A 53,105-nucleotide genomic window follows, 5' to 3' on the forward strand; every position below is an offset into this window, starting at 1 on the left:
GGCGATCTGCGCGGCGGCGGCCCTGTCCCGCCCGAGGCGGAGCGCCGGGTAAGCGGCCGCCCCGGTGCACGGGTTCGGGCGACGCGCCCGGGGTGGGGAGGGCGGGGCTGGAGGAACGTGCTGGGGTTAGTTCGAACCTGGTCACCCCTTTGGGCTGATGTGCGGCATTTGCCAGCCGCGCATCCCCGCGCCTCGGCTGCGCCCGGACAACCCGGGCCGGTAGGCTTTCCGTGTGATCTTCAAGCGCATCGGAAACGGGCGGCCGTACCCGGACCACGGCCGGGTCAGCACGCGCGAGTGGGCGGACGTCGCGCCCCGTCCCGTGCGGCTGGACCAGTTGGTGACCACCAAGGGACAGCTCGACCTGGAGACACTTCTCGCGGAGGATTCGACCTTCTACGGCGACCTCTTCGCGCACGTCGTGAAATGGCAGGGCGACCTCTATCTGGAGGACGGCCTGCACCGGGCGGTGCGCGCCGCGCTCCAGCAGCGACAGGTGCTGCATGCCCGGGTCCTGGAGATGGACTGACAATCCGCTTACGCTGCGCTCATGAGCATGCTGACCCCCTCCGGGATGGGCGGGAAGTACCGGGTCACCGGGAACGCGTATCCGAAGATGCGCCCGCCGAGACGGCGCGGCCGTTTCGTGGCCGCCATGATCGCCTCGGTCGTCGTCCTCGGCCTCTTCGGCTGGGGGGCGCTGCAGCTCTTCCATGTCTTCAACGGCAAGGACTCGGGCGACACCAAGGCGAACGCGGCCCCGCAGAATCCGACCTGTTCGCCCGCGCCGGTGCCGACGCACACCGCGAAACTGGCGCCGATGCCGCAGCCGGCCGGCGTCACGATGAACGTCTTCAACGCCACTCCGCGCGGCGGCCTGGCCAAGTCCACGGCTGACGAGCTGGCCAAGCGCGGCTTCAAGGTGAACAAGTTCGGGAACGCGCCGCCCGGCTACGACAAGAAGGTCAGCCAGTCCGCGCTGATCGTGGCCGGCCCGGCCGGCGAGGCGGCGGCCCGCGAGGCGGGGACGCAGGTGGCGGGCTCGACGGTGAAGATCGACCCGAAGCGGCGGGACAAGATGGTCGATGTGATGATCGGCACGGCGTTCTCGACGCTGGCGACCCCCGCGGACGCGGCGAAGGCGCGGATCGTGGCGGCGAATCCACCGCCCCCGAAGCCTTCCTGCTCCCCGTCGGCGCACCCGGCGACCAAGCACTAGCCCCCGGGCCCGGTTCATCGGCCGCCCCGCCCCCACCGGGGCGCGGGAAGGGTGCCGGGGCCCGCCGCGGGGCCGGGGGGAGCCCCGCCGGCTAGGCGATCGTGCCGTAGAGACGGTCGCCCGCGTCGCCCAGGCCGGGGACGATGAAGCCGCGGTCGTTCAAGCGCTCGTCCACCGCCGCCGTGACGACGGCGACCGGCTTGCCCGCCAGCTCGCGCTCCATCAGCTCGACCCCCTCGGGCGCCGCCAGCAGGCACAGCGCGGTCACGTCGTCGGCACCGCGCTCGATCAGCAGGTTGATCGCCGCCACCAGCGTCCCCCCGGTCGCGAGCATCGGGTCGACCACGTACACCTGCCGCCCGGACAGGTCGTCCGGCAGCCGGGTGGCGTACGTCTGCGCCGCGAGCGTCTCCTCGTCGCGCACCATGCCGAGGAAGCCGACCTCGGCGGTCGGCAGCAGCCGCACCATGCCGTCGAGCATGCCGAGCCCGGCGCGCAGGATCGGCACCACCAGCGGGCGCGGGTGGGACAGCCGTACGCCGGTGGTGGGCGCGACCGGCGTGCGGATGTCGACCTGTTCGGTCCGCACGTCCCTGGTGGCCTCGTAGGCGAGCAGGGTGACCAGTTCGTCGGCGAGCCGGCGGAAGGTCGGCGAGTCGGTGCGCTCGTCGCGCAGGATCGTGAGCTTGTGCGCGACCAGCGGGTGGTCGATGACGTGGAGACGCATGGCCTGACTGTATCCGCGGCCGTCCCGCCGCAGAACCCGCACCTCTTGTGGCTCCGGTGGGGTAAACCGCCCGTACGAGGGAAACTGGGCTGTATACACCCGGCGGGCACCCGGGTGACCCGATCACAGGGATGGTGGCCCTTATGCCTGCCAAGTCCGGCCGTCCCAGCAGGTCGCAGGGCTCGGACCGGGACGCGGACCCGCATCCGCCGGCCGCGTCCGACACGTCCGGCCGCACCGACACACCGGACCGCGACACCGAGCGGCGCCGCAAGCGCGCCCTCTTCCTGCGCGAGCTGAACGAGGCGAAGGAGCTGCGCGAGCGGGTCCAGCCGCGACGCGCCCATACCGCCCGGTTGCGCCAGCAGATGCGGATGCGCACCTTCCGCTGGTAGCCGCCGCGCGCCGCGCCGAACGGCCCCTAGGGCAAAAAGTGACCAAGACCTGGCACGTCGGGGTGCCGAAGACCCCGCGCGACGCCCCGGTTTCTGCCACGATGCCGAGTGGGTGGGGTCATCATGAGGCCATCATGGGGCCAGCACGTACGACGTCGCACAGGGCGACACTGAGCGGCATCGCACGATCAGCCATCATGAGCAGTCATCATGAAATGCCAGGCGACCTTACCCGGTCCGGACGGCCTGAGACCCAGTGGGAGAGTCACGGTGTACTTCGCCGCACTGCTCGCGCGCACCGAGGACGGTTGGCACGCGAGCGAACCTGATCTCGACGATGTGGAAACCCTCGCCGATCTGAGTGATCTGGCCCGCGCGGCCGGCGACGAGGAGGAGACGGTTCTGGTCTTCATCGAGCAGGAGGACGCCTGGTTCGGCGTCATCCGGGTCGATGGGGAGGAGGACCCCAGAATCTATGTGTCCGACGCGGCGGCAGCCGCCCGCAGCTCGTACGGGGAGATCCTGCTCACCGACGAGGTGCTCGGACGCGACCCGGAAGACCTTGACGACCTGGTCGATCTCGACGGCACCGAGGACGGCGACAACGACGATGCCGAGGACGCCGTGGCGGGCCCCTCGGAAGACCACGTGCCGGCCGGCCCGCTCGGTGACACCGGGCTGCTCGGCGATCTCGGCATGAGCACCGCGCAGCTGCTCGAACTGAGCGGGGACGGCGCACTGACCGGCGAGGCGCTCGGCGAGATCGCCGACGCGCTGGGCTGCGCGGATGTACTGGAGGCGGTCCGCTGACGCCATCCGACCCACCGCCCCGCCACGGGGACCCCGTCCGCGACCCCTGGGCGCCCGCCATGCGGCTCGCCCTGGCCGAGGCGGAGCACGCCCCGCTCACCGGTGACGTCCCGGTGGGCGCGGTCGTGCTCGGCCCGGACGGCGCGGTGCTCTCCAGGGCCCGCAACGAGCGGGAGGCCACCGGCGACCCCACCGCGCACGCGGAGGTGCTGGCCATCCGGCGGGCCGCCGAGGCCGTCGGCCAGTGGCGGCTGACCGGCTGCACGCTGGCGGTCACCCTGGAGCCGTGCACGATGTGCGCGGGCGCGATCGTGCTCTCCCGGCTCGACCGCGTGGTCTACGCCGCCGCCGACCCCAAGGCGGGCGCGGCGGGCTCGCTGTGGGACGTGGTCCGCGACCGCCGCCTCAACCACCGCCCCGAGGTGATCGCCGGCGTCCTCCCGTCCCCCGCCGCCGACCTCCTCACCCACTTCTTCCGCACCGCCCCCCGCTGACCCCTCACCTCTGACCGCCGGAACAACCGATTTCGGGCCGACGCCCACCGTGGGCTAGGATCTGTCTCGGTAGCGTGTCCGAGTGGCCTAAGGAGCACGCCTCGAAAGCGTGTGTGGGGGCAACTCCACCGTGGGTTCAAATCCCACCGCTACCGCTCTGAGCAGCACGGATCCGGGCTGACTGCGAACTTAGCAGTCAGCCCGGACCTGTTTCCGTCTCAGTTCCCGTCTCACTTGCCGCTTGTGGGGCCCCCAGACGGCTCCTGCGGGACGTTTCCACCACCCTCCGCCGCACGGGTCCAGAGCAGTCCCCCGACGCGCTTGGCGACGTCCTGACGGATCGAGTCGGTCACGTGCTGGTAGCGCGCGGCCATCGCGGTGGACGACCAGCCCATGATGGACATCACGGTCCGCTCGGGCACACCGAGGATCAACAGGACGGTGGACGCGGTGTGCCGAGCATCGTGCAGTCGCCCGTCCCGCACTCCGGCGCCGGTGAGCAGCCGCTTCCATTCGTCGTAGTCCGACCGTGGGTTCAGCGGCTCACCGGTCTCGGTGGCGAACACCCAGTCCCCCGCCGTCCAGTCCCCGCCAGCCGCGACCCGTTCGCGGCCCTGCGCATCCCGGTGCAGCTTAAGCAGATCGGCGAGTTCGTCGGGCAAGCCGATGATCCGCTTACCGGCCCGCGACTTGGTCTCGGCGGTGTCCTCGTTCTTGCGAAGCCGCTGCGGGCAGTACCCGGCATGCTTCCGGCCGCACGGCTTCTGACAGCCATGCTTGTACTTCGGCCGAAGCCGGTTGCGACGCACGCGGATCGCGCCGGCGTCGAAATCGACGTCCCGCCACCGCATTCCGAGACATTCGCCCTGCCGGAGTCCGAGGGCCAACGCGATGGCCCAACGGGTGCTGTTCCGGCTCTTCGCGGCTTCCTCCAAGAGCCGCTGTACTTCCTTGACCGAGTAGGGGTCTACCTCCTCTTCGGTGATGCGCGGTGGCTTGGCGAGCGTCGCCACGTTGCGCACGACGTGCCCGCGGCGCATGGCCTCATTGAGAGCAACCCGGATCGTGCGGTGGGCCTGGTGAGCGGTGGCGGGTTTGCTGCCGGCGCGCTGCATCTTCGCGTAGAGCCGTTCCAGGTGCTCCGGCTCCAACTTGTCGAGCCGGTGTTTGCCGATCCCCGGAATCAGGTGGACGTACACGGCTGAGTGATAGGCGGAGTACGAGGATTCCCGGATCACCGGGGGTGCCGTGATGTTCTCCATCCAGTGCGTCAGCCACGCCTTGACGGTCCACGGCTTGCCCGCCTTAGGGACGGCGCCGGTGTCGCGCTGTTTCTCCAGTTCCCGCACGGCCTTGATGACTTGCGCTTCGGTCTTTCGCTCCACGTGTCGCCGGTCCGGCGAACCGTCATCCTTGACGCCGACCGTGACGCGTCCGTGCCATTTGCCGTCGCTGCCCAAATAGATGGTGGACGCGCCATTGGGCCTACGGGTCTTCTTCGGTTCTTTTTCCACAGGTTCACTCCGTGGTTGTGGACGAACGGAAAACCCGGAGTGGTGGCACCCCGGTACGGGATGCCACCACTTCGGGCAGGGTGATCAGGCGGCGCGCTGTTCTGCGCGCAGGCGCTCAACGAACTCGGGAACGGCAGCGGCAGGTACCCGTCGCAGGTGGCCGATGGGCACGGATTCCAGGGCCCCGGTTCGGATGAGCTTGAAGCAGGTGGTTCGCCCGATCCGCAGGCGGCGGGCGGCTTCTTCAACGGTGAGAAGGACGACTTCAGGTCCGGCGGTGGTGGTGTCGCTGACGAACTCGGTGATGACGGCGGTAGTCACTGCGACTCCTTCACGCGAATGCGATGCGCGTCGGGAAGGGTGGCGGCGGCCCCCTTCCTGTCAGGTCCGCTACCTCCGCTACCTCCGCTACCGCCCTGGTCAGGGGCATGTTCGTGGTAGCGGATGGGGTAGCGGGTAGCGGATGTGCCGCTACCGGCGGGGGCGGGCGCCGGTAGCGGCAGCGGGCTTGCGGTAGCGGACGGGTAGCGGATGCGGCATGGTTTGCCGCTACCTCGTTCCCGCAGGTCAGGCGGTGTTTTCCAGGCCCGGTAGCGGAGGTAGCGGATTTTCCGGGGGCGGGGGGCAGTACCGGTTCCAGGCGTCGGCGAGGTCGGCGGCGTAGTAGCCCTTGGCGACGCCGTCGCCGGTCTTGATGTTGCGGGCTTTGACCGGCTCGTTGTCCGTGGTGACGTACTCCGCCAGGCGCCTGGCCAGGGTGCGGGCGTCCAGCGGCTTGCCGCCGATGTCGGCCCACGGTGCGTCGTCCATGCCGTTGAGGGTGGCCAGGATGTGCGCGGTGGGCATGCGGTGCGCCCCGCAGAACACGTTGTCGCGCAGGTCGGTCAGCAGCCGGATGCCGATGCTGGCTTTGTCGTCCTTCTTCGCGGCGGTGACCAGTTCCAGGCAGGCGGCGCGGGCCCGCTCCGGCCAGGCCCCGCCGGCGGCGTCGGCGACGGCGAGCAGCGGTTCCCACACGTCCGCCGGGCGGTCGGTGACGCCTTCGGGCATGGCGGGGATGGTGTCGGCGACCTGTTCGCGGACCGTACCGGCCCAGTGGGCGAGGCGGTCGCGCAGGGCATGGCCCTCGCGTTCGTGGGTGCGCAGCCGCCAGGGTTCGACGCTCTCGTTGGGGGCGCGGCGCCGCATGCGGACGATGACGGCGCGGGTCAGGATCGTGTCGGGCAGCGAGCCGAGTCCGGCCATGGCCACCGCGCAGAACGACGGGAACTCCGTCGGGGTCTGGATGCTGCCCTCACCGACGCACCGCAGGGTGCCGGCGCCGCGGCGGTGCCCGGCGTTGATGAACGCCCGGAGCTGTTCGTCGCCTCCGGCCGCAGGGCCGAAGATGGCGTCCACCTCGTCAAACAGAATCGTGGGGCGGCCCTCGGGTGCGGACACCGCCCGCACCACGGCGTTGGTGGTGGCGTTGGCGGCCATCAGGCGGTGCGGGACCAGCGTCTCCATGACCTCCAGCGCGCGGGACTTGCCCGATCCCGGTTCGGGGGACAGGAACGCGATGCGCGGGGTGGAGTCGAAGCACTCGATCAGGTGCGCGTGCGCGTCCCAGAGTGTGACGGCGACGTAGGCGGCTTCCAGCGGGAAGACGTTGAACCGGCGGTGGAACCGCTCGATCTCGTTGAGCAGGTCGGCGCCGGTCTCGGCCGGGATTTCCCGGGTGGTGGTCATGCTGCCTGCCTCCGTTCGGGTGCGGTGTGCAGCGGGCAGTGGGCGCGGTGGTCGTGGTGGGCGGTGACCAGGGCGATCACGTCGGGACGGGTGCGGGCGGTGACGTGGCGTCCGCAGTCGCAGTGCGAGGTGGCCGAGACGGGGGCTCGCCAGTCCGACGGGCACACGATGTGCAGCCACCCGATCACCCTGGGCTCGGCGGCCGGGCGTGGGTCAGGGAGACCAGCGGAAGGGACGCCCTGCCGGGCGGCGGCCTTCGGCGCGCTACGGCCAGTGGTGGGGTCGGGCGTTTCGGCGGCCCGGGCGCGGTCGGGGGTGGGGGAGTTGCTTTTCAGGCGGGGGGTGCTGGTGGTGGTCATGCCGCATCCCGGGCCCGGGCGGTACGAATGGACCAGTCCAGGGCGCTGCGGATCGTGGCGCGGCACTCGGACGCCGGCAGTCCCGCCGACTCCCCCGCCGCCTGAAAAGCCGCTTCCACGGTGGCGCGGTCAAGGTCGCCCCATGCCACGAACCGGCCCACCGCCCGCACAGCGCGCAGCAGTTCGGTGTTGCGACCACCCTCGTTCGCGGTGGCAACGGCGGCAGTTTCGGCCGTGAAGACGGCCGCCGCGTAGCCTGCGCCCCTGTGTGGCACGGCCGGGGCCGTTAGTGCCCGCGATGACTGACGGGCCGTCAGATCGGCGTACAGCCATTCCGGCAGGGGCGCGACGGGGGCGGTGATCCGTTCGTAGGGACGGCCGTTGACGACGCTGCCGGCGGCCACGACATAGCCGCCGTGTGCGCGGGTGTCGATCAGCGGGCCCAAGCTTGAGGCGGTGTTGGACAGCCGGGCACCGGCCGGGGCGGTGAAGTACAGATGCAGTCCACCGCCCGCGGTCCGGACGGTGTAGGTGGTGGGGACGGCGTGTCCGGCGCGCTCGCAGAGCGCACGAAAGGTCGTCACGCCGGAAGGCGTGTCCGTACTGCCGTTGCCCTTGGTCTTGGGCATGTCGAGGTCGATGACGACCAGGCCGGCCGGTCCGGTGGCCAGCCCGATGTTGTACGGGGCGACGGTCCAGGCGGTGCGGATGCGGTCGGGGTCGGTGGTGGCGCGCTGTTCCCACTTGCGGTGCCCGGCGGTGCAGTCGCCGGTGCGGGGGCAGTCGTCTTCGCCGTGTAGGGCGGGGTACTTGCGCCCGGGACGGAGCGGGATGACGGGCCAGCCGTGTCGAGCGGCGTCCAGGGCGGCGGTGAGCAGGTGGTGGTTCATGCCGCCACCGCCGTTCGCTGGTCGGTGGTGGCCTGGTCGGCTCCCAGCAGCAGGCCGTAGGCGCGGTGGGCCTGTTGGGGTACGACGCCGTTGCCGAGGATTTTGAGTTGCTGGGCGCGGGGGATGTCGGGCACGTCGGTGACCCAGCCGGCGGGCAGGCCCATCATCCATTCCACGAACAGTGGTGACAGGCGGCGGTTGCCGCGGGTGCCGGGTTCGGTGGGGCAGGGTGCGGGGCGGCCGGTGACGGTTTCCCAGCGGTGGATGGCGGGGCGGTAGTCGGTGCCGTCGTGGGCGATCCACCGGGAGTCCAGGCGGACGGCTTGGCCGGGCAGGTAGTACCGGCCGTGGGTGTCACGCTGATTGGGCCCGCCGTGCGGCCCGTCACTGGCCTTGGGGGTGGGCAGGAGGTTGACGACCACCTCGTTCAGCGGCCGGGAGTTGGTGCCGATCAGGTTCGACGCACCGGACTTCCAGTCCCGGGCCGCCGGTGTCGGCAGCAGCGCCGGCGGGGTCAGGGCCCGGTCGTCGAGCCCGACCCGGGGTCGGGGAGCCTGGTGACCAGGGTCCGCAGGTTCATCCCGCCGCGGCGGTTGGGGGAGGTTCCGGGTCCGCCAGTGCCGTCCGAGGTCGTCGGGGTCGGCATCAGCGCGATGGGCGAGGCAGAACCAGCGGTCGCGGACGTGCGGGGCGCCGGTTTCGGGGTCACCAGCTCGTAGGCATGTCCACCGCGCGTCATACCCGTCCTGGGCCAGGTCGCCGGCGACGACGTCCAGCCCCCGCGAGCGGAGCGCCGCCACGTTCTCCAGGAAGACGTAGCGCGGTCGAATGACGCGAACAGCCGCATGGACGTTCTTCCAGATCCGCGACCACTGGCCATGGATACCGTCCCTCTTTCCTGCGTTGGAGATGTTGCGGCACGGGAACCCGGCCACGACCACCTGCGGTGCGAACGTGGCCGCGATGGTCTGCCAGTCGGCGGTGGTGATGTCACCGAGGTTGGGGATGCTCGGGTGGTGGGCGGCGAACACCGTCGCGGCGAACGGGTCGTTGTCGGCGTAGGCCACCGGGACCAGGCCAAGCCCTGCGGACAGAGCGCACTCAAGACCGCCGTAGCCGGCGCACAGCGCCAGCGCGCGGGGCGGTGGGCCCGATGCGGTCCCGGAATGGATGGGATGGGTCATGCTGGTGTCTCCAGTTCCTTGACGGGATTGCTGGTGCCGGGACGGCCGCGACACTTTGGCGAGAGGCGCGGTCGTCCCGGGCGGGGTCAGAAGATCTCGGTGGCGGTGACGCGGCCACCGGTGAGGAGTTCGGCCAGCTCGCGGCGGGTCAGGGTGCGGCACTCGGGCTCGGGCCAGTCGTCGCAGTCCAGTTGGACGGTGACGAGTCCGTCGGGGTCGGTGCCGGGGTCGCCGGTGATCCAGGGGAAGGGCCGGGTGTCGGCGGCGGCGGTGAACACCCGCAGGGCCACGCCGGCAGCGGCGTCGGGCACGGCGTAGACCCTGCCGCCGTCCAGGGAGGCCAGCAGCCGGGCCGCGTGGTGCTCGCACCCGTCCGCGCCGGCGTTGTCGGCGTCCAGCACGGTGACGGCGACCGGGCCGGCGCACGGGGTGGGGTCATCGGAGTGCGCCGCGGGGCAGCGGGAGATGGCCTCCGCAGCCACCGGGACGAACCACCCCTCCATACGCTGCTGCAAAACCTGCGCGGCGACCGGCAGTCGGGGGCGGTCAGGGATCTCGCGGACGACGGCCTGTCGCAGCATGTCCGCCACGTGCGGTTCCAGGGTCAGAACGCCGTCGTAGAAGGTTCCGTCGGGCGTGCGGGTGTAGATGTCCATCTGTGCGCCGCCGCCGTCGGTGGCAGCGATCCGAACGCCGAGCAGCCGTTCCGGGACGGGCCTTTCCTGCGCGGCGGGGATGGTGGTGTCGGTCATGGGGTCTCCTCGTTGCGGTTGTGGCAGGGCCAGCAGGCCCCGAGCGAGGTGGGGATGACGTATCCGGCGTCGCGCCGGCAGTCCGGGCAGGTGCGGCGGGCGCGCATCATCGCGGCGTGGGCCCGCCACCGGCCGGGGGTCATGGGTCGGATGGGTCGGGCGGTGGTCGGGTCGTAGAGGTTGGCGGTGCGCCAGCCGCCGGTGTGGCGGGCTTTGCGGGAGCGCCAGCGCAGTTCGCCGACCACTTCGGCGCGGGCGTGGCTCAGGCCCTTGGCGCGGAGTTGGGTGCGGGTCATGAGGCCGTGCGGGGCCTGGCGGTAGCGGTAGATCGGGAGTGCGGCCACAGGGGTTCCCTCCGCTCGGGTGGTGGCCGTGTTGGTGACTGTGCGTACAGGGAGGGAGGCAGAGGGAACCCTTGAAGACCAGTGCTTTCGGGGTTTCCGCAGGTCGCGGGAGTGCGCCTCCCTGCCTCCCTGTAGGGGAGTTGTCGCAGATCAGCTCAGGGAGGCGGGGTCAGGGAGGGGGTCAGGGAGTTCTCCCTGCCTCCCTGACCCCCTCCCTGAACTCTCAGTCACCATCAGCGAAGGAGTCGGCGTCCGTGTCGCGGTCGGCGAGGGCTTCGCGGACGCGGTCGCGGTCCACGACCATGCGGCCGTCGGACTTGCGGACCGCGTCGAACGGGTCCAGGACGCGGCGCAGGTCCAGGAACGTCCAACTGCCGTACTCGCGCAGGTTGTGCGCGGCCAACCGCTGCAAGACCTCCTGGGTTCGCATCCGCTCCTGCTCGCCGAGCACGGTGTTGATGTCGGCGAGGTGATCGGCCACCTCACCGGCCGGCACTGCGGTGGCCGATGGGGTGACACCCTCGCGCAGCGCCAGAGCGCGCTGCACGACCGGGATCACCTGGTCGGTGCCGGCGTCTTTGCGGACGTAGTAGGTGCGCAGCAGCTCGAAGGTGTTCTTGGTGAAGCCCACGGTCAGGGTGGTGCCGACGTCTTCGGACGCGCTGAGGGTGGTGGCGGTGATGCCGGCGCGGTGCTTGCCGGTGCCCAACAGTCCGTCGTTGGCGACGTGGTCGCCGACGGCGAACGCGGCCCGGTGGGAGGTGTTGCGGGTGACGTCCTTCGGGATGCTGTCCGCGGTCGGCGAGACGGTGACCCAGATCAGGGTGATCCCGAGCTTGCGGGCCTTCTTCATCACCTTGATGGCCAGCTCAGCGGCTTCCTCGCCGTACTTCTTGTGCATGAACAGCTCGTGGCACTCATCGAACACCACGACGCGGGGGCGCATCCGCGGGTCGCGTTGGGCCAGTTCCCGGGTCAGCTTCGGGTCGTCCCCGCCCAACTCGGCCAGCAGCTTGCCCCGCTCGGTGACCTCGTCACGCAGGTCCCGCAACGCCTTCAGGGCCGCTTCGACCTGCTCGTCTTCATCGCCCTTGACCAGCGTGCGCAGGCGCTCGCGCATGGGGTCGTAGTCGATGTTGTAGGCCATGACGTAGACGTCGATGTCCACCAGCGGATCGAGCATCGCCCCCAGCAGCAGACCCACGGTCAGCGACGACTTTCCGGTGCCCATGATCCCGCCGATCATGTAGTTGGCGGCCATGAGCTTGCCGAACACCGGCTCCCCCCGCTGGGACACCCCGACGGGCACGCCCTTGAAGTAGTCCGCGGTCCCCTCGGTCAGCAGCGGCCACGGCGGAACCTGCCCGGACAGCGATCCCTGGTCGGCTACCCACAGATCCATCACGCCCGGCTGGTCGCGCGGTTCCGTCGGCCACACCTCCACCGGAAGGCGCAGCAGGTTGTGGGCCAGGACCTTCTTGGCGGTGTTGACCATCTCCACGGTCACGCCCATCGGGAGCTGCAACCGCGTGTGGTAGCCGTTGCCCAGCCGCACGGTGGGGGAGACCCAGCGCGGTTGCCAGCCGTCCTTGAACGCCTTGTTCATCCGGGCAATGCCCAGGTTGCGCAGCGCGTCCAGGATCGCGCCCTCATCGGGGACCACGTCCCGCTTGTCCTGCTGACCGGCGGGCAGGGCCCACTGGGGGGCGGCCTGCCCGCGCCGGCCGGTGTTCCACAACCCGAGGAAGGTCAGCCACGGCGCGAGGAACAGCGCCGGGCCCCACACCACGGACACGATGAGCACCGCCCAGCGGATCATGTCCACGGTGAACATCACCGGGCCGATGACCATCGCGGGGTCGCGTTCGGCGATGGCCAGGACGGTGCCGAGTGCCAGCAGGCCACCGGTCGCACCCAGGGTGGCAACGGTCGCGGACTTCACCAGCCGCGGCCCGGACGTCAGCAGGTCCATACGGCGCTGGTGGCGCTGCTGCCGGAACAGCGCCGCGCGCTGCTCCCACTCCATCGCCACCTCATGCTGACCGGCCACCTCAGCCGAACGCATCATCCGCTCGTGCCGGGCCACCGTGCGCCCGTCCCAGGTCCGCTTCGCGATGATGCGGGCACCGCCGACCATGTAGGCGGTGTGCCGCACGGCCAGCCGCACACCGGTCCTGGTCCGGTCATGGGTGATGACGTGCGCCGTCACACTTGCGGCACGGCGCAGGCGCACCACGTGACGCACCGCCGCCCGGCCGGCAGCGGACTTGCCCGCGGTGTCGTCGGGGGGAAGAACAACGCCTTCCAGCACGGTGCGCGGGGCGTCGGTGGCGGTGCCGGTGGCCGGCGGGGTGTCATGTTCGGTGAGGTCGGGTATTGGGCCGCGGGTGCGGGCCCGCCGTTCGTCAAGGTGAATGATCTCGGTCATGCTGGGGTCTCCTGCTTCCTGCATGGGGAGTTCAGGGGCCTGGGCCGGCCGGTGTCTTGGCGGATGTGCGGCCGGCCCGGGGCGGAGCTACGTGCGGGCCGCGGCGGCCTCCCTGACGGCGCGCTTGCGGGCGCCGTCCAGGATGCGGTCAACCTTGGCCTGCAAGTCGGCCTGATAGACGTCCTCACCGGCGATGGCGCGTTTGGCCATACGGCCGATGTACCAGGCGACCCTGGCCGCTTCGGCGCTGGTCAGCGGCGGGTCGTTGGGGTGGGTACGGATCATCGGTTCTCCTCAACGGCCGGTCTTGCGGTTGATGCCGGGGCAGCCGTTGCGGGCGTGGTCCTGGCAGGGCGGGCACGGGGCGTTGCCGCGCCCGAACCCGAACCAATTGCCGCGGTGCAGCCGGGCGTGCGCCACGCACTGCGCGCACTCGGGCCTCACTTGCCGGCCCGGCGGATGTCGCGGTAGATGCCGTAGACGACCAGCGCGACCAGCGCGACGGACGCCGACGCGATGGCCAGGGCGACCGCGGCGAACGCCACGGTGATCATGAGCATGGAGCCGCCGACGGCGACCGCGAGCCACTTGCCGGCCGTGCCAGAGGGATGGACCGCGACCGGCGGCGGGGGCGGCGCGGCGGGCTGCTGGGCCTGGATGACCTGCGCGGCCTGGACTGCGGCGAGGATGACGGCGAACTGTTCGCCCTGCCGGGCGGCTTCGACCGCATCCGCGGTCGCTTTGGCGAGGTCGGTCATGGTGACCAGGGCCTTTCGGATGAGGAGTGCGGCCAGGATGAGGACGGCGAGAGGGAACGCGCGCATGCCAACTCGCCCCGGTCAGCCGGTGACGGTGTCGGCGGTGCAGCGCTTCCACGCGGCCCGAAGCCGGACCTCGGAGGCACTGTGCCCGGCGGCCCGGAACCGGGCGGCCAGCTCCCGGTAGGACGGCGGAGGCGTCTGGGAGGCCAGCAGCGCGGCCACGATCTGACCGAGTTCGGCGTCACTGAGCGCCGGGGCATCCAGCGCGGCCGGACCCGGGACCGGTTCGACCGGGCCCCACACCGGCAGCTCCCACCGTGCCGTGACGGCAGTGCCACCGGTCGTCATGCTGGCCAGAGCACGTGAGGTGTCCTCACCGGCGCGGGCCTTCTCCAGCGTGGACCAGGCGTCCGACAGCGTCGCGGCGGTGTGCGCCTGAACCCGGGCGACCCGGGCGCCGGCGGCCGTCACGGCGGTCAGCCGGGTCTCCTCGGTGGTGGAGTCCGCATGGAGCCGGGCCCGTGCCACGGCGGCCTGATCGCGCGCTTCCTGCTGGATACCTGCGATGGCGTCCAGCGCGGCCGGGGTGAGCGCAGTGCGCTCCCACAGCCCGTGCACCAGCCACAACGCCTTCGCGGCCAGCGGCAGCCAGGCCACCGCCAGCCACGCCCCGGCCGAGCCGCCGGCGAGCATCGCGTGGGCGACCAGAACGCCCGTTGCGGCGGTGCCGAAGCACCAGCCGACCGCGGTCACCGGCCGGGAGTGGTCGCCCTGCGCGGCCAGGCGCCGTTCGTAGGCCAGGGTGGCCAGCCAACCGCCGTCCAGCCCGAGCCCGACGACCAGCGCGACCGGCCACGGCATCGCCGTGCCCAGCCACATCACCACAACCGCCAGCGTCAGCACCATCGACACGGCCGTCATCGCAACGGCCGGCGCCACAGTGAGCAGAGTCCGTGTCATGCGCGTGCGCCGGTTCATGCCGCACCGCCATCCAGACCGGCGGGCCGCACGTCCAGGGACGCGATCAACTCGACAACGGTGGTGTCGGCGTCGTCGGGGTCCGGGGACGCCTCGAACCACTCCCACTCCGCCCCGGGCGCGGCCTGGTAGCCGAGATCGGCCAGGGCGTCACGGCGCAGGGCCGGCGTCGGGACCGGCGCACCGGCCGCCCATGCCAGCTCCGGATGCTGCGACAGCGGAACACCGGTCAGCGGCACGAACAGGTGCCACCGGCCGTCAGGGTGCTTCGACATCAGCGCGCGCACGGTGGTGCTCATGCCGCCCACCCCTTCCCGCGGGTCTGGTTCCGCCGGCGGCCGGTCAGGGCCGGGCGGCCGGCGGGGGCCAGGTGCAGAAGCTCCGGCATCGTGCGGCCGATCGTGTCCGCGGCGAGCGCGGTGGTGCGGTCGAACAGGCCGGGGTCGTCGGCGAGGATGTCGCGGCCCGCGGCCTCACGGGCGGCGCGCTCGTCGGGCGTCTCGCCGTCCTCGCCCAACCACAGCGCCAGCGGCGTGCCCAGGGCGAGTTCGAGGAAGTCGTCAGTGGTCAGGGCCGTGTGCGGCCCGATGAAATCACGCATGGGGAAGTCTCCGAACGGAGTGAAGGGGGACCGGGCCGGCCGGTGTCTTTGGCGGATGTGCGGCCGTCCCGGGCCTGGATGGGCGGTGAGAGTGCCCCGGGCGGGATTCGATCCCGCGGCGTCATGCCGGGTCCGGGGCTGGGGGTTGGGTTCCTACCGGTGGCAGCCGCATCCGTCGCAGTAGCCGTTGGCGCCGGGACGGGCGCGGAGGCACCGGCAGTGCAGGGTGTGGGCGTTGTCGCGATCGCGGGGATCGAGGAAGCGCTGAGGCAGATTCGGGTCGGCCTCAGCGTGCTCGACACGGCGGTTGGCCGTGTACCAGGCCGGCGTTCGGTCGGTCTCGTCAACGAGCGCGGCGAGTGCCCTGCCGGCGGTCTTGAGGCGCACGATCGCGACGATCGCGGCGAGGGGGTTCAACGGCACGGCTACCGCCCCCGGGGCTGGTCGGCCAGATGAGCGGCGTCCTCGTACGTGCTGCGGATCTGGTCCTGCTGCCAGACCAGGTCACCACCGGCCGGTGCCGGGTCCTGGTCGGCCAGATGGGCGGCGAGCGCGTCGCCCCGCTGCTGAAGGTTCCACGCGGTGTTCGCGTCGGCGGCCGTCACCGGCCGCTGCCGTTCTCGGAGCGCTTGTTGGCTTCGGCGACCTTGCGCGACATCTCCGCGCGTTCGGCGTCTGTCAGACTGGTGACCACAGGTTCCTCCCAAGGGTTCCTGTACAGCGGCACCTCGGGTTGCGCCCCGGGGTGCCGCGCTCGTTGGGCTGATCGTTCGAGCAACCCGCGGCCCGACATCGGCACCCGGACCGGGTGACGATGCCGCGCCGTGCGCGCTCGACACGCACTCGCGACGCCAGCGGCTATCCCGCCGTATTCGGCATCACGCGATGACGCGGGCGGGGCCTTGCCCGCCGGCCAGGTCACGGCCGGCGGGCGCCCCACGTACATAAGCGGCGACCCATCAGCGGGTCTCCTCTCCAGCAGCGCGGATCTCGGGTGATCCGTTGACCGTGGCCATCCCCTGCCGACCGGAAAGCCGGGGTAGCGCAGCCACGACCCCCAGCCCGCTCCCGAAGGAATCAGCAGGCAGGGCCCCTTTTCTCACCCCGGGCAGGTAGGTGGACCCGGACCGCGTATCCACGCGCGGCACGTGCGGCCCGGGTCACCCCGAGCAGCCTCCCTAGCCCTGCCGGACCGGAGGCGATCTCCCACCCGGCAAGCCGAGCGGAAGACACATAGGCACTCTGTTCAGTTCTCAACCAACCAGCGCTCCCCTCCCGACCCACGACAGGCCGTTCAGACGCGCTTGCACCTCTTGCTCAACTTGTTTGAACAAGTTGATAACGTGATGCTGCACCCACCGAGCGTGAGATGTCAAGCGCTTGTGTGAACAAGTTGAGCGAGTGCGCCATGATGGGGGGATGAGCCAGCAGCCGAAGTACCGCGTCGTTGCCGATGCCCTGCGTCGCGAGATTGTCGAGGGCAAGTACGGGCCGGGCTCGCGCCTGCCCTCCGAGAACGTGTTGAGCGCGGATTTCAAGGCAGCACGCAACACGGTGCGGGCAGGTCTCAACCTGCTGGTCACCGAAGGTCTGATCACGTCAAGCCAAGGGCTTGGCTATGAGGTCAAGTCGCATGAGGTGTTCGAGCTGAACGCCTCACGTTTCGAGAACCTGAACTTCCCGCAGGCAGGCGACGCTTACAGCACGGACGTCACCAACGCGGGCCGGCGCCCCCACCAGACGTTCCGCGTTGAGTTGATGCCCGTACCGGATGCCGTCGCGGAACGCCTCAAGGTGGACTCGGACTCAACAGCCGTTCTGCGCTTCTGTCACCGCTACGTGGACGACGTGCCGTGGTCCACACAGGCGACCTACTACCCGGCGTGGCTAGCAGACCAGGCGCCACGCCTGACCGAGCCGGGCGACATCGAGGAAGGCACAACGCGGTATCTGGCCGATCACGGAATCGCGCAGGTCGGATACTTCGATGAGATCTCCACGCGCATGCCGACTCCGGAAGAATCGCGCCTACTGGAGATCGGCGCCGGCGTCCCGGTCATGCTCTGGACGCGTACCGGCTACTCCGCGACCAGGCCCATACGCTGCACCATCACGACGTTCCGTGGGGACCTCAACCGGATGAACTACGAGATCGGCGACCTGTCGGGGAGAAACGAGAACCTGTGATCATCACGCCTGCCCGACCTGATGACCTGGCCACCCTGTTGGCCTTCCGAGAAGAGGCAGCCGGATGGCTGACCGAACTCGGCAGCGACCAGTGGAGCCGCCCGTATCCGGCCGATCGACTGATGGCGACCATCCAGGCCGGAACCGTCTTTATGGTCCGCGACGGCGACAGGACCGCGGCCACCATCACCCTGACCAGCGTGCCCGAGCAAGGTCTCTGGACTGACGAGGAACTGAGCGAGCCATCCGTGCTCGTCAACAAGCTCACCGTGGCCCGCACCCACGCCGGCCAAAACCTCGGCGGACAGTTGCTCGATTGGGCAGGAGACCGCGCTTACCGGGCAGGCGCGAAATGGCTACGGCTCGACGCGTGGACGACGAACGAGGCATTGCAGCGCTACTACCTCGGCCAAGGGTTCAAGCACGTCCGCACGGTCCGCGAAGGCGACGCCGTCAATGGCGGCCCCCGTGTCTCCGGCTGGCTAGCTCAGCGCGCCGCCCGCCCCACGAAAGCCGAACTCACCGATGCCGTACCGCCTTCGAAGTCTCTGGAATATTGGCGATGAACGGCGCCCATTTTCGCGCTTCAAGCACATCCAGAGAGCCGCTTTGGAGCTCAACTGATTAATCGTAGCTTCCTGTTTTTAGCGGCGCGCCGCCAGCCGGGGCGGGTGCTTACCTTCGACCTCTGCTGCGACGCCAGTTTGGCTGATTATCTGGATCATCTAGGTTCACGTGCTCAAAATCTACAAAGACAGGGAATGGCGTGCGAGAATCTTCGGTAATTATCCGCATTTCATTCACCAGATGCTGGATTCTCGCAGCGTTCAGTCCATCCACGATTCCTTGAGAACCCCAGCGCAGTATAAGTTGCGCTGCTTCATCGAGACCCGCATCCGTGGCCTGCGGAAATGCTAATTCCAGGGCGTTCCTTATAATGTCCAGTGCGTTTCCCGTGCGCATATGTCGCCATCCCGTCATACCTCGTGAGCTACGGTCGCGCCCTACATACTGGGCAGATTCCCCTAAGAATGGGTGTAAGCAGAGTCAGGATTATCGTGTCCTGTGCCACTCCATGGCATTCTTCGCGGTAGAATTTTGCAAATTCACCCGTAGACATTAAGTGGCTGACCATTAGTTCCCAATGGTCTTGAGCTTTTCCCCAATCGTTACTATGGGCATCTCGAACAAAGATTATTACGAAATCCTTCCTTGCTGCATCTGAGAGAAGTTTTCGCAACAAGCTAATACGTGGCGGTAGAGAAATGCGCCGCAGAAAGCCTCTGCGTTTAAATAGATTGACGGATGTAGCATCCTTTGCCCGAGAAATTCTAGTAGCAATTACGTGACCGGCTACTCCACCAATGAGCGCGGGTACGATAAGCCATCCGATGGTGGACGATATCCACGTTGACAGATGTGACGGATTCTCAATCAGGGTGAACGACTCGTAGGTCCCAAGCCAGCCCCCATGCCAGCCTCCCCCTATCGAATGAGCAGCCCAAGCCCAGGTGAGAATTATTACAAATGAAACTGGAATACCAGCATCGATAACCCACTGAGATAACCCAGACAATGATCGACGCGAACGGAATGTTCGCCTAACCCAGGCACGTACGGGCTCTCTTTGCGGAGCCATGGCCATACCGATTGGTGTTACGGGTGGTTGCCCAGGTGGCACAGTTGCTCCTGCGATCAACGGTTCTCAAGCTGGTCTGCCCTCCCCCTTAGCCTAGCGAATCATGATAGGCGAGGAGCCGACTTACCGTGATTCACCCAGTTCCCTCTTCGCGAGGATGAGAGCGGTGTTGCGTGGGTGACTAGACGAGCCACGGACTTCGCAATATGCACGCCAGAGGTCTGCCGCTGTTTTACATTGGAACGTGGAGCGCGGGCAGTCTTCGCAGTCCTTCGAGTGGTCGAGGTAGGCCCGGTAGGCGGTGAGGGCTTTGCCCATGGCTGCGTTGCCGCTGATCACTCCGAGGGGTTTCGGGCCATCGCCCGTGTCCAGCCAGGGCCCCTCTGTACGCTCAGCCATGTCGGCTCCTTGCGGTCGGCCATCCCCCGGACCGGCTGCACGGTTGCGGGGTTCTTCTTGTCCTCCATCTGACCGTACTACCCCCTGCTACCCCCGTGGGTAGCTATGCCTGGACGTGGGCACCTGCCTAGCTTGCGGATCATGACCATCGACCGCGAGGGACCCATTCCGCCCTACCGGCAGATCGCCGACCAGTTGCGCGAGCACATCGCGGACGGATCAATCCCGGTCGGTCGGCGCATCCCGAGCATGGTGGAGATGGAGCAGCAGTACGGCGTGGCCCGCGACACCCTCCGCAAGGCGGTGCAGGTACTCAAGGATGAGGGGCTTGTCGAGACCGTGAACGGCATGGGCGTCTACGTCATCGCGCCGCCCGCCGCACCGGCCGGGGACGCATGAGGCCAGCTCAGGGCCACCGCGCTCCGTCTCAGTTTCCGTCTCAGTCGCTCCGGTTCAACGGGGTTCACCGCCGTTCGGACGCCCCGGCCGAGAGGGGGCACGGGCCCTGTATGAACGGCGGTGAACGGGTCCGGACGGCCCGGCCGGCGCCGGCCGGAGGCGGGTGCGGACCTCGAAAGCGTGTGTGGGGGCAACTCCACCGTGGGTTCAAATCCCACCGCTACCGCTCGTGCAAGACAGTCAAGGCGCCCGCCGGCTCTTCGGAGCCGGCGGGCGCCTTACTTGTTTCAAGTGATCGCCGACTGATCGTCTGATTGCTCCATCTGATGGATAGACTTTGCTGATTGCACACTTGCGACCGCTGGTCCGGTGACGGTCGGTGCGGAGCTGCCGCTGGGGAGGGCGAGGAGCATGGCGCAGGCGAGGAAGATCACCATGTACGTGCTGGTGATCTTCGTGCTCTATACGATCATCAACCAGCCGTCCAGGGCCGCCGACCTGGTGCAGGTAGGGTTCGTGGGCATATCGAACGCCGCAAAGAGCATCGGCCAGTTCATGCACGACCTGGCCAACTGAGCGGTGCGCGCGGGCAGTACGGCCCGGCGGTACGACCGGCGAGAAGGGCGAAGCGCGTCATGATCCGTCATCTGGTCCTGTTCAAGCTCAACGAGGGCGTCACGCGGGACGAGCCGCGGGTGGTGGACGCGGCACGCGGGTTCTTCGAACTGGGCGCGCTGGTGCCCGAGCTGGCCTCCTGGGAGTGCGGCTGGAACTTCTCCGACCGGCCGATCGCGTACGACTTCGGCATCAACGCCTCGGTCGCCGACGCCGACGCGCTGCGCACGTACCTGGAGTCGCCGGCCCACCAGAGCGCCGTCGCCCCGTGGCCCGAGATCGCCACCTGGGTGATCGCCGACTACGAGTTCTGAGCCGGGCCCGATTCGGGTACCGGGCCCGTCGTCCCGCACAGCCCCCGCCCGTCCGGCGGGGGCTTCGTCGTACCCGCGGGTTGTTCGTACGGGCATACGAATAACCCGGCCTGAGGCCGCCCCCGGTTGTACAACACGGCAATATGCGGTGCTTGCACAAAGCACACATGAATTGTGATGCTATGACCGCTTTTGCCGGACAAGTGGACCGATGAGGGGTGAGTATGCCGATGTCGGCCCATACGGCGTCTACAACGTATCCACGGGGCCGGACCCGCACCCCGAGCGCCAACGCCACCGAGGCCCGCGCGCTCACCCAGGTGCTCTTCGAGCAGATCACCAAGCTGGAGCCGGGCACCCCCGAGCACGACCGGGTGCGGGCCGCGCTGATCGAGGTCAACCTGCCGCTGGTGCGCTACGCGGCGGCCCGGTTCCGCAGTCGCAACGAGCCGATGGAGGACGTCGTCCAGGTCGGCACGATCGGGCTGATCAACGCCATCGACCGGTTCGACCCGGAGCGCGGGGTGCAGTTCCCGACCTTCGCCATGCCGACGGTGGTCGGCGAGATCAAACGTTACTTCAGGGACAACGTGCGGACCGTGCACGTCCCCCGCCGGCTGCACGAGCTCTGGGTCCAGGTCAGCGGCGCCATCGAGGACCTGACGGTGCTGCACGGCCGGTCGCCGACCACCGCCGAGATCGCCGAGCGGCTCAAGCTGTCCGAGGACGAGGTGCTGGCCTGCCTGGAGGCGGGCCGGGCCTACCACGCCACCTCGCTGGAGGCCGCCCAGGAGGGCGACGGGGCCCCCGGACTGCTCGACCGGCTCGGCTACGAGGACCCCGCGCTGTCCGGTGTCGAGCACCGCGACCTCGTCCGGCACCTTCTGGTGCAACTTCCCGAGCGGGAACGGCGGATTCTGCTGCTCCGCTACTTCGGCAACCTGACGCAGTCCCAGATCAGCGCTGAGCTGGGGGTTTCGCAGATGCACGTGTCACGGCTGCTGTCCCGCAGCTTCGCCCGGCTGAGGTCCGCAAACCAGATCGAAGCGTAGCTGAACAGGATTAAGTCACCTGCAAAGATTTATCGACTTGGCGCTACAGCGTGTTGCCGACATGTGACATTCTGCGGATACCGCGTTTGTCGCGAGCGCGCCTCCGGTATTCCAGTGGAGGAACACACAACGTCGCTCGCGACACCCGTCCGCGACCTCAAGGGGGTGGCATGTCCGTACAGGTGGGCAGTCCCAAGGTGCTCGGTACCGACGCACCGCACGATGCTCCGCAAGCTCCTCAGCACAGCGAGGCCATCGACACCCGTACGCTGTCCCGTTCACTGTTCCTGCGCCTTGCGGAACTGCCGGTTGACAGCCCGGAACGCACCTACGTACGCGACACGCTCATCGAGTTGAACCTGCCACTCGTGCGGTATGCCGCGGCCCGCTTCCGCAGTCGCAACGAGCCGATGGAGGACATCGTCCAGGTCGGCACGATCGGCCTGATCAAGGCGATCGACCGGTTCGACTGCGAACGCGGCGTGGAGTTCCCGACGTTCGCGATGCCGACCATCGTCGGCGAGGTGAAGCGGTTCTTCCGGGACACCTCGTGGTCGGTGCGGGTGCCGCGCCGGCTCCAGGAGCTGCGGCTGGCGCTGACCAAGGCGAGCGACGAGCTGTCGCAGCGGCTCGACCGCTCCCCGACGGTGGCCGAACTGGCCGTCTGCCTCGGTGTGTCCGAGGAGGACGTGGTCGACGGCCTCGCGGTCGGCAACGCGTACACCGCGAGCTCGCTCGACTCCCCGCCGCCCGAGGACGACGGCGGCGAGGGCACCCTCGCGGACCGCCTCGGCTACGAGGACACCGCCCTGGAGGGGGTGGAGTACCGCGAGTCGCTGAAGCCGCTGCTGGCGCAACTGCCGCCGCGCGAGCGGCAGATCATCATGCTGCGGTTCTTCGCGAACATGACGCAGTCGCAGATCGGCGAGGAGGTCGGCATCTCCCAGATGCACGTCTCCCGGCTGCTGACCCGCACACTGGCCCAGCTGCGCGACGGACTGACCGCCGAGGCGTGACGAGCTGACCCCGCGGAGCCGTCTTCCGCGGGGTGGTCGTAGGTAGTAGGACCAACGGTTCGACGGCGGGCAGGACGGCCCCCGTCAGACCCGTCGCGTCACTACTTCATCGCGAGCGCGACCACACCGATGATCACGACCAGGGCGACGATCACACCGATAACCAGCCCGGCCTTGCTGCGGCCCTGCGCGCGCTGCACCTCCGCGACCGGCGGCTGCTCCTCGACGAAGGCACGGAACATCTGGGTGTTGCCGGCCGGGTCGTAGTTGTTCTCAGGGTTGTTCGACATGCCGCCAGACCCTAGCCTGTCGGCCCGCCGATGGAATAGTCCGCACCCCCGCGCCGTTGTGTTTGCACATGGCACGTATCGGCAGGTCTGAACTCGACGTCTTCCCACTCTCCCTCGGCGGCAACGTCTTCGGCTGGACCGCCGACGAGCCGCAGTCCTTCGCCGTCCTGGACGCGTACACCGCGGCCGGCGGCGACTTCGTGGACACCGCTGACGCCTACTCGTCCTGGGCGCCGGGCAACTCCGGCGGGGAGTCCGAGACGGTCATCGGCCGCTGGCTGGCCGCCCGCGGCAACCGCGCGGAGGTCGTCGTGGCCTCCAAGGTCAGCGCGCACCCCGACTTCAAGGGGCTGAGGGCCGACAACATCAAGGCGGCCGCCGAGGCGTCGCTGCGCCGGCTCGGCACGGACTACATCGACCTCTACTACTCGCACTTCGACGACCCCGACGTCCCCGTCGAGGAGATCGTCACCGCGCTCGACGCCCTGGTCAAGGAGGGCAAGGTACGCGCCCTGGGTGCGTCCAACATCACACCGGAGCGGCTGGCGGAGTCCCTCGACTTCGCCGAGCGCGAGGGCCTGACCAGGTACGAGATACTCCAGCCGCACTACAACCTGGTCGAACGGGACAGGTACGAGGGCCCGCTCGCCGATCTGGTGGCGGCCCGCGGGCTGTCGGCGGCGCCCTACGCGGGGCTCGCGGCCGGCTTCCTGACCGGCAAGTACCGGCGCGGCGGCACGGCCGTCTACAGCGCCCGCGCACAGAAGGGCGAGGCGTACCTCGCCTCCGAGCGCGGCCCGAAGGTGCTCGCCGCGCTGGACGAGGTGGCCGCAGCCCACGGCGCCGAGCTCGCCACGGTGGCGCTGGCGTGGCTCGCCGCGCAGCCGACGGTGGCGGCGCCGATCGCCAGCGCGCGCACGGTGGAGCAGGTGCCGGGCCTTGTCGCGGTGGCCGGCCTGAAGCTGACCGACGAGGAGGTGGCCGCGCTGACCGCGGCCTCCGCCTGAGCCGGACCCCTGGATCACCGCCCGTCCCCGCCGAGCGCCGGCGGGGGCGGGCTTTTCGCTGCCCGGATCCGGCTGTGGGGGTGCTGTGCGCTGCCTGTGCGGTGTGATGCGCGGCACAAAAGCTTGCCCGGGGCAACTAATTAGCTTACGGTTGCATAAGCCAACCACTCTGAGGAGGAACCGACCGCTGATGGCCTCACCCACCGCGCCCGCAGGGCCCGACGCCCCCATGTCGCACCGGCAGATCATGGAGGCGCTGTCCGGGCTGCTGCTCGGGCTGTTCGTGGCGATCCTGTCGTCCACGATCGTCTCCAACGCGCTGCCCAAGATCCTCGGAGACATCGGCGGCGGCCAGAGCGCGTACACCTGGGTGGTCACCGCCTCGCTGCTCGCGGTCACCGCGACGACCCCGATCTGGGGCAAGCTCTCCGACCTGTTCAGCAAGAAGCTGCTGATCCAGCTGGCGCTGGTGATCTACGTGGTCGGCTCGATCGTGGCCGGCTTCTCCACCAGCCCCGGCATGCTGATCGGCTGCCGGCTGCTGCAGGGCGTCGGCGCGGGCGGGCTGTCCGCGCTCACCCAGGTGATCATGGCCGCGATGATCGCGCCGCGGGAACGGGGCAGGTACAGCGGCTACCTCGGCGCCACGTTCGCGGTCGCCACGGTCGGCGGCCCGCTGGTCGGCGGGGTCATCGTGGACTCCGCGCTCGGCTGGCGCTGGTGCTTCTACGTCGGGGTGCCGTTCGCCGTCGTCGCGCTGGTGGTGCTGCAGAAGACGCTGCACCTGCCGGTGGTCAAGCGGGAGGTGAAGATCGACTGGACGGGGGCGTTCCTGATCACCGCGGCCGTGTCGCTGCTGATGGTCTGGATCTCGCTGGCCGGCCAGAACTACCCGTGGCTGTCCGTGCAGAGCTACCTGATGGTGTCGGCCGCGATCCTGCTCGCGCTGGGCTTCGTCTTCGTCGAGTCGCGGGCGAAGCAGCCGATCGTGCCGCTGCGGCTGTTCCGCAACAAGACGATCGCGCTCACGTCGGTGGCCAGCCTGTTCGTGGGCGTGGCGATGTTCGCCGGCACGGTCTTCCTGAGCCAGTACTTCCAGCTCGCCCGCGGCAGGACCCCGACGATGTCCGGGGTGATGACGATCCCGCTGATCGCCGGGCTGTTCCTGGCCTCGACCGCGAGCGGCCAGATCATCACCCGGACCGGCCGGTGGAAGGCGTTCCTGGTCTCCGGCGGCCTGCTGCTCACCGCGGGCGCGGCCACGCTCGGCCTGATCCGGTACGACACGCCGTACTGGCAGGTCGCGATCTACATGGCGCTGCTCGGACTCGGCGTCGGCATGATGATGCAGAACCTGGTGCTCGCCGTGCAGAACCAGGTGAGCGTGGCGGATCTCGGCGCGGCCAGCTCGCTGGTGACGTTCTTCCGGTCGCTCGGCGGCGCGGTCGGGGTGACCGCGCTCGGGGCGGTGCTCGGCAACCGGGTCACCCACTTCGTCTCCGACGGGCTCGCGGCCCTGCACGTCAAGGCCGCGCCCGGCGCGGAGGGCGGCATCCCGGATGTGGCGGCGCTGCCGTCGCCGGTGCGGGGGGTGGTGGAGAGCGCGTACGGGCACGGGATCGCCGACGTCTTCCTGTACGCGGCGCCGCTCGCCCTGGTGTCCTTCCTGCTGATCGTCTTCGTGAAGGAGGTCCCGCTGAGGACGCGCAGCGGCCTCCAGCAGGCTTCCTCGCCTCGGGCGCCGGAGCCCGTGGGTTCCGCCCGCGAGCGGTAGATCTCCGTACGGGCCGGGCCATCCCCACAGCGGAGGGGGCGGGCCCCGGCCCGCACGGAAGGGGCCCGGCGGGCCCGCGGAACTGGCCCGGGACGTCCACTCCGCGGCCTCCCGCCGGGCCCCGCCTTCAAAACCGACCGCAACGGGCCCAGGCCCGCCCCCAGCTGCCCCGCCGCCGTGGCTCGTCGCGCAGTTCCCCGCGCCCCTTGGGTGAACCGGGCGCGGTAAGCGCGCCTTTCGGGGTGAACCGGGGCGCAATTGAGCCCGGTCGGGATGCGCCCCGTAAGGGGCGCGGGGAACTGCGCGAGCGGCCACGACGGCGGGGCAGCCGAAAGGGGAGCCTCAGGGGGCAACCCCTCGGGGTTGGGGCGGGAGCGGGTGCCCCGTGCACCGGGGAGTCGAGGGGAGGCCGGGCGCGGCCGGGATACCGCGACGGGGAGACGTAAAGTGCAACGTATGGCCCCCAACATCGCCACCAACACCACCGCCACCCTCCCCGAACTCCTCGACTTCGTCCGCCCCCGCCACCACGCCATCCTCCTGACCACCCGCGCCGACGGCCGCCCGCAGGGCTCCCCCCTCACGTGCGGCGTGGACGACGCCGGCCGGATCGTGGTGTCGACCTACCCCGAGCGCGCCAAGACCCGCAACGCCAAGCGCGACCCGCGCGCGAGCGTCATCGTGCTGTCCGACGACTTCGGCGGCCCCTGGGTGCAGATCGACGGCACCGCCGAGGTCATCGACGCGCCCGAGTCCGTCGAGCCGCTCGTGGAGTACTTCCGGAACATCAGCGGCGAGCACCCCGACTGGGACGAGTACCGCGCCGCGATGATCCGCCAGGGCAAGTCGCTGATCCGCGTCACCCCGGAGCGCTGGGGCCCGATCGCCACGGGCGGCTTCCCGGCGCGGCTGGCTTGACCTCCCCGAGCGGCCCCGGCGCCGATCCCGCGTCCGCCCCTGACCTCGGCGAGATCACCGTCTCCCGCTGGTCCGGGGACGATGCCGACGGCCCGGGCCCGGCCGGCCTGCTGGCCGCCTACCACCTGCGGACCGAGGCGGAGAAGGGCGCGCCCGTCGACGACGTGGCCGGGCTCCCGGACCGCTACCGGGCCGAAGTCCTCGACCCGGCCGCCGTGTTCGCCCAGGACGTGGTGCTGGTCGCGTCGAGCGCCGGCACGGCGGTGGGCTGCCTGATACTGACCGCCCCGGCCGAACGCCGGTCGGAGATCAAGCGGTTGTGGGCCGACCCGGAGTTCCGCGGCCGGGGCATCGCGTCCGGCCTGGTCGAGACCGCGCTGCGGTATGCGGCAGGCCACGGCGCCGACACCGTCGCGCTGTCGGTGTGGAAGTGGCGCACCGGCGCGATCGGCCTGTACGGCCGGCTCGGCTTCGTCGCCGTCGAGTCGTGGGACGAGCGCGGCCAACTGCTGTGCATGGAACGCTCGTTGTGAACCGCCCCGGCACACGCCACGGGGCCGGGCGCGTCGTCGCACCCGGCCCCGTCCCTGCTTCGGCCGCCCGCTAGGACGACTTGGGCGCCGTCAGGTCGTACACGGTCGTACCGCCGACCGTCTTCGCGGTGTAGTGCGCCTCGACCCAGCTCGAAATGCTCGCCGAGGTGCCGCCACCGCCCATCGCCGCGCCGCCGCCGGTGCCGCCACCCAGGAAGTAGTGGATCCGGCCGCCGGCCACGTCCTTCTGGAACTGCGCCAGCGTGGGCGACGGGTCGCTGCCGTTGAAGCCGCCGATCGCCATCACCGGCTTTCCGGTGGCCAGCTGGTAACTGGCCTGGTTCTGCGAGCCGATGGCCGCCGCGACCCAGGTGTAGTCGCCGGCGTCCTTCTGCAGCAGCGCCTTCATCGCGGAGCTGACGGTGGCGCCGTTGAGCAGTCCGCCCATGCCGCCGGGGCCGCCGCCGCCCGTGCGCCCGCCGCCACCGGCCGCCGTACCGCCCTGGCCGGGAGCCGTGCCCGTACCGCCGGTGCCAGTACCGGTGCTGCCCGGGGCCGTGCCCGTACCGCCGGTTCCGGTCCCGGTGCCGGTTCCGCCCTGGCCGGGGACCGTCCCCGTGCCGCCCTGGCCGCCGAACCGCGGCGCGGTGCCGCCGTTCGTACCGCCGCCGGGGAAGCCGTTCTGGCCCTGGCCGGGCCCGGCCCCCTGCGCGCCGGTGCCGGTCGGCGGGTTGCCGCCGAACATCCGGCCGCCGCCCCCGGGACCACGGCCACCGGGGCCGCCCATGCCGCCCTGGACGGCGGGGCCCGCGGTCACGATGGACCCGGCGTGCGGGGTGGTGACCGTGTCCAGGGTGTACGCGACCGGTCCGCCGAGCACCGCGGCCAGCGCGACCACGGCCGTCACGACGCCGAGCCGCGAGCCGATCCGGGACCGTACGCCGGTACGAGCCGCCGCCGTTCCGTCGTCCGGGAAGTCGGCGGCCCCGTCAACACCCTTACTCCGTACGCGAGTCACGCCCGCCAGCAGCCCGAGCGCCGCCACGATGCCGGCCACCACGACGGTGGTCCGCAGCCACGGGTGCCAGTCAGCCGACCGGTTGAGCAGCACGTACGACCACACCGCCGTGCCGACGACGGTCGCCGCCATGGTGGCCGCCGCGGCCAGGTGGGTGCGGCGCTGCCACAGCATCGCCGCGCCCATGCCGGTGAGCGCCGCGATGTAGGGCGCGAGGGCGATGTTGTAGTACTGGTGGAAGATGCCGGACATGAAGCTGAAGGTCGCGAACGTGATCAGCAGCGCGCCGCCCCACACCAGGAACGCGGCCCGGGCCGGATCGGTGCGCCGGGCCCGCCGGGTCAGCCAGAGGCCGGCCAGCAGCATCGCGAACGCGGCGGGCAGCAGCCAGGCGATCTGGCCGCCCATCTCGGAGTTGAAGAGCCGGCCGATGCCGGTCTCGCCCCACATGCCCCCGCCGCCCCCGCCGCCGGGACCTGCTCCGCCGCCGCCCACGCTGCCGGTCTCGTTGCCGGTGATCCGGCCGAACCCGTTGTAGCCGAAGGTCAGTCCGAGGAAGCTGTTGTCCTGCGAGCCGCCGATGTACGGGCGGGAGGACGCCGGCCACAGCTGCACGATCAGCACCCACCAGCCGCCGGCCAGCACCATCGCCCCGCCCGCGGCGGCGAGTTGGCCGAACCTGCGGCGCAGCCGGGGCGGCCCGCAGACCGCGTAGACGACCGCCAGCGGCGGCAGGATCAGCCACGCCTGGAGCGTCTTGGTCAGGAACGCGAAGCCGAAGGTGACTCCGGCCAGCAGCAGCCACTTGGTGCGGCCGTCCTCCAGGGCGCGCAGCACCAGGTAGATGGACACCACCATCAGCAACGCCAGCAGCGCGTCAGGGTTGTTGAAGCGGAACATCAGCGCGGCGACCGGCGTCAGCGCCAGCACCGCGCCCGTGAGCAGGCCCGCGCCCGCGCTGAACCGGCGCCGTACGGCCGCGTAGAGCACCCCTACGGTGGCCACCCCCATCAGCGCCTCGGGCACCAGGATCTGCCAGGATCCGAGGCCGAACAGCCGTACCGACAGCGCCATCGGCCACAGCGCGGCCGGCGGCTTGTCCACGGTGATCGCGTTCGCCGCGTCCGACGAGCCGAAGAAGAACGCCTTCCAGTTCTCGCTGCCGGCCTGGACGGCCGCGGAGTAGAAGGAGTTGGCGTAGCCGGAGGCGCTCAGGTCCCACAGGTAGAGGACGAGGGTGCCGAGCAGCAGCGCGAGCAGCGCGGGCCGCGCCCAGACCGGGTCCTCGGGCCGGCCGCGCCAGGCGCGGCGGGGCAACGAGCCGCGTTCGGGCGGCGCTTGGGCGTGCCGGGAGCCGGCGTCGCCGCCGTCTTCGTACGGGGAGGTGGCCGGCGGCCCGGTGTCGTAGGACGGCAGGGGCCAGTAGCCCGGTTCCGGGTCGTGGGCCGGCGGGCGGCCGGCGGCGCGGACGAGCCGGGCCGGGTCGCCGGACGGCATGTTGCTCGGCGCGGTCATCGCGCCCTCCTCAGGTCGTGGGGGTGGGTGCCGGGCTGCGGCGGATACGGGTCGCCGGTTGCGACCGGCTGATACGGGTCCGCCGTTACGACCGGCTGATACGGGTCGGCCGTCGCGACCGGCTGATACGCGGGGGCGCCCGGGAGGCCCTGGTCCTGGGGCAGTTCGCGCTCTTGCGGGACGCCCCGGTCCGGCGGGAAGAGCCAGGCGCGGAAGAGCAGGAACCGCAGCACGGTCGCCGCGAGGTTCGCCGCGATCAGGACGGCGAGCTCCGTGCTGTGGTCGGGGCTCGGGGTGGCCGCGTGCAGCGCCGCGAGCGAACCGCTGGTGAGTGCCAGGCCGATGGCGAAGACCACCAGGCCCTGGGCCTGGTGCCGTACCGCCTGGTCACGGCCCCGCACCCCGAAGGTCAGCCGCCGGTTGGCGGCGGTGTTGCCGAACGCGGAGACCAACAGAGCCAGCGCGTTAGCCAGTTGGGAGCCGGTGCCGAGCCGGAACAGCGAGAACAGCCCGAGGTAGGCCAGCGTGCTGATCGCGCCGACCACGCAGAAGCCGACCAGCTGCCGGGCCAACCCGGCCGGAACGCCGGGCACTTCGCGATCCCGCGGGTCGTCGCCGAACGGCCGCCGCAGCCGGTCCAGCGCCAACTGCCCGGTGGCCAGGGCCCGTCCGACCCGCATGACGCCCCGCAGGTCGTCGGTCGCGGTGCGGATCACGTCCACGCTGCTGTCCGGGTCGTCCACCCAGTCCACCGGGACCTCGTGGATGCGCAGGCCCGCGCGCTCGGCGAGCACCAGCATCTCGGTGTCGAAGAACCAGCCGCTGTCCTCGACCATCGGCAGCAGCCGCTGCGCCACGTCGCCGCGGATCGCCTTGAACCCGCACTGCGCGTCCGAGAAGCGCGCGGCCAGCGAGCCGCGCAGCAGCAGGTTGTAGGCGCGGGAGACGAACTCCCGCTTCGCGCCGCGCACCACGCGGGAGGAGCGGGTCAGCCGGGAGCCGATCGCGAGGTCGGAGTGGCCGGAGATCAGCGGGGCGACCAGCGGCAGCAGCGCGTTGAGGTCGGTGGACAGGTCCACGTCCATGTACGCGAGCACCGGCGCCTCGGACGCGGTCCACACCGTGCGCAGCGCGCGTCCGCGGCCCTTCTGCTCCAGCCGGAACGACTCGACCTCGGGTATCTCCGCGGCCAGCGACCGGGCGACCGCCGACGTGAGGTCGGTGCTCGCGTTGTCCGCGACGGTGATCCGGAAGGGGTAGGGGAACGTGCGGGTCAGATGGGCGTGCAGGCGGCGCACACAGGGCTCGAGGTCGTCCTCCTCGTTGTACACGGGGATGACGACGTCGAGTACGGGGGCGCCGGGGCCGGCCACGTCATCGGGAGCCGGGCCCGGCAGGTGCTGCCGGGCGGGCAGATTGCCGAGATTGGTTCGCATGTGACGACCCTCGGCGACCGCGCTGTCATGACCTTGTGCTGAGCCTTGGCAGGGGCTGTGAGTCCGCGGCGGCGGGCCCCGCCTGCGGCTGGGAGCTCGCGGCGACGGGCCCGGCCTGCGGCTGGGACACGGGCAGCGACACCGTGAAGACCGTCCGGCCGGGCGCGCTGTCCACCGTCACCGTGCCGCTGTGCGCGGACACCACGGACCGCACGATCGCCAGCCCGAGCCCGGTGCTGCCGGCCTTGCTCTCGCCGCGCGACCTGGACGCGTCGCCGCGCGCGAACCGCTCGAAGATGTGCCGGCGCAGCTCCTCGGGGATGCCGGGGCCGTCGTCCTCGACCTGGAGCAGGACCGCGTCCGGCCGCGGTACGACCCGGGCGGTGATCGTCGTGCCGGGCGGTGTGTGGGTGCGGGCGTTGGCGAGCAGGTTGGTGAGCACCTGGTGCAGCCGCTCGGGGTCGCCGTGCACGGTGGCGGGCGCGTCGGGCAGGTCGAGCCGCCAGGCGTGTCCGTGGCCGGCGGCGCGGGCGTCGCTGACGGCGTCAACCACCAGCGGGGACACGTCCGTTACGGCCAGGCTCAGCGGACGGCCCGCGTCGAGCCGGGCGAGCAGCAGCAGGTCCTCGACCAGCGTCGTCATCCGGGCGGCCTCGGACTCGACGCGTCCGAGCGCGTGCCGGGTGTCGGGGCCGACCGGTTCGCGCCCGCGGCGGGTGAGTTCGGCGTAGCCGCGGATCGAGGCGAGCGGGGTGCGCAGCTCGTGGCTGGCGTCGGCGACGAAGCGGCGGACCCGGGTCTCGCTCTCCTGCCGGGCGTGCAGCGCCGAACCGACATGCCCCAGCATCCGGTTGAGCGCCGCGCCGACCTGGCCGACCTCGGTGCGCGGGTCGGTGTCGGAGTCGGGAACGCGTTCGTGCAGCGCCACCTCGCCCTGGTGCAGCGGGAGTTCGGACACCCGGGTGGCGGTCGCGGCGAGTCTGCGCAGCGGTTGCAGCGCGATCCGCATCAGCGCGGCGCCGGCCAGTCCGGCGGCGACCAGCCCTGCTGCGGCGACCGAGATCTCCACCCACATCAGGGTGGACAGCGTGTCCTGCACCCCGGAGGTGGAGAGCCCGGCCAGTACGGTGCTGCCGTCCTGCGAGGTCTGCGCGGACTCCACCCGGTAGTCGCCGAGCCCGGCGATGTGCACGGTGTGCGGCTTGCCGTCCAGCGGGACCTTGGCGAACGCGGCCGACTGCGCGGCGGACAGCGGGTGCGGCACGAGGTTGTAGCTGCTCGAACTGGTCGCGCTCACGGCCGACTTGACGATGTCGCCGGCCGCGTCACGTACGGCGCCGACGGTCTCGCCCGGCTGGCCGCCGCCGCCGAGGAAGCCCAGGTTCGCGAAGCTGTCGGCCGGTGGGCGGTCCTGCCCGCCGCCGCCCGGCATGCGGTCGCCGGGCGGGTGCAGACCGGCCGGTCGCATGGTGATGTCCTGGACCTTGCCGTCCAGCTGGGAGTACAGGAAGTCGTGCAGCGCGAAGATGGTGACGGCGCCGATCACCGTACAGACGACGGCGACCAGGGCCACGCAGGACAGCACGAGCCGGCGGCGCAGCGACCAGGGACCGCGCAGGGACGACGCCAACGTCACGCCGGGTCACCGGGCTTGATCAGATACCCGGCACCGCGCCGGGTGTGGATCATCGGTGCGTGGCCGACGTCGATCTTGCGGCGCAGGTAGGAGATGTACAGCTCCACGACGTTGGCCTGGCCGCCGAAGTCGTAGGACCACACCCGGTCCAGGATCTGCGCCTTGCTGAGCACCCGGCGCGGGTTGCGCATCAGGTAGCGCAGCAGCTCGAACTCCGTCGCGGTGAGGTGGATGTTGGCCCCGCCGCGGCTGACCTCGTGGCTGTCCTCGTTCAGCACCAGGTCGCCGACCGTCAGCACCGACTCGTTGCGCACGGCGGCCGCGCCGGAGCGGCGCAGCAGCCCGCGCAGCCGCGCGACCACCTCCTCCAGGCTGAACGGCTTCGTCACGTAGTCGTCCCCGCCCGCGGTGAGCCCGGCGATCCGGTCCTCGACGGCGTCCTTCGCGGTCAGGAACAGCACCGGCACGTCCGGCGTCTGCCGGCGCAGCTTGGCCAGCACCTCCAGCCCGTCCATGTCGGGCAGCATCACGTCGAGCACGACGGCGTCGGGCCGCGTCTCCCGGGCCGCCCGCAGCGCGCCGGCGCCGTCGGCCTCGGTACGGACCTGCCAGCCCTCGTAGCGCAGCGCCATCGACAGCAGGTCGGCGAGCGGCGTCTCGTCGTCCACGACGAGCACGCGCACCGGCGAACCGTCGGGGCGGGCCAGATCGGTGGCAGTGGCGGTGGGAGCGGAGGGGGAGGTGACGGTGGCGGTGGTCCCGGCGGCGGTGGCTGACATGGCGGCGGGGACGGCGTGGGTCGAGGTGGAAGGCATGGTGACCACCCTGTGGGGGGGCTATGAGAGCAGTCTTGCCCGTTTCTGTGAAACGTCTGAGAATCCGCGCGGCGGGGACGGGGGCGGGGGCTGGGCGCGGTGCCGGGGGTGGGGCGGGGCGGTGGCGGGGCGGGGCGCCGGGGTCCCGGCCCTCACCGACCGGAGGTCACACCTCCCAGGCCGCCTCGGCGTCGTCGAACAGCGTCTCCTCGGCGGCCAGCGGAACCGTCCTGAGCCTGCTGCTGAACCACTCGGCACGGATCGGCAGGCCCATCGTCCGTTCCATCAGGGCGAAGGCCTCCGCGTCCAGCTCGTACATGTGGAAGGCCACGTCCTGCGCCCAGGCGGGCAGTTCCTCCGGCGGATCGTCCTCTCCCCGATCCTCCAGATCGGCCACGTCGAACGGGTCGAACCTCCCGTCCACCCGGCCGTCCTGAGCGTGCATCACCTGATGGCGCGCATTGACGTTCGCATACGCGCTGAAGAACTCGCCCCCGTCCGCCGACAACCGCCGGGCGATCTCCGGTATGGAGCCCCGGTACCCCACCTCTGTCGCCACCACGTACTCGCCACTGCTGACGACCCTGAGAAGGGCGTAGTCATCGGCATAGCCGCCATGTGCCGATTCCTCCTCGATGGCCTCCGCGAGCGTCAGCATCTGCGGCTCCACCGCAGGGTCACCTCCGAAACCGCTGATCACCTCGTCCTCCGTCCTCCCGCGTATCACGCTCACCGTGTATGACTCGAACAGCTCACCTCCTCGCACCCGCTCGTCACCGTGCAACCAGCCGTATCGCCGCACCATCTCGTCCCACATAGATACACGCCCCGCCCTGCCGAAAGGTGACCGCCTCATCGTGCGGAAACGTATCGGCAGCCTCTGACATCGGGCGTCGGCCGCCGGGGCGTCAGGCGTTCTCGGTGATGAGGCGGCTCACGGACGCCGGGGTCCAGTGGCCGGCGGCACCGGGGCGGGTGGCGAGGTAGCCGGCGATCTGCGGGGCGTCCCAGGAGCCCGCTTCGAGGAGGCCGGCCGCCAGGTGGCGGAGGTAGGGGGCGGACGGCGGGTTCGGGGCGACGTCGTCCATGCGCCAGGGCGCGGTGAAGGTGAGCAGCGGGTAGCCGTCCAGCCGGCCGGGGCAGACCAGCGTCTCGTACCGGCCGGGGCCCAGCTCGGCGCGGCCGGTGGCCAGAACGCCGCCGATGTCCAGATCGCGGCCCGGCGCCGCGTACATCTCCTGCGCGGCGATGTCCGCGAACTGCCCCGCGGTGACCAGATGCGCCCGCGCCCACAGCCGCCCGCCGGCGTCGGGGTCGTAGAAGGCCCGGCCGCCGGTCCACACCAGCGATTCGGTGGCGAAGTACAGGCTCCCGGGCAGCTCGACCGCCGCGGACCGGCTCGGCATCCGCGCATCGCGGCACCCCGGATAGACCCGGTTCCCACCGGCCGGGGGCCGGCCGCCGGTGAGGTAGCAGCGGAGGCGGGCGGTGTGCATGTTCGAGCCGTACGAGACGTACCAGATCCGCTCGGCGGGCGTGGGGACTGGTGCGGCTGCGCCGCGGCGGCGCGCGGTCCGCGGCGCGGCGTCGGCGTCGGCGTCGGCGTCGGCGTCGGCGATGGACGGCAGCACCGTCCCCGCCGGGTCTTCGGCCGGCGCGGGGGCCGTACCCGGCGCGCGGCGTGAGTCTTCCGACGGCTGCCGGGCCGCACCCGCCTGGCGGCCCGCGCCTTCCGACGGCCTCGGGGCCGTACCAGGCGCGCGGCCCGCGTCCCCCGCCGACCTCCGACCCGTCCCGCGGCCCGCACCTTCCACCGGCCTCCGGCCCGTACCCGGCGCATGGCCCGTACCTGCCGACGGCCTCCGAGACGTACTCGTCCCGCGACCCGTAGCGGCCGACGGCCTCTGACCCGTGCCCGCCTGACCCGTACCCGCCTGCCGGCCCGCGCCTTCCGCCGGCCTCCGGCCCGTACTCACCCTGCCGCCTGCCCGCGCGGCCCCCGTCCCACCGGTGTACGTGCTGCCGCCGCCTCCGCGGGCGTCCGCAGCAGCGATTCGATGTGGTCGAGCATCGCGTCGAGCCCCGCCTCCAGGGGTGCCGTCTCGCGCCGGGCCTGGGTGAGGAGCAGGCCGCCCTGGAGGGCGGCGAGCACCGCGAGCGCGAGGTCGTCCGGGCGCGCGTCCGGCGCGAGGTCGCCGCGGTCGCGCATCGCGTGCAGCCCGCTGCGGATGCCGGACTCCCAGCGGGCGAAGCCGTTGACCAGCTCGGCCCGCGCCTCGGGGTCGGTGTCGGCGAGTTCGGCGGAGAGCGAGCCGATCGGGCAGCCGCCCGTGCAGTGGCGGGCGCGCTGGAGGTCGACGACCAGGTCACGCCAGGCGCGCAGCGCCTCCATGGAGTCCAGCCGGCCGAGCAGCGGCTCCTGCGCGTCGAGCACGGCCTCGGTCTGGTGCGCGATCACCGCGCGGACCAGCGCCGACTTGTCCTCGAAGTAGTGGTAGATCTGCGAGGTGCTGACGCCCGCGGCCGCGCGGACGTCGTCCGTACTGGTCCCGGCCACGCCGTGCTCGAACATCAGCTCGGCCGCCGCGGCGACGATCCGGCCGCGGGTGAGCCTGCCCTTGCGGGTCAGGCCCTGGACGGCGGTCGGCACCGTGCTCTCCTCAGTCCCCATACGACCATCGTACGCGATTTCTGGAGTTGACACTCCATTCCTGTCGTGCCAAGAATGGAGCCATCGCTCCATTTCACGGAGCGACCGAGCAACCTCCGGGCCGGACGCCCGCACGGCGCTGCGCGAGCCGGCAGGGGCTGGCAGGGGGGCAGCACGGCCCGGCCCGACCCGACACCGAACCACGACAGAAACCAGGCAGATCATCATGGAACTTGAAGGCCGCAAAGCACTGGTCACCGGCGGCACCTCCGGCATCGGCCGGGTGATCGCGCAGCAGTTGGCGGCCGCGGGCGCGGAGGTCATCGTGTCCGGGCGCAACGAGGAGCGCGGCGCGGAGACGGTCGCGGCGATCGAGGACGCGGGCGGGAAGGCGCGGTTCGCCGCCGCCGACATGAACGACCTCGACTCGGTCGGCCGGCTCGCCGAGGAGGCCGCCGACGTGGACGTCCTCGTCAACAACGCCGGCATCTTCGACTTCGCCCCGGCGCAGGAGCAGGGCGTCGCCTCGTACGACGAGATGTTCCAGGTCAACGTGCGGGCGCTGTACTTCCTGACCGCGTCGATCGCGCCGCGGATGGCCGCGCGGGGCGAGGGCAGCGTGATCAACATCAGTACGATGGCGGCGTCGATCGCGCTGCCCGGCGCGTCCGTCTACAGCGCGACGAAGGCGGCGGTGGAATCGTTCACCCGCACGTGGGCGGCCGAGTTCGGCCCGTCCGGCGTCCGCGTCAACACCGTCGCCCCCGGCCCCACCCTGACCGAGAGCGCCCCCCTGGAAATGGTCGGCGCGCTCGGCAAGACGACGCTGCTCGGCCGCCACGCGAGCATGGCGGAGATCGCGTCGGCGGTCACCTTCCTGGCGTCCCCCCGTTCCACGTACATCACAGGAGCCACCCTCCCGGTGGACGGCGGCCGCACGGCGGCGTGACGGCCCGCCTCCGCAGCGGCCAACTTACAGAGAGTAATACTTGGGCGAGAGCCCTTCGGTGAGCAGTAGGGCGCGGTTCGGACAGCGTTGTCAACCACCGCAGGTCAGTCGAGAACCAGTAACTGCCCATCCGTGGACGGGACCTGACGACTCGTCGACCGCCTCTCGTGTCGGTGACGGGGAGTAGGCTTCAGCGGTCAGGTCCGCTCCGCACAGAAGCGCGACCGGGCACGAAGCTGCCCCCGCGCAGATCGGTACCGCCGTGGAGCGTGGCAACCACGACGGGAGGACTCGGTGGCACATGCCGGCCCCAACGCGACCGACACCATTGCGATCACCACGGCGATAACGGGCGTCGGCCGCTCTTCGTCGGACGTTCGCTCCCGCACCCGAGGTGGCGACGCCGGGCTGGGTGGCTGACGTGGTCGGCAAGCCGCTCAAGACCTCCGAGCTCAAGAAGGAGATTCGCGAGGTCGTCGAAAGCCTGGTCGAGGCGGGATGGTCCGCTCGCAAAGAGGGGCACAAGGGTCGGCTGTACTGCCCTTGCCCCACCGGGTGCACCACGATCCCGATCCCCGGCACCCCGAAGAACGCGGGCACCGCTGCCCGGCGGATCCGGGCTGCGGCCGGCAGGTGTCCGAAGCCGGAGGATTCACCGCAGCGCAGCGTCGCACGAAAGAGGGAACCCGCTCAGCCACCTGCATAGAAAGACAGTATTCGTCACTATATGTCCGTTGACGAATGACAACGGCTCTGCCATCCTTGCCCGCGTGGAGAGGATCGTATGGAATACGAACTGACCTTCGTCGTATCCGGCGCATCCGTCGATGATGAAGACGCTGTCGATGCGCTGGAAGAGCTCGACGCGATGCTGTTTCGCGGCGGCGGGGTCGATCTGCTGACCCTCGGCGCAACCGGCGACGACCCTGTCAGCGCCGCCCGGTACGCCGCCACGTGTGCCGTCAACGCCGTACCGCGGCTGCGCGTGCACCGGCTCGACCGCAACCTCGTCGGCATTGCCGAGATCGCCCAGCGCACCGGCCGCAGCCGGCAGAACGTGGCCCAATGGGTGAGCGGTGTGCGCCAGGCGGACGCGGCGCCCTTCCCGCCCTCCGAAGGCACTGCCGGGCGCTCAAAGGTGTGGCTGTGGTCCGAGGTCAACAGTTGGCTGCGCGGCATCGGCCTCGACGACGGTCTGCGCTATCCGAGCCGCGACGAGATGACCATGATCGACCACGCACTGCTCACCACGTTGACCACGACCATCACCTTCGACTGTCCGGACGATGAGTTCGCCTCGGAGCGGGATGCCATCCGCAAGGAGCTCGAGCGGTCCGAAACCCTCCTCGGTCTCGTCCGCGGACTGGCGGACAACTCCGGCACGCTCGACGGGCAAGGACGTCATGTCATCATCATCGCCGGGCAGTCGGAGCCCGCGGCTGACGTGATGGAACGCGTGCTCAGCCACGGTCACGACGTCGTGCTGATGAGCATGGCCGACCGGCTCTTCGCCGCCACGATGACCACGAAGCGCCGGTCGAAGCCGACCGGCCTCGTGCACGTTCCGCTGGCGGCGACGATGAAGGAATGGGTCGACCTCATGTGGAAGAACTCGAACGCGGCCTTCCTGCTGCCCAGCTCCGTTCAGGCGATGCCCCAGGACGCCGTGTTCCGCGACGCCGCGTGAAACGCTCGTCCGCGCAAGGCGTCGTCCGGCACGGACCCAGAAGGTCGTCGAGACGTTCGAGCGGCGCTCAGCGGCCGGGCGTGAGGCGGGTGGCGGGGGTGGCGCCGCCGAGGTCGCCGAGGTCGCCGAAGTGCCGGACGGTGGGGGCCAGGGCGGTCAGGGCGGCGGCGAGCCGGGCCGGGTCGACGTCGGTCAGGGTGGTGCCCCGCTCGACCTGGATTGTGCTGCGGAAGGTCGCGACGAAGTCGGGGTCCACCTGGGTGGCGAGATAGGCGTCGAGCCCCTCAAGCCCCGGGTTCCCGGGCAGGGCGGCGACCGGGCGCGGGGTGCGGCGGTAGAGCGTCAGCCTGCTTGTGCGCCCCCAGAAGTGCTCGTCATCCGACCAGTCCACCGCCACCACGTCCGCCCAGCCCACGAACTCCGGCTTCCGGAACGGCACGACCCGGCACAACGTGATCCCGTCCTCACCCACCCGGACGGCCACGCGCCGGCTGGAACACACCCCGGCAACCCACAGCGCGAAGGGCGCGAACACGAGCTCGATGTGATCCGTATCGGCAGGCTCCACATGCGGAACGAAGCACACTCCGATGAGCACGGCGGCAGCCGCGAACCAGCTGACCCCGGCCCGCGTCCACGCCCGCCGCACCTCGTACACCCCGCCCGATCCCCCCATAACCCCAAGGATCCCACTCCCACCCGCTCAGCGGGTGGCCCCGGGCCCAGCGGCACCGCGGGCACTCGTATGCTCGCTGGCCATGCACCTACCGAGACCCGCGTCACCCACCCCGCGCCGCCTGGGGTTCGCCGCTCTCCTGGCCGCCGTGTTCGCGGCGGGCTGGTTCCTGGGCCAGCCCGTGCGGCCCCAAGCGTGCGAACCCCACGCCCCCGTCTACAGCGACCACTTCGAGTCCGTCGAGTGCCCCGCGACCGACAACAAGCCCCGCGCCCTGGCCTGGTCCACCGGAGACTTCCGCTAACACCGCCCGCCCGGCCCCGCTCGCCGCCACGACTCGCAGCGGTTGCTGTACTTCGCTGCTGCACGGCACGACAAAGCCCCCGCCCGGATGATCCGGCGGGGGCTTTGACCTGCTGTGCACTCGGCAGGATTCGAACCTGCAACCTTCTGATCCGTAGGCGCGTGCACCTCCCTTCCGAAGTGGCGATGGCTGCGTCCTATCCACCCTTCCAATGACCTCCGCACCTGTGGGAGTGCGCTGGTATGCGCTCACGTTGATGTCACGTGCTGATGTCACCTTGCGAGCGAATCAGACGCTTCTAGGTCCCGAATCTGCACCGGAGCGAGCGAGGGCACTAGGTAGGACATGGCGTCCGACCTAGGAAGCGGCGATAATGGGACCAAGTAGGGCAAATACTAGTAACACTGCTGCGACGCCAGAAGGCCACGACCGAGGCAAGCACGGTGGCTTAAGGGCGAATGAAGGTAGTTCCGGCGAGTACATGCCAACATCTGTGCACAGATCTCTGTCGCACTTGGCGTCTTCAAGGACGGAGAATCAAAAAGTGCAGGTCAGGTGCCATATTGGAGTTTGCAACGGACATTGTGCACACGTACATGCACATGGCTGTCCACAGAAGTGCCCTTGTTTTCCACAGAGTTGACCGCCTCTATCCACAATGGGCTTGGATGAACTGGTTTGACAGTGGGCAGTTACGTGTCAACATCAGCAGTGATGCACCCGATCCACCGTCAGATAGCGGGCGGCTGCGCGTGCAGGTCACCATCTGGTTCGTGGGATTGGAGTGATCCCGGATGACTCACGCGCAGGCTGTGGTACCGCCCGGCCAAACCCTCATACCTCGCGCGCTTCACGCGTTCATTGATGAGGCAGGCGTGCGGTCGCACTCAAAGGCGTCGAGCGATCACTTCATCATGTCTGCGATCGTCGTCCCCGATGAAGGACTTCCCAATGCTGCTAGCTTCCTGGCGCAACTCCGCAGAGACCTCAAGCGCCGACCAGGTGACACCCTCCACTGGCAGAACTTTAAAGCCCACAGCGACCGACTCCACGCCGCCCGCTCCCTCGGGAGTCAATCATGGGTCATGATCTCTAGTGTGGTCGTTTGCAAGCGTCATCTGATCGCCACAACTCAGCTCAACGAAGATCAGGCATACCTGTATACCCTGCGCTACCTGCTGGAACGACTGTCATGGCTGGCACGTGATTCGTCCGCCATCCTGTCCTACACGCTTGCGCACATCCTGCGGATGGAGACAGCGAAGCTGCGGCAGTACGAGTCCATCCTTCGCACCCAAGGTACGCAGATTGCCTGGCAGGCACTGGACCCGAAGGGTGGGCATATTGATCAGCCATCACGAGTGGAACTGCTCCAGTGCGCCGACATCGCGGCTTCGGCAACCTTCGCGGCCTTCAATCCCGATCGGTTCGGGAATACTGAACCGCGGTACTTGCAGGAGCTGAGTCCTCGCCTGTACCGGCGCGGGGCCTCGCCGATCACGTCCTATGGCCTGAAGATGCACCCCTGGAACGACAGCACGAAGGCCGCCTACCCGTGGGTGGCGGCCTTGTGAAGCACGTCGGCCGGCTGTAGACCGCCCTAGGCGGGTGCTGACGTTTCCGACCAGCAGACGACCATCCGTGCACTACCAATCGTAGAGCCATGAGGCACACAGTCAACCGACAACTCGGGACATTCTATATCTCGATTGTGGTAATTCGTACGTTTGATCTAAGACTGGCCGACTGGTGGCAAGGCACTTCCGTATGTACTGGAAGCGCCGGCTGCACGTCTGAGACCCGTCGTCCGAGGCGCGCGGCCTGCGAACCAAGGCCCTGAAGTGCGACTTCTCGTTTACCGAAGCTTGCGCGTCAACCCTGTGTTGCCACGACGAACGTGCCCTTGTTGGGCAACGTGGCCACCAAGCCCCGATCACGTAGTTCTGCGACGGCCCGGCGGGCGGTTCCCGGCGCTACGCCGTACTGCGCGCCCATGTCGCGCTCATTGGGCAGGCGCGCGCCGATGGGCAGGCGGCCGGACTTGATCTCGGCTTCAACCTTGTCGGCGACCTGAACATAGACGTACTGCGGGAGATCTCCGCTCATGGTCGGAACGTACGGCGGCATTCCGCGCCGTGCATCTACAGGTAGCCATACAGTGCACCATGGAGCGGTATATAGCGGTACCGTCTGAGCAGGGAAGACCCCCGCGACCGTGCAGCCGGTCCGGGGGATGGCCGACCGCAAGGAGCCGACATGGCCGAGCGTACAGACGGGCGATGGCTGGACACGGGCAATGGCCCGCAACCCCTCGCAGTGATTTCCGGTAACGCGTCTGTTGGACGGGCGCACACCGCTTACCGGGCCTACCTTGACCATGCGAGTGACTGCGACGACTGCCCGCGATCCACGTTCCAGTGCGAGACCGCCGCCGCTCTCTGGCGTGCCTACCGCGAGGTGCGGGACTGATCGGTTCGACGCGTAGACCGCTGGAACAGCGCCCCGGATCGCCGGTGCGGTAGGTCGATCACCCGGACCAAGGTGAAGCCCTCACTCTCGTAGTAGCGGTGCAATCCGGGGTTGTCCTTCCACGCGTCCAGTCGGAGCCACGGTTTGCCCGCTCCGGCGGCTCGATCGGCAGCCCAGTTGAGCAGGCTGCTACCGAGACGTGCGCCTGCCACTGCACGGCTCACAGCCATGCGGTGGACGTAGAGCGCATCCTCCGGCCGGTCTTCCGCCGTCCAGAACTCGGGGTCTGCGGAAGCATCGACTTGCAGCGTTGCCGCAGGTCGATCGCCGCCGAAGGCAAGAAAGACCTCTCCCTGTTGTATCGCCGCGCGGATGCGCTCAGTGTGCGGCGGGTATTGCCATTGATCGATCCCACGCGCGGCAAGCCAAGCTGACGCCTCGCCCAGCAGGCCCTCCACAATGCCGAGTTCGTCGGGTCGCGCGGACCGGATGTGCAGCTCGGTCACGCTTCCTCGCCCGGCGTCTCGCGGCGACGCTCATAAGAGATCACGTGACGGTCACCAGGCAGCACAGTGATGGCCACTCGCACTGGCTGCCCGTCCGCCGTGTGACCGGTCGTGATGTGGTAGCCGACAGGCGTGCCTGGCCCGAGGTCCAACCGGTGCACCTCGTCAGGTGTCGGCATTCGCATGTACAGCTCATCAAGTGCCCGTTCCTGCCGGTAGCCGAGTTCGGCAAGCACTTCGTTCGCGCCCCGGCTGATGTCCTCTGGACGCATGATCTCGGAGTCGCGCACGATACTCAGCGGGAAGTAGCTGTCGTTGATGTTGAACGGCTCGCCATCCAGGTAGCGGACCCTCTTGCGGACGGCGACTAGCTCGCCCGGCTCAAGGCGAAGTCGCTTGGCCACGTCCGCCGGCGGCTCCACGATCGCCACCTCGATGTCTTGACGCGGTTCGCGCCCCTCCGCTGAGAACTCGGTCACGAAGGCATCCATCTCCGGCGATGAGGGACGCTTCCGGAACTCAGCCTGAGGCCGGAACACCATCGGCTGACGGCGTCGGACGAAGTGGCCTTGCGGCCGAGCCGAGACGACAAGCCCTTCGTTGACGAGCAGGGCCAGCGCCTTACGAACGGTCTCGCGCGACACGGCGTAGTCGTCTCGCAGCTCCGCTTCGGTGGGCAGTTTGGCCCCCGGCTCCAGGCTTCCAGTATCGATCTGACCCCTGAGAGCGTCGGCAATCTGCTGGTACATCGGGTTTCGTCCGAGTCTGTTCACGGTCACGCCTTCCATGAAAGCCGCAGTTAGAGGCCATTGTCCAGTCAATGGAGGCAATGGGCTTGACGCCACAACGCCCGTCTGCCAACATCCTGTCTGTAGCCATTGTACGGACAATAACTACAGGAGCCCCGCGTTGGTCGGGGGGAGGCGCCCGGAGCCTTTGCATCCGGAGGGCACAGACCGAAAGGTCACGTCTCTGCCTAAAGCGGGCTTAGGCGGCTCTACCTGATACGGGAGCCGCTGGTCCGAAGGAGACATGCACGTCAGCCCCGGTATCCAGCCGTGAGGGCGCCGGATCAGATCCGGCCCGGGGTTCTCGCACCACCTGTTGCCCGGTTCGGCGGCTCCCGACCAAGGACATTCCGCCGTGCCGGGCCCCTCCATCCATCGTCAGGAGACGACCCCGTGTACGACTTCGTTGGGCCCCATCGGGCCGTGAGCACGACCGAGTTCATCGAACTCGCGCTGGGCACCCCGCTGGATCTGTGGCTGGGTGTCGAGGGCGAGAGCGAGCAGGAGCGGGCCGCGCGTGAGGCGGCGGCCCGGGACATCCTCGCCGACGACCCGGGCATGGTCGACCGCACCACCGCGCTCGCGGTGGAGACCATCGGCCGGACCATGCCGGAGCTGCTGCACCTCGCCCCCGCTCCCCGCCCCGCCTCGGTGGTCCGCCGCCGACCCGGCAGGAAGGGGCTGGCGGCATGAACCGGACCGCCAAGACCCTGCTCGTAACGGCGCTGGTGGTCGTGGTCACCATGGCGTTCCGTGTGTCCTGGAACGCGTTGCGGGACATCGCCAGCACGGTCGGCGCCGACCCGACCGCCGCCCTGCTCTACCCGTTCGTGGTCGATGGTCTGATGGCGCTCGCGCTGGTGGCCACGCTGGTTCTCACCGGTCCGGATCGGAAGTTCGCTCTGCGGGTACTGGCCGGCTACACGCTCGCCTCGCTGGTCCTGAACTACGTTCACGGCCTGGTGCCCGCGCTGCACACGCACGCCGCCGGTCGGATGCACCTGGTCGACTACGGGCCCGCCAACTGCGTGCTGGTCCTGCTGGCCACCTCGCTGCCGGTCGGGTCCATCTTCTTCGGCTCCGACCTGGTCGCCAAGGTTCTGCACCACCGACCGACGCCGGTCGCAAACCAGGATCAGACCATCCCTTCTACCGCAAATCGGTTGGGGTCTGACCTGCGGGAGTCGGCTCCCGCCACACCGCCCGCGCCGGTCGCCACGACCGTGCCGGAGTCGACCGACCCGGCACCGCTTCCCGTGTCCGTCGAGCCTGCCCCGGCGGCTCCGCGTCGACCGACCGGCCCGGTACCGAAGGTGGCCCGGTCGCCCCGACCGACCCGCACCGCCGATCAACTGCTCAGCCAGGCACGGCAGGCAACTGCCGACTGGTCGGATGCCGCGCTGACCGGCGAGGCGATCCGCAAGGTCGTGCACACCTCATCCGCCAACGGCCGGCTGCTGCGCGACGCGCTGCGCGCTGAGCGCACCGCCCCGGCGCCCCTGCACCTGGTCGACACCGATCAGGGCGCCGACACCGCCGCCGCCCTGTGAGAACGGGAGACCAGGTTATGACCGACATCAGCAAGGCGTCCGCCGAAGCGGTCGAAGCCGCCCGGCAGGGCGACCAGTTCGCGGTGATCCTCGCCGCGATCCAGGCCGCTCAGATCATCCAGGCCCAGCAGCCCGTTCCGCCGCCGGCGCCGGTCACCGTGCAGCAGTCCGGTACGGCGGGCAAGTGGCTGGCCGTCGCGGTCGGCGGCTCCATGCTCATGATCACCGTGGCGTTCGCCGCCGTGGCGCTGGCCATCGCGTCGGCGTCCGTCGCACTGGTGGCGCTGGTGGTCTACGGCATCTACCGCGACATCCGAGGGGGGCGGCGCAAGTGATCCGTACCCACCCCAACGACCCCCCGCTGACCAGTGGGGAAGCGGCCAAGGTCGCCTGGTACATCGGCCGTATGGCCAAACGCGCCATCGCCGGTGAGGACGTCTACCAGGGCGACTTGCAGGCGAAGGTGGACCGCATCCTCACCACCGCGCGCAGGCGCGCGGACAAGGCCGCCGCTGCGGCCGGCAAGTGACCTTGCCCCGGACCGGCCGTCATCCGCCAAGACACCGGCCGGTCCGGGCCCCGCACCTCACACCAGAGAGCAGGGAAGTTCCAGCATGACCGAGATCATCAATCTGGACGCACACCGCCCCCGCCAGCGACGCGTCATCGACTTGACCAAGCACGACACCGACGCACCGACGCCGCCGCGCGAGGTGCTGGAAGGCGTCGTCATCCCCTCCGGGATACCCGGACAGGGCAAGGCCGCCGCCGGCCGCGCGGCGCTGCGTTACGGCGCCCGTGCGCTGCGCGTGGCCGCCACCCATGACCGGACCAAGACCGGGGCCCGGCTGGTGGCCCGGCACGGCTCGTACGTGGTCGGCGGTGCCGGTGTGCTGGCCAAACGCACCTGGGACGGCCGGTCCGCCGCCCGCTACGAACGCATGATGCGCATCGCCGAAGCCGCGGGGAACCCCGATGAGGCCAAGGAGTGGGAGGAGCGCGGGCGCGCCTTCCGCGCCGCCCGCCACCAGCGGCGTATGGACCTGCTGACCATGCCGCAACGCGTCGCCAAAGGCACCGTTGTGGGCACCGCCACCGCGACCGGCGGTCTGCTCGGTCTCGGTGTGCTGCTGGCCATCGCGGACAAGGATCCGGGCATGGTGCTCGCCCCGGTGATGGGCACCATCGACGCGATTCGCTGGGCTGTGGTGATCGTGACGATCGTGTGGGGCCCGGCGCTGTTCCTGGCCCCGTGGCTGGCCTTCCTCGGCCTGTGGAACACCGGCCGGATGCGGGGGGCCGCCCCCCGGTGGGCGTTGCCCGCCCGCGAGCGGGGCGACGGGGCGCCGATCACGCCGTCCATCGTCGTCACCGCTATGCGGGACCTGGGCATCGCGCCGCTGCGCGCGTCGATCAAGGCCATGGAGGACAACGGCGCCGGCATGCTCTCCCCGATCGTGCTCGCCGGATGCGGCGTCGAAGTCGACATCACCCTGCCGTCCGGATCCAGCACCGAGGAAGTCCTGTCCCGGCGCCGGAAGCTCGCGGAAAACCTCGGCCGGCACGAGCACGAGGTGCACCTGTCGGTGGCGCCGGCCGCGCGCACGGTCCGGGCGTGGATCGCCGACTCCGGGGCGCTGGATGAGCCGATCGGCCCGTCCCCGCTGGTGACCGACCCCGACACCTCCGCCGACTACGCCACGGGGCGTGCCCCGTGGGGTGTTGACCTGCGCGGGGATGCCGCGCTGGTCTCGCTGTTCCAGCGGCACATGCTGATCACGGGCCTGTCCAACCAGGGCAAGACCGCCAGCCTTCGGGCGCTGGCGTTGTGGCTCGCGCACGATGCGGCGGTGCTGTTCCGGATCGGGGACCTCAAGGGCATCGGGGACTGGCGGATGTTCACCGGCATCGCTCAGGTCCTGATCGAAGGGCCGACCGACGACCACGTCATCGCCGTGACCGAGATGGTCGAAGAGGGCGTTGAGGAGATGAACCGGCGCCTGCTCGCCCCCAGCGGCAGCACGTTCCCGCCGCTGGTGTTCATCGTGGACGAAGCGCAGGTCGCCTACGGCTCCGCAGCCCGGGACACCTACGTCACGGACAACGGCACCATCCGCTACGGCGCGCCCTACGGCGGCAGCAAGGCCACCTCCCGGTACTTCCAGGCCGTCAAGAAGATCCACGACCAGGGCCGCGCGGTGAACGTGACCATCTGGGAAGGCACCCAGGACCCGACGAACGAGAACCTGCCCAAGCGGAGCAGGGAGGGCAACCACATCCGCGCCAGCCTGGTCCTGGGCACCGAGTCACAGGCGCGGATGGCGCTCGGGGACAACCCCATCGACGCCGGCGCCGCCCCGCACAAGCTCCGGCAGGGCCTGGACAAGGGCACGGTCGTGGTCGCCGGTGACGGCGTCAAGCTCGCCCCCGGGCAGCCCGCCGTCACGATCCGCACGCACTACATCGACGGCGACACCGCCGGCGAACTCGCTGAGCGGATCAAGGCCCGTCGTGCCGGAGTCGATACCCGCACCGCCGCCGACACTGGCGAGGGGGAGCAGGTTGACCACCTCGCCGACATCGGCGCGGTGCTCGGTGACGCGAAGCGGATGCGGACCGACGAGGTTCGCCAGCGCCTGACCGAGCGCAACCCGCGCGAGTACCGGACCTGGACCGCGCAGGATCTCAGCCGAGTCCTGGACGCCGCCGGAGCCGCGCCGTACAAGTCCGGTGGCGTGATGGTCGTGTCCGCCAACCTGGTCCGCGAAGCCATCGACCAGCGCGATGCGGCTGCCGAAGACACCCCGGATCGTGACGCTGAGTAGAGGGAGGTCGCGAGGGAGGCAGGGAGAACTCCCCAACCGCCTCCCTCGCCCCGCCTCCCTCACCTGATCTGCGACAACACCACCGTGGGGAGTCAGGGAGGCAGGCGCCCCGGACCTGCGGAAACCCCCGAAAAACAGGGCCCCGGGCATCGCTATGCCTCCCTCCCTGCACGCACAGTCACCATCACGGCCACCACCCGAGCGAAGGGAACCACCTGTGGCCGCACTCCCGATCTACCGCTACCGCCAAGCCCCGCACGGCCTCATGACCCGCCGCCAACTCCGGCAGCACGGACTGAGCGCAGCCCGCGCCGCCGTCGTCGGCGAGATCCGCTGGCGCCGTGGCCGGCGCGTCGCCTACCTCTACGACCCCGCCACCGCGCGACCTGTCCAGCCCATGACCCCGGGCCGCTGGCGCTCGCACGCCGCGATGATGCGCGCCCGCCGCACCTGCCCGGCCTGCCGCACCGATCGCGGCTACGTCATCCCCACCTCGCTCGGCTGCTGCTGCTGGCCCTGCGCCGACCACCCCAACGCCTGACAACGCCCGTGGCGGCGGCTCCCGACCAAGGACAATCCGCCGCCACGGTCCTCCTCCATCCCGAAGGACAGGAGAACCACCAGCATGACCCATCCCACCCCCATGCGGCGACGGCTGATCAGGCCGTTGCTGCTGGACCTGTTCTGCTGCGCCGGCGGCGCCGGTACCGGCTACCACCGCGCCGGCTTCGACGTGCACGGCGTGGACATCGCCGACCGCCCCAACTACCCCTTCACCTTCCACCGTTCCGACGCGCTCGAACACCTCGCCCGTCTGATCACCACCGGCGACATCATGCGGTACGCGTTTGTCCACGCCTCTCCGCCCTGCCAGGCCCAGACGACCCTGACCATCGGGACCAACCGCTCCCGCGGCTGGGGTGGCGACCATGAAGACCTCGTCGCACCGACGAGGGAACTGCTGGACGCCACCGGCCTGCCCTACGTGATGGAGCAGCCCAACGGCCGGGCCGCGATCCGAAAGGACGTCAGCCTGTGCGGCGTCCAGTTCGGGCTGAAGGTCTTCCGGCACCGCAACTTCGAGTTGGGCCGCTGGTCCACCCCCAAGCCGCGTCACCTCAAGCACCCCGACTACGTGCGCGGTTGGCGGCACGGCATCTACCGCGACAGCCCCTATGTGGCCGCCTACGGCTCCGGTGGGGGCAAGGCCACCGTGCCCGAGATGCAGCAGGCCATGGGCATCACCTGGACCTCGGTGCGCGAGGAACTGACCGAAGCCATCCCCCCGGCCTACTCCCAGTGGATCGGCACCGCCTTCCTCACCGGCGCCCGGCAGACGGCGGTGGCGGCATGAGGCCCGAACTCCTCACCGCCGCTCTGGCCGCCGCCGAACGCGGCTGGCCGGTCATCCCCCTGCGCCCCGGCGGGAAGGTCCCCGCCCTGCACGGCGAGCGTCGCTGCCCCGGAACCGGTGACTGCGCCGGCGGGCACCGCACGTTCGAGCAGCGCGCCACCACCGACCCCGCCCGCATCGAACGCTGCTGGGCGGCGGGCCCGTACAACGTCGGCATCGCCACCGGGCCCGCCGGGCTGCTAGTGGTCGACCTGGACACGCTCAAGCCGACAGACGAGAAGGGCACGCCTGACGGCGCGAGCAACTTCCTGGCGCTCTGCGAGCGCGCCGGACAGGTGATGCCCTCCACCCGCCGCATCCGGACTCCCTCCGGCGGGCAGCACCTGTACTTCGCCGCCCCGGCAGGGGTTCGGCTGACCAACACCGCGAGCACCCTCGCGAAGAAGGTCGACACCCGCGCGTGGGGCGGACAGGTCGTCGCACCCGGGTCCGGGACGCCTCAGGGCCCGTATGCGGCCCTGGATGACTCCCCGGTTGCAAAACCTACCCGAATGGCTTCAAAGTGCCCTGACAGCCCCTCAGAGGGCCCACACGGTACCGATCCGGCCGATGCCCGCCCGCCACAGGGGGCGACTCGCCGATGTCGTGCTGCACCGGGAAACCGCCGCCGTGGCCATCGCAACCGAGGGCAGCCGCAACGCTGAACTGCTGCGCGCCGTAAGGGCGGTAGGCCGGTTCGTGGCATGGGGAGATCTCGACCGCGCCAGCGTCGAGCAGGCTTTTCAGGCGGGGGGCGAGGCTGCCGGGCTACCGGCTGCCGAGTGCCGAGCCACCATCCGCAGCGCTCTGAACTGGTCCATCCGCACCGCCCGATCGCGGGAGGCGGCATGACCGAGCAGGGCCGATCCCCCCGCCTGAAAAGCCTCACTGCACCTGCCACCCGGCCTCACCTCGCCGAACCGGCCGGCACCCCCGCCGCGAGTAGCGCGCCGAAGGTCGTCGCCGAAGGCGTCCCCTCCGGCGTTCTCCCTGACCGGCAGCACGTCCCCGGGCCCCGGGTGATCGGGTGGCTCCACATCGTGGCCCCGTCGAACTGGCGGGCCCCGGTGTCGGCTACCTCGCACTGCGACTGCGGACGCCACCTCACCGCGCACGGCCGGACCGACGTGATGGCCCTGGTCGCCAGCCACGTCGAACACCGCGCCGTGTGCCCGCTGCACAACGCACCCGAACGGAGGGCCGCCGCATGACAGCCACCGAGAACGGCGCCGACCTGCTCGCCGAAGTCGAGCGGTTCCACCGCCGGTTCAACGTCTTCCCTCAGGACGCCGCATACGCGGCGGTGACGTTGTGGGACGCGCACGCCCACCTGCTCGACTGCTTCGACTCCACCCCCCGCCTGGCCTTCCTGTCGCCCGAACCGGGGTCGGGCAAGACACGGGCCCTGGAAGTGGTCGAAACCCTCGTTCCGCACCCGATGGCCGCCGTCAACGCCTCCGCCGCCGCCCTGTTCCGCGCGGTCTCCGGCAACGACGGACGGCCCACCATCCTGTTCGACGAGATCGACACCGTCTTCGGCCCCAAAGCCGGGGACAACGAGGAACTGCGCGGCTTCCTCAACGCCGGCCACCGCCGCTCGGGCGTCACCTACCGGTGCATTGGCGACGGCGGCAACCAGACCGTGCAAGCCTTCCCGTCGTACTGCGCGGTCGCGGTCGGCGGACTCGGCAACCTGCCCGACACGATCATGTCCCGCAGCGTCATCATCCGCATGCGACGCAGGGCCCGCAACGAACACGTCGAGCCGTTCCGTGCCCGCATCCACGAACACCAGGGACACAAGCTCAGCGACCGCCTCGCCACATGGGCCGAGCAGGTACGCGCGCAGATCGTCGGCGCCTGGCCGGAGATGCCCGAAGGCGTCACCGACCGCCCCGCCGACGTATGGGAACCCCTGCTCGCCATCGCCGACGCCGCCGGCGGGACCTGGCCGCAACGCGCCCGCGCAGCCTGTCTCACCCTGGTCAAGGCAGCCCAGACCGGCGACAAACACTCACTCGGCATCCGGTTGCTGACCGACCTGCGCGACCAGGTACTCATCGGCATGGACCGGCTGCCCACCGTCGCGATCCTCGACCGGCTCAACGCCCTGGACGACGCCCCCTGGGCCGACCTCCAGGGCAAACCGCTGGACTCCCGGCGGCTGTCGCGAATGCTCAGCGAGTACATGACCGCCGACAACGAGCCCGTCGCCTCCCGCAACATCCGCACCGCCGGCGGCGTCCTCAAGGGCTACTACACCGGCGACCTGACCGACGCGTGGGCCCGCTACTGCCCCCCGCCCCCCGCAGAGCAGCTACAAGCGCAACAGCCGCTACAGCCCAGCTCACAGGGTATGCCCGCGTAGCGCACACCCCCTCATGTAGCGGCTACCGCAACTTCCCGCGAAGCGCGGTAGCCGCTACACGCCGCCCCACCGCTACGCCCCGCAGCCCGCTGACCAGCCATGTAGCGGCATAGCGGATGTAGCGGACTTCCAGGGGGAGGGGGTACCCCCCTCCCCCTGCCGTCGCTTCCTCGCCGTCCCCCGTAGCGCCACCGCTGCGGGGGACGGCCCATGTCCGGACCAGGAGGACACGGTGACCACCGCCACGCCGCAAGCCCTGACCGTCCCCGAAGTCATGGCCGCACTGAAAGTCAGCCGCTTCAAGGTCTACGACCTCATCCGCTCACGCGCACTCGTGAGCTTCACCATCGGCCGCTCCCGCCGCATCTCCGTGGAAGCGCTCGCCACCTACATCCGCACCCGCACCGAAGACGAGGACTGAGCATGGCCAAACGACGCGCCAACGGTGAAGGCACCATCACCAAACGGGCGGACGGCCGGTACCAAGCCGCCGCCTACGTCTACCGCCCGGACGGCACCCGGGTCCGGAAGTTCGTCTACGGCCGGACCCGCGAAGACGTGGCCGGCAAGCTCACGGAACTCCAGGAGAAGACCCGGCAGGGCGTCCCCGCCGCGACTTCCGCCATGGCGTTCGGCGAGTACCTGACCTACTGGCTGACCACCATCGCGCCCACCCGACTCAAGCCCGCCACGCTGAACAGCTACGAGGGTCTGACCCGTCTCTACGTCCTTCCGGCGCTGGCCAAGAAGAAGCTCAACCGCCTCTCGCCCGCCGACATCCGGCTGTTCCTCGCGCAGTTCAAGAGCGGTTGCCTGTGCTGCCTGCGCGGGGTGGACAAGGCGCGTCCGCAGGAGGAACGGCACTGCTGCGCGGTAGGCCGCTGCTGCGAGCGCCGACCGTCCGCCCGAACCGTCCAGTACGTGCACGCGGTGTTGCGGTCCGCGCTGCAACAGGCGGTCCGGGAAGAGCTGATCGCGCGCAACGTCGCCCGGATCGTGGAAACCCCCACCGTCGAACGTCAGGAGGTCCGTCCGTTGGATGCTGCGGAAGCCCGGATGCTGCTCAAGACCGCCCGCTCCCACAGGCTCTACGCCCTATGGCTACTGCTGATCTCCACCGGATTGCGACGCGGGGAAGTGCTCGGCCTCACCTGGTCGGATATCGACCTGGTCAACGGGCAGCTTCGCGTGCG

61 protein-coding genes, 2 tRNA genes and 2 pseudogenes (2 of these 65 cut by a window edge) are annotated in these 53,105 nt (G+C 70.1%); 35 read left to right on the top strand and 30 right to left on the bottom strand.

Annotated features, from left to right (window positions below; genetic code table 11):
• The 3 genes from ACQPW6_RS18180 to ACQPW6_RS18190 all read left to right on the top strand — a co-directional run.
• A protein-coding gene (locus ACQPW6_RS18180) for an MFS transporter (RefSeq protein WP_433890689.1) crosses the window boundary here: on the top strand, positions 1-52 show its 3' end. The gene continues 1,370 nt to the left of window position 1, outside the view; only the last 52 of its 1,422 coding nucleotides appear in the window; the start codon falls outside the window, past its left edge; its stop codon occupies positions 50-52.
• A gap of 180 nt (positions 53-232) precedes the next feature.
• Positions 233-529, top strand: a complete 297-nt coding sequence (locus ACQPW6_RS18185) for a type II toxin-antitoxin system VapB family antitoxin (RefSeq protein ID WP_093712089.1) — start codon at positions 233-235, stop codon at positions 527-529.
• A 21-nt stretch (positions 530-550) separates the two neighbouring features.
• Positions 551-1,219: a LytR C-terminal domain-containing protein gene (locus tag ACQPW6_RS18190; RefSeq protein ID WP_433890690.1), complete on the top strand. Its 669-nt coding sequence runs from the start codon at positions 551-553 to the stop codon at positions 1,217-1,219.
• Positions 1,220-1,310: 91 nt separating this feature from the next.
• Here the strand turns inward: ACQPW6_RS18190 and upp are convergent, their stop codons facing one another.
• Positions 1,311-1,946, bottom strand: a complete 636-nt coding sequence (gene upp / locus ACQPW6_RS18195; protein ID WP_433890691.1) for a uracil phosphoribosyltransferase — start codon at positions 1,944-1,946, stop codon at positions 1,311-1,313.
• 143 nt (positions 1,947-2,089) lie between these two features.
• Between upp and ACQPW6_RS18200 the strand changes: the two genes are divergently transcribed.
• From ACQPW6_RS18200 to ACQPW6_RS18215, 4 genes are all read left to right on the top strand, one after another.
• Positions 2,090-2,341: a hypothetical protein gene (locus ACQPW6_RS18200; protein ID WP_433890692.1), complete on the top strand. Its 252-nt coding sequence runs from the start codon at positions 2,090-2,092 to the stop codon at positions 2,339-2,341.
• A 270-nt stretch (positions 2,342-2,611) separates the two neighbouring features.
• A complete protein-coding gene (locus ACQPW6_RS18205) occupies positions 2,612-3,151 on the top strand; it encodes a hypothetical protein (protein WP_433890693.1) in 540 nt (179 codons plus the stop codon).
• Between the two features lie 59 nt (positions 3,152-3,210).
• Positions 3,211-3,645 carry a nucleoside deaminase gene (locus tag ACQPW6_RS18210; protein ID WP_433890694.1) on the top strand — a complete coding sequence of 145 codons (435 nt, stop codon included), beginning with the start codon at positions 3,211-3,213 and terminating at the stop codon, positions 3,643-3,645.
• 68 nt (positions 3,646-3,713) lie between these two features.
• Positions 3,714-3,800, top strand: a tRNA-Ser gene (locus ACQPW6_RS18215).
• 75 nt (positions 3,801-3,875) lie between these two features.
• On the opposite strand, the gene ACQPW6_RS18220 is transcribed toward ACQPW6_RS18215, so the two are convergent.
• The 16 genes from ACQPW6_RS18220 to ACQPW6_RS18295 form a co-directional block, all read right to left on the bottom strand.
• A complete protein-coding gene (locus tag ACQPW6_RS18220; protein ID WP_433890695.1) occupies positions 3,876-5,159 on the bottom strand; it encodes a tyrosine-type recombinase/integrase in 1,284 nt (427 codons plus the stop codon).
• An 84-nt stretch (positions 5,160-5,243) separates the two neighbouring features.
• A complete protein-coding gene (locus tag ACQPW6_RS18225) occupies positions 5,244-5,480 on the bottom strand; it encodes a helix-turn-helix domain-containing protein (protein ID WP_433890696.1) in 237 nt (78 codons plus the stop codon).
• Positions 5,481-5,726: 246 nt separating this feature from the next.
• The gene (locus ACQPW6_RS18230) at positions 5,727-6,887 is read right to left on the bottom strand and encodes a DUF3631 domain-containing protein (protein ID WP_433890697.1); all 1,161 of its coding nucleotides are present in this window, start codon (positions 6,885-6,887) and stop codon (positions 5,727-5,729) included.
• On the bottom strand, positions 6,884-7,246 hold the full coding sequence (locus ACQPW6_RS18235; protein ID WP_433890698.1) for a hypothetical protein: 363 nt from the start codon (positions 7,244-7,246) through the stop codon (positions 6,884-6,886). The genes ACQPW6_RS18230 and ACQPW6_RS18235 overlap by 4 nt, the downstream gene beginning before the upstream one ends.
• Entirely contained in the window at positions 7,243-8,136 is an 894-nt protein-coding gene (locus ACQPW6_RS18240; protein ID WP_433890699.1) for a bifunctional DNA primase/polymerase, read from the bottom strand. The genes ACQPW6_RS18235 and ACQPW6_RS18240 overlap by 4 nt, the downstream gene beginning before the upstream one ends.
• Positions 8,133-9,320 carry a DNA cytosine methyltransferase gene (locus tag ACQPW6_RS18245; protein WP_433890700.1) on the bottom strand — a complete coding sequence of 396 codons (1,188 nt, stop codon included), beginning with the start codon at positions 9,318-9,320 and terminating at the stop codon, positions 8,133-8,135. The genes ACQPW6_RS18240 and ACQPW6_RS18245 overlap by 4 nt, the downstream gene beginning before the upstream one ends.
• An 86-nt stretch (positions 9,321-9,406) precedes the next feature.
• The gene (locus ACQPW6_RS18250) at positions 9,407-10,072 is read right to left on the bottom strand and encodes a hypothetical protein (RefSeq protein ID WP_433890701.1); all 666 of its coding nucleotides are present in this window, start codon (positions 10,070-10,072) and stop codon (positions 9,407-9,409) included.
• A complete protein-coding gene (locus ACQPW6_RS18255) occupies positions 10,069-10,416 on the bottom strand; it encodes an RRQRL motif-containing zinc-binding protein (RefSeq protein WP_433890702.1) in 348 nt (115 codons plus the stop codon). Before ACQPW6_RS18255 ends, ACQPW6_RS18250 begins: the two co-directional genes overlap by 4 nt.
• A gap of 223 nt (positions 10,417-10,639) precedes the next feature.
• Positions 10,640-12,844, bottom strand: coding sequence for a cell division protein FtsK (locus ACQPW6_RS18260; RefSeq protein WP_433890703.1), 2,205 nt, complete (start codon positions 12,842-12,844; stop codon positions 10,640-10,642).
• An 87-nt stretch (positions 12,845-12,931) separates the two neighbouring features.
• Positions 12,932-13,129, bottom strand: coding sequence for a DUF6257 family protein (locus ACQPW6_RS18265; RefSeq protein ID WP_433890704.1), 198 nt, complete (start codon positions 13,127-13,129; stop codon positions 12,932-12,934).
• Between the two features lie 155 nt (positions 13,130-13,284).
• Positions 13,285-13,668, bottom strand: a complete 384-nt coding sequence (locus ACQPW6_RS18270) for a hypothetical protein (protein ID WP_433890705.1) — start codon at positions 13,666-13,668, stop codon at positions 13,285-13,287.
• Between the two features lie 15 nt (positions 13,669-13,683).
• Positions 13,684-14,565, bottom strand: coding sequence for a protein spdB (locus tag ACQPW6_RS18275; RefSeq protein WP_433890706.1), 882 nt, complete (start codon positions 14,563-14,565; stop codon positions 13,684-13,686).
• A gap of 14 nt (positions 14,566-14,579) precedes the next feature.
• A complete protein-coding gene (locus ACQPW6_RS18280; protein ID WP_433890707.1) occupies positions 14,580-14,882 on the bottom strand; it encodes a DUF6303 family protein in 303 nt (100 codons plus the stop codon).
• Positions 14,879-15,184 (bottom strand): hypothetical protein, encoded by a 306-nt coding sequence (locus ACQPW6_RS18285; RefSeq protein WP_433890708.1) that lies wholly within the window; start codon positions 15,182-15,184, stop codon positions 14,879-14,881. Before ACQPW6_RS18285 ends, ACQPW6_RS18280 begins: the two co-directional genes overlap by 4 nt.
• Positions 15,185-15,337: 153 nt before the next feature.
• Positions 15,338-15,607 carry a hypothetical protein gene (locus tag ACQPW6_RS18290; protein WP_433890709.1) on the bottom strand — a complete coding sequence of 90 codons (270 nt, stop codon included), beginning with the start codon at positions 15,605-15,607 and terminating at the stop codon, positions 15,338-15,340.
• A 2-nt stretch (positions 15,608-15,609) separates the two neighbouring features.
• Positions 15,610-15,789, bottom strand: coding sequence for a hypothetical protein (locus tag ACQPW6_RS18295; RefSeq protein ID WP_433890710.1), 180 nt, complete (start codon positions 15,787-15,789; stop codon positions 15,610-15,612).
• An 814-nt stretch (positions 15,790-16,603) separates the two neighbouring features.
• Between ACQPW6_RS18295 and ACQPW6_RS18300 the strand changes: the two genes are divergently transcribed.
• On the top strand, positions 16,604-17,371 hold the full coding sequence (locus ACQPW6_RS18300) for a GntR family transcriptional regulator (protein WP_433890711.1): 768 nt from the start codon (positions 16,604-16,606) through the stop codon (positions 17,369-17,371).
• Positions 17,368-17,937 (top strand): GNAT family N-acetyltransferase, encoded by a 570-nt coding sequence (locus ACQPW6_RS18305; RefSeq protein ID WP_433890712.1) that lies wholly within the window; start codon positions 17,368-17,370, stop codon positions 17,935-17,937. The genes ACQPW6_RS18300 and ACQPW6_RS18305 overlap by 4 nt, the downstream gene beginning before the upstream one ends.
• Before the next feature lie 425 nt (positions 17,938-18,362).
• Here the strand turns inward: ACQPW6_RS18305 and ACQPW6_RS18310 are convergent, their stop codons facing one another.
• On the bottom strand, positions 18,363-19,016 hold the full coding sequence (locus ACQPW6_RS18310) for a DUF6313 family protein (protein WP_433890713.1): 654 nt from the start codon (positions 19,014-19,016) through the stop codon (positions 18,363-18,365).
• A gap of 534 nt (positions 19,017-19,550) precedes the next feature.
• On the opposite strand from ACQPW6_RS18310, the gene ACQPW6_RS18315 reads away from it, so the two are divergent.
• The 6 genes from ACQPW6_RS18315 to ACQPW6_RS18340 all read left to right on the top strand — a co-directional run bounded on the left by ACQPW6_RS18315 (position 19,551) and on the right by ACQPW6_RS18340 (position 22,805).
• Positions 19,551-19,808: a GntR family transcriptional regulator gene (locus ACQPW6_RS18315; protein ID WP_433890714.1), complete on the top strand. Its 258-nt coding sequence runs from the start codon at positions 19,551-19,553 to the stop codon at positions 19,806-19,808.
• A gap of 142 nt (positions 19,809-19,950) precedes the next feature.
• A tRNA-Ser gene (locus ACQPW6_RS18320) sits at positions 19,951-20,031 on the top strand.
• A gap of 188 nt (positions 20,032-20,219) precedes the next feature.
• On the top strand, positions 20,220-20,384 hold the full coding sequence (locus tag ACQPW6_RS18325) for a hypothetical protein (RefSeq protein ID WP_433890715.1): 165 nt from the start codon (positions 20,220-20,222) through the stop codon (positions 20,382-20,384).
• Positions 20,385-20,443: 59 nt separating this feature from the next.
• A complete protein-coding gene (locus ACQPW6_RS18330) occupies positions 20,444-20,737 on the top strand; it encodes a Dabb family protein (protein WP_433890716.1) in 294 nt (97 codons plus the stop codon).
• Positions 20,738-20,961: 224 nt separating this feature from the next.
• Entirely contained in the window at positions 20,962-21,789 is an 828-nt protein-coding gene (locus ACQPW6_RS18335) for an RNA polymerase sigma factor SigF (protein ID WP_433890717.1), read from the top strand.
• A gap of 170 nt (positions 21,790-21,959) precedes the next feature.
• Complete coding sequence (locus ACQPW6_RS18340; RefSeq protein ID WP_433890718.1) at positions 21,960-22,805, top strand: RNA polymerase sigma factor SigF; 846 nt, start codon at positions 21,960-21,962, stop codon at positions 22,803-22,805.
• Between the two features lie 101 nt (positions 22,806-22,906).
• On the opposite strand, the gene ACQPW6_RS18345 is transcribed toward ACQPW6_RS18340, so the two are convergent.
• Positions 22,907-23,095 carry a hypothetical protein gene (locus tag ACQPW6_RS18345; RefSeq protein ID WP_433890719.1) on the bottom strand — a complete coding sequence of 63 codons (189 nt, stop codon included), beginning with the start codon at positions 23,093-23,095 and terminating at the stop codon, positions 22,907-22,909.
• Between the two features lie 68 nt (positions 23,096-23,163).
• On the opposite strand from ACQPW6_RS18345, the gene ACQPW6_RS18350 reads away from it, so the two are divergent.
• The 4 genes and pseudogenes from ACQPW6_RS18350 to ACQPW6_RS18365 all read left to right on the top strand — a co-directional run bounded on the left by ACQPW6_RS18350 (position 23,164) and on the right by ACQPW6_RS18365 (position 27,327).
• A complete protein-coding gene (locus ACQPW6_RS18350) occupies positions 23,164-24,102 on the top strand; it encodes an aldo/keto reductase (RefSeq protein WP_433890720.1) in 939 nt (312 codons plus the stop codon).
• Between the two features lie 190 nt (positions 24,103-24,292).
• A pseudogene (locus tag ACQPW6_RS18355) lies at positions 24,293-25,852 on the top strand (MDR family MFS transporter); the annotation flags it as partial.
• Between the two features lie 480 nt (positions 25,853-26,332).
• Positions 26,333-26,794, top strand: coding sequence for a PPOX class F420-dependent oxidoreductase (locus ACQPW6_RS18360; protein WP_433890721.1), 462 nt, complete (start codon positions 26,333-26,335; stop codon positions 26,792-26,794).
• The gene (locus ACQPW6_RS18365; protein WP_433890722.1) at positions 26,791-27,327 is read left to right on the top strand and encodes a GNAT family N-acetyltransferase; all 537 of its coding nucleotides are present in this window, start codon (positions 26,791-26,793) and stop codon (positions 27,325-27,327) included. Before ACQPW6_RS18360 ends, ACQPW6_RS18365 begins: the two co-directional genes overlap by 4 nt.
• A 70-nt stretch (positions 27,328-27,397) precedes the next feature.
• Here ACQPW6_RS18365 and ACQPW6_RS18370 read toward each other — a convergent pair whose 3' ends face one another.
• From ACQPW6_RS18370 to ACQPW6_RS18400, 7 genes are all read right to left on the bottom strand, one after another.
• A complete protein-coding gene (locus ACQPW6_RS18370; protein ID WP_433890723.1) occupies positions 27,398-29,860 on the bottom strand; it encodes an ArnT family glycosyltransferase in 2,463 nt (820 codons plus the stop codon).
• Positions 29,857-31,296: a glycosyltransferase gene (locus ACQPW6_RS18375; protein WP_433890724.1), complete on the bottom strand. Its 1,440-nt coding sequence runs from the start codon at positions 31,294-31,296 to the stop codon at positions 29,857-29,859. Before ACQPW6_RS18375 ends, ACQPW6_RS18370 begins: the two co-directional genes overlap by 4 nt.
• A 25-nt stretch (positions 31,297-31,321) precedes the next feature.
• Positions 31,322-32,914, bottom strand: a complete 1,593-nt coding sequence (locus ACQPW6_RS18380) for a sensor histidine kinase (RefSeq protein WP_433894577.1) — start codon at positions 32,912-32,914, stop codon at positions 31,322-31,324.
• A 14-nt stretch (positions 32,915-32,928) separates the two neighbouring features.
• On the bottom strand, positions 32,929-33,711 hold the full coding sequence (locus ACQPW6_RS18385) for a response regulator transcription factor (RefSeq protein ID WP_433894578.1): 783 nt from the start codon (positions 33,709-33,711) through the stop codon (positions 32,929-32,931).
• Positions 33,712-33,913: 202 nt separating this feature from the next.
• On the bottom strand, positions 33,914-34,603 hold the full coding sequence (locus tag ACQPW6_RS18390; RefSeq protein WP_433890725.1) for a DUF6461 domain-containing protein: 690 nt from the start codon (positions 34,601-34,603) through the stop codon (positions 33,914-33,916).
• Between the two features lie 52 nt (positions 34,604-34,655).
• Positions 34,656-35,243, bottom strand: coding sequence for a histone deacetylase (locus ACQPW6_RS18395; protein ID WP_433894579.1), 588 nt, complete (start codon positions 35,241-35,243; stop codon positions 34,656-34,658).
• Positions 35,244-35,719: 476 nt separating this feature from the next.
• Positions 35,720-36,418 carry a TetR/AcrR family transcriptional regulator gene (locus tag ACQPW6_RS18400; protein WP_433890726.1) on the bottom strand — a complete coding sequence of 233 codons (699 nt, stop codon included), beginning with the start codon at positions 36,416-36,418 and terminating at the stop codon, positions 35,720-35,722.
• A gap of 205 nt (positions 36,419-36,623) precedes the next feature.
• On the opposite strand from ACQPW6_RS18400, the gene ACQPW6_RS18405 reads away from it, so the two are divergent.
• Positions 36,624-37,346 (top strand): SDR family NAD(P)-dependent oxidoreductase, encoded by a 723-nt coding sequence (locus ACQPW6_RS18405; protein WP_433890727.1) that lies wholly within the window; start codon positions 36,624-36,626, stop codon positions 37,344-37,346.
• A gap of 784 nt (positions 37,347-38,130) precedes the next feature.
• On the top strand, positions 38,131-39,033 hold the full coding sequence (locus ACQPW6_RS18410) for a helix-turn-helix transcriptional regulator (RefSeq protein ID WP_433890728.1): 903 nt from the start codon (positions 38,131-38,133) through the stop codon (positions 39,031-39,033).
• A gap of 67 nt (positions 39,034-39,100) precedes the next feature.
• Here the strand turns inward: ACQPW6_RS18410 and ACQPW6_RS18415 are convergent, their stop codons facing one another.
• Positions 39,101-39,709: a hypothetical protein gene (locus tag ACQPW6_RS18415; RefSeq protein WP_433890729.1), complete on the bottom strand. Its 609-nt coding sequence runs from the start codon at positions 39,707-39,709 to the stop codon at positions 39,101-39,103.
• Positions 39,710-39,791: 82 nt separating this feature from the next.
• Between ACQPW6_RS18415 and ACQPW6_RS18420 the strand changes: the two genes are divergently transcribed.
• The gene (locus ACQPW6_RS18420; RefSeq protein WP_433890730.1) at positions 39,792-40,013 is read left to right on the top strand and encodes a hypothetical protein; all 222 of its coding nucleotides are present in this window, start codon (positions 39,792-39,794) and stop codon (positions 40,011-40,013) included.
• A gap of 794 nt (positions 40,014-40,807) precedes the next feature.
• Positions 40,808-41,587 (top strand): DUF3800 domain-containing protein, encoded by a 780-nt coding sequence (locus ACQPW6_RS18425; protein ID WP_433890731.1) that lies wholly within the window; start codon positions 40,808-40,810, stop codon positions 41,585-41,587.
• A gap of 298 nt (positions 41,588-41,885) precedes the next feature.
• Here the strand turns inward: ACQPW6_RS18425 and ACQPW6_RS18430 are convergent, their stop codons facing one another.
• The 3 genes from ACQPW6_RS18430 to ACQPW6_RS18440 all read right to left on the bottom strand — a co-directional run bounded on the left by ACQPW6_RS18430 (position 41,886) and on the right by ACQPW6_RS18440 (position 43,737).
• Positions 41,886-42,119, bottom strand: coding sequence for a winged helix-turn-helix domain-containing protein (locus ACQPW6_RS18430; protein ID WP_433890732.1), 234 nt, complete (start codon positions 42,117-42,119; stop codon positions 41,886-41,888).
• A gap of 341 nt (positions 42,120-42,460) precedes the next feature.
• Positions 42,461-42,988, bottom strand: a complete 528-nt coding sequence (locus tag ACQPW6_RS18435; RefSeq protein WP_433890733.1) for a GNAT family N-acetyltransferase — start codon at positions 42,986-42,988, stop codon at positions 42,461-42,463.
• Entirely contained in the window at positions 42,985-43,737 is a 753-nt protein-coding gene (locus ACQPW6_RS18440) for a GntR family transcriptional regulator (RefSeq protein WP_433890734.1), read from the bottom strand. Before ACQPW6_RS18440 ends, ACQPW6_RS18435 begins: the two co-directional genes overlap by 4 nt.
• Before the next feature lie 462 nt (positions 43,738-44,199).
• Here ACQPW6_RS18440 and ACQPW6_RS18445 point away from each other — a divergent pair, with 462 nt between their 5' ends.
• The 12 genes and pseudogenes from ACQPW6_RS18445 to ACQPW6_RS18500 all read left to right on the top strand — a co-directional run.
• Complete coding sequence (locus tag ACQPW6_RS18445; RefSeq protein ID WP_433890735.1) at positions 44,200-44,469, top strand: hypothetical protein; 270 nt, start codon at positions 44,200-44,202, stop codon at positions 44,467-44,469.
• Positions 44,466-45,326, top strand: coding sequence for a DUF2637 domain-containing protein (locus tag ACQPW6_RS18450; RefSeq protein ID WP_433890736.1), 861 nt, complete (start codon positions 44,466-44,468; stop codon positions 45,324-45,326). Before ACQPW6_RS18445 ends, ACQPW6_RS18450 begins: the two co-directional genes overlap by 4 nt.
• A 17-nt stretch (positions 45,327-45,343) precedes the next feature.
• On the top strand, positions 45,344-45,661 hold the full coding sequence (locus tag ACQPW6_RS18455) for a hypothetical protein (protein WP_433890737.1): 318 nt from the start codon (positions 45,344-45,346) through the stop codon (positions 45,659-45,661).
• Positions 45,658-45,855 carry a DUF6257 family protein gene (locus ACQPW6_RS18460; RefSeq protein ID WP_433890738.1) on the top strand — a complete coding sequence of 66 codons (198 nt, stop codon included), beginning with the start codon at positions 45,658-45,660 and terminating at the stop codon, positions 45,853-45,855. The genes ACQPW6_RS18455 and ACQPW6_RS18460 overlap by 4 nt, the downstream gene beginning before the upstream one ends.
• Positions 45,856-45,940: 85 nt before the next feature.
• A complete protein-coding gene (locus ACQPW6_RS18465; RefSeq protein ID WP_433890739.1) occupies positions 45,941-48,151 on the top strand; it encodes an ATP-binding protein in 2,211 nt (736 codons plus the stop codon).
• Positions 48,152-48,368: 217 nt separating this feature from the next.
• On the top strand, positions 48,369-48,692 hold the full coding sequence (locus tag ACQPW6_RS18470; RefSeq protein WP_433890740.1) for an RRQRL motif-containing zinc-binding protein: 324 nt from the start codon (positions 48,369-48,371) through the stop codon (positions 48,690-48,692).
• An 84-nt stretch (positions 48,693-48,776) separates the two neighbouring features.
• Entirely contained in the window at positions 48,777-49,505 is a 729-nt protein-coding gene (locus ACQPW6_RS18475) for a DNA methylase (RefSeq protein ID WP_433890741.1), read from the top strand.
• Positions 49,502-50,396, top strand: a pseudogene (locus tag ACQPW6_RS18480) (bifunctional DNA primase/polymerase). The gene ACQPW6_RS18475 and the pseudogene ACQPW6_RS18480 overlap by 4 nt, the downstream one beginning before the upstream one ends.
• A 188-nt stretch (positions 50,397-50,584) precedes the next feature.
• Positions 50,585-50,755, top strand: coding sequence for a hypothetical protein (locus ACQPW6_RS18485; protein WP_433890742.1), 171 nt, complete (start codon positions 50,585-50,587; stop codon positions 50,753-50,755).
• Positions 50,752-51,912 (top strand): DUF3631 domain-containing protein, encoded by a 1,161-nt coding sequence (locus ACQPW6_RS18490; RefSeq protein WP_433890743.1) that lies wholly within the window; start codon positions 50,752-50,754, stop codon positions 51,910-51,912. Before ACQPW6_RS18485 ends, ACQPW6_RS18490 begins: the two co-directional genes overlap by 4 nt.
• 232 nt (positions 51,913-52,144) lie before the next feature.
• On the top strand, positions 52,145-52,333 hold the full coding sequence (locus ACQPW6_RS18495) for a helix-turn-helix domain-containing protein (RefSeq protein WP_433890744.1): 189 nt from the start codon (positions 52,145-52,147) through the stop codon (positions 52,331-52,333).
• A gap of 2 nt (positions 52,334-52,335) precedes the next feature.
• Positions 52,336-53,105: the 5' portion of a tyrosine-type recombinase/integrase gene (locus ACQPW6_RS18500; RefSeq protein ID WP_433890745.1), read on the top strand. The gene runs 514 nt beyond the window's last position; 770 of the gene's 1,284 nt are visible here — the first part of the coding sequence; it begins with the start codon at positions 52,336-52,338; the stop codon falls past the right edge of the window.

The organism is Streptomyces sp. CA-111067, from assembly GCF_050956065.1.
Lineage (GTDB): Bacteria > Actinomycetota > Actinomycetes > Streptomycetales > Streptomycetaceae > Actinacidiphila.

What these genes read in the sequence shown, in the direction of transcription:
- ACQPW6_RS18235 (WP_433890698.1), bottom strand. Translation starts at nt 7,246, where the DNA reads ATGACCACCACCAGCACCCCCCGCCTGAAAAGCAACTCCCCCACCCCC.
- ACQPW6_RS18405 (WP_433890727.1), top strand. Translation starts at nt 36,624, where the DNA reads ATGGAACTTGAAGGCCGCAAAGCACTGGTCACCGGCGGCACCTCCGGC.
- ACQPW6_RS18390 (WP_433890725.1), bottom strand. Translation starts at nt 34,603, where the DNA reads ATGAGGCGGTCACCTTTCGGCAGGGCGGGGCGTGTATCTATGTGGGAC.
- ACQPW6_RS18275 (WP_433890706.1), bottom strand. Translation starts at nt 14,565, where the DNA reads ATGACACGGACTCTGCTCACTGTGGCGCCGGCCGTTGCGATGACGGCC.
- ACQPW6_RS18430 (WP_433890732.1), bottom strand. Translation starts at nt 42,119, where the DNA reads ATGAGCGGAGATCTCCCGCAGTACGTCTATGTTCAGGTCGCCGACAAG.
- ACQPW6_RS18385 (WP_433894578.1), bottom strand. Translation starts at nt 33,711, where the DNA reads ATGTCAGCCACCGCCGCCGGGACCACCGCCACCGTCACCTCCCCCTCC.
- ACQPW6_RS18310 (WP_433890713.1), bottom strand. Translation starts at nt 19,016, where the DNA reads ATGGCCATGGCTCCGCAAAGAGAGCCCGTACGTGCCTGGGTTAGGCGA.
- ACQPW6_RS18250 (WP_433890701.1), bottom strand. Translation starts at nt 10,072, where the DNA reads ATGACCGACACCACCATCCCCGCCGCGCAGGAAAGGCCCGTCCCGGAA.
- ACQPW6_RS18240 (WP_433890699.1), bottom strand. Translation starts at nt 8,136, where the DNA reads ATGAACCACCACCTGCTCACCGCCGCCCTGGACGCCGCTCGACACGGC.
- ACQPW6_RS18335 (WP_433890717.1), top strand. Translation starts at nt 20,962, where the DNA reads ATGCCGATGTCGGCCCATACGGCGTCTACAACGTATCCACGGGGCCGG.
- ACQPW6_RS18465 (WP_433890739.1), top strand. Translation starts at nt 45,941, where the DNA reads ATGACCGAGATCATCAATCTGGACGCACACCGCCCCCGCCAGCGACGC.
- ACQPW6_RS18350 (WP_433890720.1), top strand. Translation starts at nt 23,164, where the DNA reads ATGGCACGTATCGGCAGGTCTGAACTCGACGTCTTCCCACTCTCCCTC.
- ACQPW6_RS18425 (WP_433890731.1), top strand. Translation starts at nt 40,808, where the DNA reads ATGACTCACGCGCAGGCTGTGGTACCGCCCGGCCAAACCCTCATACCT.
- ACQPW6_RS18340 (WP_433890718.1), top strand. Translation starts at nt 21,960, where the DNA reads ATGTCCGTACAGGTGGGCAGTCCCAAGGTGCTCGGTACCGACGCACCG.
- ACQPW6_RS18200 (WP_433890692.1), top strand. Translation starts at nt 2,090, where the DNA reads ATGCCTGCCAAGTCCGGCCGTCCCAGCAGGTCGCAGGGCTCGGACCGG.
- ACQPW6_RS18270 (WP_433890705.1), bottom strand. Translation starts at nt 13,668, where the DNA reads ATGCGCGCGTTCCCTCTCGCCGTCCTCATCCTGGCCGCACTCCTCATC.
- ACQPW6_RS18260 (WP_433890703.1), bottom strand. Translation starts at nt 12,844, where the DNA reads ATGACCGAGATCATTCACCTTGACGAACGGCGGGCCCGCACCCGCGGC.
- ACQPW6_RS18420 (WP_433890730.1), top strand. Translation starts at nt 39,792, where the DNA reads ATGCACCTACCGAGACCCGCGTCACCCACCCCGCGCCGCCTGGGGTTC.
- ACQPW6_RS18210 (WP_433890694.1), top strand. Translation starts at nt 3,211, where the DNA reads ATGCGGCTCGCCCTGGCCGAGGCGGAGCACGCCCCGCTCACCGGTGAC.
- ACQPW6_RS18490 (WP_433890743.1), top strand. Translation starts at nt 50,752, where the DNA reads ATGACAGCCACCGAGAACGGCGCCGACCTGCTCGCCGAAGTCGAGCGG.
- ACQPW6_RS18370 (WP_433890723.1), bottom strand. Translation starts at nt 29,860, where the DNA reads ATGACCGCGCCGAGCAACATGCCGTCCGGCGACCCGGCCCGGCTCGTC.
- ACQPW6_RS18415 (WP_433890729.1), bottom strand. Translation starts at nt 39,709, where the DNA reads ATGGGGGGATCGGGCGGGGTGTACGAGGTGCGGCGGGCGTGGACGCGG.
- ACQPW6_RS18410 (WP_433890728.1), top strand. Translation starts at nt 38,131, where the DNA reads ATGGAATACGAACTGACCTTCGTCGTATCCGGCGCATCCGTCGATGAT.
- ACQPW6_RS18330 (WP_433890716.1), top strand. Translation starts at nt 20,444, where the DNA reads ATGATCCGTCATCTGGTCCTGTTCAAGCTCAACGAGGGCGTCACGCGG.
- ACQPW6_RS18230 (WP_433890697.1), bottom strand. Translation starts at nt 6,887, where the DNA reads ATGACCACCACCCGGGAAATCCCGGCCGAGACCGGCGCCGACCTGCTC.
- ACQPW6_RS18360 (WP_433890721.1), top strand. Translation starts at nt 26,333, where the DNA reads ATGGCCCCCAACATCGCCACCAACACCACCGCCACCCTCCCCGAACTC.
- ACQPW6_RS18400 (WP_433890726.1), bottom strand. Translation starts at nt 36,418, where the DNA reads ATGGGGACTGAGGAGAGCACGGTGCCGACCGCCGTCCAGGGCCTGACC.
- ACQPW6_RS18285 (WP_433890708.1), bottom strand. Translation starts at nt 15,184, where the DNA reads ATGCGTGATTTCATCGGGCCGCACACGGCCCTGACCACTGACGACTTC.
- ACQPW6_RS18190 (WP_433890690.1), top strand. Translation starts at nt 551, where the DNA reads ATGAGCATGCTGACCCCCTCCGGGATGGGCGGGAAGTACCGGGTCACC.
- ACQPW6_RS18440 (WP_433890734.1), bottom strand. Translation starts at nt 43,737, where the DNA reads ATGTACCAGCAGATTGCCGACGCTCTCAGGGGTCAGATCGATACTGGA.
- ACQPW6_RS18315 (WP_433890714.1), top strand. Translation starts at nt 19,551, where the DNA reads ATGACCATCGACCGCGAGGGACCCATTCCGCCCTACCGGCAGATCGCC.
- ACQPW6_RS18345 (WP_433890719.1), bottom strand. Translation starts at nt 23,095, where the DNA reads ATGTCGAACAACCCTGAGAACAACTACGACCCGGCCGGCAACACCCAG.
- ACQPW6_RS18450 (WP_433890736.1), top strand. Translation starts at nt 44,466, where the DNA reads ATGAACCGGACCGCCAAGACCCTGCTCGTAACGGCGCTGGTGGTCGTG.
- ACQPW6_RS18455 (WP_433890737.1), top strand. Translation starts at nt 45,344, where the DNA reads ATGACCGACATCAGCAAGGCGTCCGCCGAAGCGGTCGAAGCCGCCCGG.
- ACQPW6_RS18475 (WP_433890741.1), top strand. Translation starts at nt 48,777, where the DNA reads ATGACCCATCCCACCCCCATGCGGCGACGGCTGATCAGGCCGTTGCTG.
- ACQPW6_RS18325 (WP_433890715.1), top strand. Translation starts at nt 20,220, where the DNA reads ATGGCGCAGGCGAGGAAGATCACCATGTACGTGCTGGTGATCTTCGTG.
- ACQPW6_RS18395 (WP_433894579.1), bottom strand. Translation starts at nt 35,243, where the DNA reads ATGCACACCGCCCGCCTCCGCTGCTACCTCACCGGCGGCCGGCCCCCG.
- ACQPW6_RS18265 (WP_433890704.1), bottom strand. Translation starts at nt 13,129, where the DNA reads ATGATCCGTACCCACCCCAACGACCCGCCGCTGACCAGCGCCGAAGCG.
- ACQPW6_RS18245 (WP_433890700.1), bottom strand. Translation starts at nt 9,320, where the DNA reads ATGACCCATCCCATCCATTCCGGGACCGCATCGGGCCCACCGCCCCGC.
- ACQPW6_RS18280 (WP_433890707.1), bottom strand. Translation starts at nt 14,882, where the DNA reads ATGAGCACCACCGTGCGCGCGCTGATGTCGAAGCACCCTGACGGCCGG.
- ACQPW6_RS18375 (WP_433890724.1), bottom strand. Translation starts at nt 31,296, where the DNA reads ATGCGAACCAATCTCGGCAATCTGCCCGCCCGGCAGCACCTGCCGGGC.
- upp (WP_433890691.1), bottom strand. Translation starts at nt 1,946, where the DNA reads ATGCGTCTCCACGTCATCGACCACCCGCTGGTCGCGCACAAGCTCACG.
- ACQPW6_RS18300 (WP_433890711.1), top strand. Translation starts at nt 16,604, where the DNA reads ATGAGCCAGCAGCCGAAGTACCGCGTCGTTGCCGATGCCCTGCGTCGC.